Origin of the sequence: Hymenobacter sp. YC55, assembly GCF_029433095.1 — a bacterium.
Taxonomy (GTDB): Bacteria; Bacteroidota; Bacteroidia; order Cytophagales; family Hymenobacteraceae; genus Hymenobacter.
This window is the reverse complement of record NZ_JARNTX010000001.1, coordinates 2,016,288-2,073,958: the sequence shown is the minus strand read 5'-3', so window position 1 is coordinate 2,073,958 and position 57,671 is coordinate 2,016,288. Positions and strand designations below refer to the sequence as shown.

Below are 57,671 nucleotides of genomic sequence, written 5' to 3'. Positions count from 1 at the left end.
TTGTTTAGCGAAGACGTAGGAGCCAACGACTACCGGGTTGCTCAACTTTACGAGCGAGGAAACCGGTACGTACAGGCCATTCGCGCCACACTTTTAGCCCGCGGCGTGTCTCAAACGGTAATCAATGAAGCCCTGGCAACTCCTGCCAATCCTTTTGCAGGAATGGCGGTAACTAAGATCCACGAGATACGGCCGCAAACCAAGCTGAATGAAGGCGGCCCCGGCGGCTTGACGTTCCAACCCGCCGCTATGCAGGCCATGCTACAAAAGGGCTTCGCGCAAGCAAAAGCGTATTTCAGCGCCATAGCGTGACGTGGGCCATACTCCGCTACTTTCTCGTAGCCTTGCAGGTAGCGCACCGCTTCGGTCCACAGGCTTCTATCCTAATGTGTTGAAGGTAGGCAGGCTCTCTGAGTACTTACGAACTAGTATTTGGTGTTGCTGAATCAGCATTTCGTTTCGCCCTCAGACGCCGCAGCCACTCGCCCGCCCAGAATATGGCTAGGGCAATGCCGGCGCCCAGAAGCGTATCGAGCAGGCGGCCTTGCACAGTCACCAGCGTACTGCCGGCATGACCTATGGTGGAGTTGGTTAAAGCCAGCGGGGTGATGAAGAGCAGCGCCAGCGCATAGTTGCGGGCCACTACCACTTCCGTAGCCGCCTGCAACAGCATGAGCAGCGCCACCACTCCGAAACCTATGGGGCGAAAAAACGCCACTAGTTCAAACAAGCCAATACCGAGCAGCGTACCCACCACCCGGTGCACTGCCCGGATAGAAGTCAGTTTTCGTGAGGGACTGGATTGCAGCACGGCCACGGTCGATAGCACCACCCAGTAAGACCGGTACGCTCCCAACGGCCGCCCAAGCAGGCTTGCCACCGCTACCGCAACGACTACCCGCAGCACCATGGCGGCCGTATCGGCGTCGAAGCTGAAACGGGGGAACAGCGTGCGCAACCCGGATGGTGAGCCGTGTCGGCGCCTAACCGACGGCCACGCCAGGGGCATAACGACAACCAGGTACGCCAGCGCCGAGCCCAGCGCTACCAGCCCGATGAGGGACCCGCCTGGCAAGCCCGCGCCGCCGAGTTGCCGGGGTGTAGCCAGGTGCCCACTAACGGCCGCCACGAGCACAAACATCAGCGGGCCGGGTGGCCCGAGCCGGACCCCTAGCGCCCCGGTACTCGCCAAAGCACTAACTACAATCAATGCCACACTCGTCAGCCAATGATTGCCCGCGCACAACACTCCCACGGAAGCAGCCAGCACCAAACCCGCTGCCACTAGCGGCAGCAGGTGCATCCGGTCGCGCCGGTTTAAGCTGGCTCCATAAAGGGCCGTGAAAGCGCCCAACGCAGCTTGCATTCCCCAAGGCTGGTGACCTAGTGCCGTGAACAGGGCCAGGGGTAAGCCCAACGCTAGCCCGGCTTCTACACCCACTTTCCAGCGCCAAGGAGCTGGGTGCAGTTGGAGTAAGCTCCCAAGTGCCCGTCGGGTGCGCGGGACATAGCGTTGTACCAGAGTTTTCATGCAGTAACCACTTATTGTAACTCTATGCGGCCCATTCACCGCTGTTACTCTACGTTCTTCCCCTAGTTAGGTACGCAGTTTCTGAATGCAGGCAAGGTGCTTCACGGTGTACAGCGTAGCTACTAGCTTGATAAGAACTATCCACTTCACACGATGAGCTTGTACCCGCCTTTTGAAGCGCGAGTTGTTACGCGCGAGGCTGGGCCGGCTGGCAACCCAAGGCCAAGGTCCACAGTACAGCGAAAATCTTCTGCTCGTGTTCAGGCTTCGTTTTATTGCACATGCTCTTGCCAATAGGTAACTACCACCCTACCCCAACTTCACTACCACAAAGCGTTGTTCGCCGGCCACCGCGCAGCCACCCGTTTTCCGCGTGGCGGGCTTTGCGAGAACTGCTGTGGGTTGCTTTGCTGCCCCTGCTAGGCTGCGACGGTTTTCCCAAAGACCCGGAACACACGCTAGATCAAGTGCGCAACGGCACGCTGGTGGTAGGCTACTCCGAAAATCCGCCCTGGGTGGTGAAAACGACAGGCACGCCAACCGGCCCCGAAGCTGAACTGGTTGAAGCCTTTGCTCGGACCTTATCGGCGCGGGTGCAGTGGCGCAACGACACCGAACAAAACCTATTTGAAGCGCTAGAGCGCCGCCAAGTGCACGTAGTGGTGGCTGGCCTTACCGACCAGAATCCCTGGAAGGAAAAAGTGGCCTTCACGCGGCCTTACATGGAAGTAGGTAAGGAAAAGCACGTACTGGCATCCATTCAAGGGGAAAACGCCTTTATCGTGGCCTTAGAACGTTTCCTTCATCAGCAGGAAGCAGCCCTGCCCCCATCGGTGCAACCGTGAAACAGCTAGTCAAATTTGAATACCCGCCCGAGCTAGTCCCGGCGTTTCGGCAAGCCAAGCGCTTGGAATGGCTCACTATTGCCTACCTGATCAGCACGGCCGCCCTTATGTACCTGACCATGGGCCAGTCGCAGGCTATGAAAACGGCTTGGTTTGAGGACCTGCTGAGTTTAACCCCGGCCGTTTCCTTCCATATCGCAACGCGCGTTATTCTACGGTCGCCCAACGAAGATTTTCCTTATGGGTATCACCGGGCCGTAAGTATTGCCTACTTGTGCAGCTCGGTGGCGTTGTTTGCAGTAGGAGGCTTTCTGCTGATTGACTCGGCCACTACCCTGCTCAAGGCCGAACACCCTACTATTGGCACCGTGGTCATTGCCGGGCACCAGATTTGGCTAGGCTACCTCATGATTGCGGCTCTGTTGTGGGGCACTTTTCCGGCACTGTACTTAGGCAAGAAAAAGTTACCCCTGGCTAAACAGCTACACGAAAAGAACCTGTACGCCGACGCCGAGATGAACAAAGCCGACTGGATGACAGCGGCGGCCGCAATTCTAGGCATCTTGGGCATTGGTATGGGCTGGTGGTGGGCCGATGCTGCCGCCGCCATTTTCATAGCTTTCGATATCGTGCGCGACGGCTACACCAACCTGCGGCAGGCTGTATTCGACTTAATGAATCAGGCCCCTAAAACCGTGGACGATCAGCAGCCCGATCCGCTGCTAGACCAAGTACGGCGGACACTAGCGGCACAACCGTGGGTGAAAAACTTTTCCTTCCGGCTGCGGGAGGAAGGGCACATCTACTTGGGCGAAGGCTTTGTGGTACCCACCGAAGACAACGAGCAACTCGCCCAACAACTAGAAGATACAGCCCGGCAAATTGAACGGCTGGATTGGCGAATTCACGAATTCATCCTCACGCCCGTTCGAGAGCTGTCGGAGCAGGAAAGCGCCTGACAGCCTAAAAGAGGTTGCAGTTGGTCGTTTACCAGAACCTAAAGCAGAGAGGCTTTAATACAGCACATCCTCGATGGGCTCTAGCTTGCCGGGAAGCACCGTCTCACCGAGCATCTCCCGCAAATCAATTTCGATGGTGCGGCAGAGCGCCGTCATCGGCACGTCGTTGACGCCATTGTCGAACGGGTTTTCGCTGGTATGGCCGACCATTTCGATAGTGGTGAATACCCACGACACCAGCACCGAAAACGGCACCGTGAGCCACATATGGTTGGCGCCGAGCTTTTCAAATTCGCCTACTAGCCCCAGCGGCAACAGGGTAGCAAACAGCCAGACAAACAGGAAGCTGTAGAAAGCGTACTGGCGCGGGAAAGGCGTGTTTTTGATTCGTTCGCAGGCGCCTTGCAGGTTGTAGAGTTCCTGCAAAGTATTCATCATGCTCACATGCTGAAAGTCGTTGAGCAGGCCTCGCTCCTCGCGCAGCATGCGCAAAGCAGCCGCCTGCTGCCGCAGCAAGTGCACTGGCGGGTTTTGCCGGCGTTGGGTCTGAGCTGATTCGGTGGGTTCCAGAAACGGCGCAACATCACTGCTCCATAAATCAGGCTGGCGGCGAAGCTGCAGACGCAGGGCATTCACCCAAGCTACGTGCCGGTACAGCAGTTGCTGGTGCCGCTGGCTTAGCTCGCTGGCCGAGGCAGCGGGAGCCTCCACATCGGGCGCGTCCACCACCGACGTAACGTATTCCAGTGCCTGCATCGACCAGGTGCGGCTGAAGTTTATGATGCCGCCCCAGATCTGTCGGCCTTCCCAGAATCGGTCATAGGAGCCATTGTTTTTGAAGCCGATATAGAACGATACGGCAATGCCAAGCGTGGCCAGCGGCTGCCAGGGCACCGCCAGCCACCGCATATGCAAGGGCCCGTACAGCAAGCACACCAACGACGAAACCAACGTAAAAAACAACACGCGCCGCCAGGCAAAGCGCCAAATCAGGCACCAGCGAATACTTTTACGAACGTACATAAGCAGGGAGGTTTAAGCCATCAGCCATTGGGCCAGAGCGGCGCGGCTATGTGCTGGCACGTAGCCGTGGTAGTTCAAGTAGAAAACGCTTACTAGGACTGTGAACGAAACAGGTAAATAGTAGCCTGGCCGGACTTCTTACCGGCCTCGGTGGCGATGTACAAGTCTCCGTTAGCCGCAAAGGCTAAGCCTTCGGGTTGCGGAAACAAGGCCGCCGGCAAAGACTGTACGGCCACCAATTTGCCTGCCTCGTCTAGCTCCACAAGGCCGTTCTGGTGTGCCGACAGCACGAACACGTGGTGGGTGAGCGGGTGCACGGCCACCGCCGACGGGGCAAATCCTTTGCGCTCGTCTTTCTTCTTACCCTTCTTGCCGGATTTTTTCGCGGGCTCTGACTGGCCGGGCTCGGCGGCTACAATAGCAGGTACATCAAGCACGTAAGCAGGAACGGCCTCTGCTTGAAAGGTACCGGCTTGCAGTCGGTAGATGGCGCGTTTGGTGTCCGGCAGGTCGGCGCCCGGTTCACCTTTGCAAGCCACGAGCAGGGTTTTGGAGGCGGCATCGTAGGCAAGGCCTTCGGGCTCGTTGGCGAAGGTTAGGCCTGTTTTGTATTCCTGAGTGCCAGTGGTGGTATAACGAAAGAGCGTACCGTCGCTGCGCAAGATAAACCAGTCGTTGCCCACCCGCGCCAGGTCTTCGTAGTCGCCGTTCTGGCCAAAGGAAACCACCTGCTCAACTTGCTTTTCAGCTAGGTTGTACTGGTAGAGGTTGCCGGTTTCGTCTTCTACACCCGTAATGTGAGTGGCCCCGCTCAGGGCAATGCCCGACAGCTCGGCCAGCTCGGAGGGCATGGAATACGTAGCAGTGGGGCTGGAAAAGTCGTACCCCATACGAGCCAGCGCGGACGCCGGCGCGGACCGAAGTTGGCCTACCGTGCGGGCGGGAACTACCGGCACCGTGGCCAAGGAAGCAACGTGTGTAGTTGGCGTGCTGCACCAGTTAGTGAATAGCAGCAAGGAAAACAGCAGGTTTTTCATGGTATGAAAAGCAAAAAGAAGGTGGTAAAGCCCGCCGTGCGGGTGGTTAGAAGCAAGTGGAGAGGCTGTCGGTGGCCAGGTGGTTAGTCTGACAGGCGGCTAGTTGCTGGCGCGTTTCGCGTAGCTCTTCCGTCAGAGCAGCCCAGGACCGGTCATTGTCGTTGTCGTCCTCATCGTCCTCGTTTTCTTGCACCATTTGGCCGGAGGCCGGAACACTCGCAGACTGATAGCGGGGCGTAAGACAATACAAGTTGATGCCCACTGAGAGCACCAAGGCCAGGACGAGTAGCCACAGCGGCAACGGGCTAGCAGAACGGGAGGTGGAGTGCATGCGGTATTGCATTGGTAGACCACAAAGGACCACCCGCGGCATTAACACCGTCTGACTACCACATTAAAAAAGGATGAACGCGCCGGCCGTTTTATCTCAGTCACTCCTTACAGCGCTGGCAGCCGGACCACCACGCGCGTGCCCTTTCCTTCTTCTGAATCAATAGAAAGCTGGCCGCCGTGCACCTGCACTATCTTTTGAGTAATGGCCAACCCTAGGCCGTAGCCGGGCTTGTCGCGGCCGTTCTCGCCGCGGTACAGGGGTTCGAGCACGCGCGCTACCTCGTGGGCGGGCAGGCCCGGACCGGCATCGGTTACTGTGAGCTGCACCACCTGCGGGGTTTCATAGCCGAGCATCACTCCCACGGCCTGATCGGAGTATTTGCAGGCGTTGTCGAGCAGGTTGAGCACGGCCGTGTGCAAAAGCTGAGCATTACCGCGCACCCCAAAGGCCACTTCAACTGCCTCGGGCCAAGCCCCAAACTCCACCTGCACCGTGCGCCCCGGATAACGGGCCGAACAGGCATCTACCGCTTGCAGCACAATGTCGTCGAGGGGAGCTTGGGCGCGACGGAAAGAAGTATCATCGGCTTTGGCTAGGGCCAGCAGGCCGTTGGTGAGGTCGATGATTTTCTGAATTTCTTCCACCGCCGAATCTATGCTTTGCTTGGCGGCGGGTAGCTCGGTATCGTAGGCGGAAGCTGTTTCCAGCGTGCCAAGTACGTTGGCCAGCGGTGTGCGCAATTCGTGCGAGGCGTGCGAGAGGAAGCTTTTCTGTGCCTCAAATGCCTGCTCTAGGCCGCCTAGCATTTCGTTGAATGTCATGGCGAGCTGCGCAATTTCGTCGCGGCGGTTGCCTTCGTTCACTCGTTGGCGCAGGTTGGTGGCCGTTATGCCTTTCACCTCGGCTACCATGCGCGAAAGCGGCTTGAGCGAACGGTCGGCAAAATACCAAGCGGCGCCAATAATCAAGACCAGCGCCCCCAAATTGCCGCCGAGCAAAATGGAGCGTAGCGTGTCGAACTCTCGCCGGCCGAACTGGTCGCGGCCGGCCACAAAAATCAGGTACGACTGCCCGTGGGCGCGGTACAGCATGCCTAGGGTTTCTATTTTACCCTTCTGGAAGCGGGCTGGTTTCTTACGCGTAATCTGGCTGAAATACGTGGTATCCTGCGTGGGCACGCCTTCGTCTTCCTTTTCCTCGGCAATATGGAACACGAGCCGGCGCTGCGGATCATAGATGCTGATGCGTTCGTTGTGCATGGTCAGCAGGTCTTTCTTGCGGAAGCTGCGCAGCACCTGCGGCCGCAGGTTGAGGCGGCGAATCAGCAAGCTGGCGGTTTGCTCGGCCTTGGCTTCGAGCCGGTGGTAGAAGCGTAACTCGCGGGCTCGGGCGCTGTAATAGTAGATGAAAGCCGTCAGACAGAGCTGAATGGCTATCACCAGGGCCATAAACCGCAGAATCAGCTTGTTCCGGATCAGCATCATTTATTCCTCCCGCAGCACGTAGCCCATGCCCACCACCGTATGAATTAGCTTGGGCGTGAAGCCTTTATCGAGCTTGCGCCGCAAGTGGCTGATGTACACGTCGATGACGTTGGTGTTGGTGTCGAAATCCAGTTCCCATACTTTCTCGGTGATATCGACGCGGGAAATAATCTTGCCTCGGTTTAGCAGCAAGTATTCTAGCAGAGCGTATTCCTTGGCCGTCAGGCCGATGCGCTGGCCGCCGCGGGTAACGGTTTTGCTTTCCAGATTCAGTTCCAAATCTGCCACCCGCAGAACGCGCTTCACCGCCGACTGGTCGGCGCTGCGCTTGGTGAGGGCCCGGGTGCGCAGCAACAGCTCCTGAAACTTGAAAGGCTTCACCAAGTAGTCGTCGGCACCGGCCTCGAAGCCGAGCACCTTATCTTCCAAGCTGTCGAAGGCGGTCAGAAACAGCACGGGCACGTGCGCATTATCGGCCCGGATCAAGTCGCAGAGCGCAAACCCGTTGATGTAGGGTAGATTGACATCTAGGATGATAAGGTCGTAGGCGTGCTGCCGAAACAGCGACAATCCCATCTGCCCGTCGTAGGCTACATCCAGGTCGTAGCCCTCGTTTTGGAAGCCTTTCTGAATGAAGGAGGCCAGCTTCGGTTCGTCTTCAACCAAAAGTAATTTCATGCTAATTATTCAAGGCACTGTAGCCCTTGAACTGTGAATCAGCCGTTGGGTTGCTTGCCAACCCCACAAATATCAACCGCCGGAAGCTGTTACGCTTCTGGGCCAAGAGCAGCGCGAGTACACATTGCCGCTCTACCCTACTCCTCTAAACGTTTTGCGGGGCGGAACGCAGGGAATGGATGGAAACGAACGGCGGCACTTGAAACAAGTGGGTTAAGATTTCACCCGTCGGCTCCGGTACGGCGGCTTCTTCCGAAACCAACAAGTAGGGCGCAATAGTGTCGTGCCAGAGTAGCGGCTCGGAGTAGAAGTTGATGGCTACCTGGTGCCGGGCCTGGTCGAGCAGGTCGGAATTGATAATCTCGAACTGAAATTTAGTGAAAGGCAGAAAGTGCCGGCCCTGGTTGTTAAGCACATCGGGCACCAGGCCACCTAGCTGCTGCAAGTACCCGCGCACGGCAGCACTCACCAGAAAGTGCAGCTTTTCAGCTCCCGCCGCATGCTGCAACAGTTCGCCAAACGTGCGGTACTGCCGCTGCTGGTTGAAGTACTGCGCCTGCAACCGAAACTCGGCGTATGTATCGTTGAAAACCAACTTATCCCACGGGCGGGTGGCGCTGGCATCGATGATTTTGCGGTAGCTGACAATGATAATTCGCTCGGCCATAACTCCAAGAACAGAAGACGCTACAGACTTATCTGTAGCGTCTTTACCTACGGAAATAAACAGTAACTCAGGGCGCTTAAGCCGCTACCCCGAACGAAATAGCTAGTTCAAAGCCGGCGGTGGGGCTGCCCGTTACGGTGGCCAGTTCTTGCGTCACCCCGTCGCTGAACACGTTGTCCTTAGCATTAGTGGTGTAGCCGCTCATGCCCTTGGCGTAACCATTAACCGCAGCCACGGCCGTACCCGTGCCCTCGGGGAAGGCAATCTGCGTTACCTTCAACGATGTGCCACTGGCGCTGTAGATGTGCACGTGGATGTGGGTGGCCCGGCCGGAATACCAACCCGGAAAAATGGTGGTAAACGTGACCTGCCCGTTGGCGTCGGTGGTCTGGCGGCCGCGCAAGAAATGCACGCTCTGGTAGTTGGTGGACTGCATGCCCGAGCCGCCGTATTCGGAGTAGTTGCCCTCGGCGTCGCAGTGCCAGATGTCAACTACTGCCCCGGCCAGGGCCGCGCAATTGTTGTTGGTGTTGGTGATGGTAATCTTGGCCGTCATTTTGTGGCCGGCCTTACCGTCGGTGATGTCGCTGCGCACATACGAAGCGGGCACCTTGGTGGGGAATGGCCCTTCGGTTTCGGTGGGCGCAACCGAGCAACTACCAGACGTACCGGTGCCGGTAGTGCCCGTGGCGCCGGTCGTAGGCGTTACTTCCTCGGATTCCTTGCCGCATGCAGAGAGAAGGGCCGGCGTTGAAATAGCGCCGACGAACAGGCTTTTCAGAAAGTGTTTACGTTCCATCGAATGAGAGTGTAGAAGACCAAGACCTTGATTGCTTGGCACAAACTTGCACTTGTTCATTCTGGCCTACCCTCCACAATCGACAGATTCAACTGCTGACTCGACAGATTCCCAGCGCCCCTTCTACAGAAACACCGACTGTTGTCAACTGCACGCAGTTTGCTAGGTGTTTCTAACTATGCTGCCCTGTCTCTAAAAGCATAGCAGAGACAGGGCAGCAACGAATTATTCCAAGATGAATTGCTGGTCGTACGAACCGCAAGAGCCAAGAAGTTTCAGATAATCAAAGGCCCTACTGCTACTGAGAAAGGCCATCTGAAAGAACTAGCTAATTGGAGGCAGGACGGCTTCTAGTTGCGCCCGCCGGGGCTCGTGCTGTTTGGGCAGCATCAGGCGCGTACCTAACTCGGCCAGCGGCTCATCCACCGTAAAACCGGGGTTGTCGGTGGCAATTTCGAACAGGACTCCGCCTGGCTCACGGAAATACACCGAGTGAAAATAGTCGCGGTCAATCTGCGGGGTGGGTTGCATGCCTTTCGCTAGTAGCTTCTGACGGATAGCCAGCTCAGCTTCGTCGTCTTTCACCCGGAAGGCAATGTGGTGCACCGAGCCCCCGGCCGTGAGGCTGCGGCCTTCACCTGGCACTTCCACCAAGTCGATATAGGCGGCGGTTTGTACCGCATCGGTGGTGTAGCGGTAGCGGTTCACGTGTTGCTCTAGCAGTTTGTAGCCAAATACGTCCGTCAGAATGTCGGCCGTGGCGGCTACGCTGGCCAGCGTCAGGGTCACGGTGTGGAAGCCTCGGGTGGCAACATCGGCCCCTACTTCGGGCGTCGTCCAGGGCGTACGGGTATCGGCGGTTTTCGAGACTATCAGCTCCAGCTTCAGACCATCGGGGTCGAGGAAAGTGAGGTACTGCTCCCCAAACTTAGTGCTTGGCTTGTTATAGGTCACGCCGTGCGCATCAAAGCGCTTCATCCAGAAATCGAAGCTGCCTTCGGGCACCGAGTACCCGATTTCGGTGGCCTGCCCAGTGCCGCGCCGGCCCGCGGTGATGTTGGTCCACGGAAAGAACGTGAGGATGGTGCCGGCCGAACCGGTTTCGTCGCCGAAATAGAAGTGGTAGGTACCGGGGTCATCGAAGTTGACAGTCTTTTTCACCATGCGCAGCCCGAGCACCTTGGTGTAAAAATCGTAGTTGCGCTGGGCGTTGCCAGCAATGGCCGTTACGTGGTGCAGGCCTAGAATGCGTGGTTCCATGGAAGAAGTGAAAAGTCGGTTAAAAACAAGAATACAAATGGGGCGCAACCACGCTTGGCGGCCGTGCCGTGCGGCAGAAGTGGCTAGGAAGCCTGGACTGCAAGGGCAGTACCAAGGCTGCGCTTTAGCTGGAAGGCTTATTGAAAATCAGTGTGTTGGCGGCGACAATTTCTTGTTGCGAAATGGTGTGGCCCATGTTGGGGTATATTTTTTCGGTTACGGCGGCGCTTAGGTTGGTCAGTAGCACCGTGGAGGCCCGAACCCGCTCCACAGGCACGTGCGGGTCTGGGTCGCTCGTGCCGATGTAAATGGGCGTGCCGTTGAAATTGCCAGTGTAGTTGTCCTGGTAAATCTGGTCGCCAATCAGGCCGCCCGTGAAAGCAGCTACGCCGCCGTAGCGAGCCGCGTGGCGGGCCACGTATTCCAGCGTGAGGCAGGCACCTTGTGAGAAGCCCAGGAAGTAGATATTTTCTTTCGTAATACCCTGTGCTTCTGCCGTGGCTACGGCCCGGCCCACGGCAGTTAGTGCGTCGGAGAGCCAGGGCTCGTTTTGCGCGGGCGAGGCCAGAAAGGAATACGGGTACCAGGTATTCTGCGTGGCTTGCGGTGCCAGCAAGGCAAAATCGGGCACGTGCAGGTGGGAGGCCAACGAGAGAATATCGGCGGCGCTGCCTCCCCGACCGTGGAGCAGAATAAGAGCTTTGCTAGCGGTAGCCAGTGCCACGCCAGCGGTGCGAAGGGGTTCTTGATGCATATAAACTGAGCGAGAAAGGCCCAAACAGGAAACGCGGTAAATGAAACCACAAAGTACGCACCGAGGCCGGATCGGGCACAGGGTCAAATCCTGCAATCCGAGGTACATATCATGGGTACGCTAGGGTGGCAGCCGTGGCAACGAATCCAGCATATATACCTCGGATTGCAGGATTTGGCTATGGAGCGGCGCAGCCAGGTTCAGGACCTTTGGCCTGCCAAGAGCAAGCCGTATTTGCCAGTGGCAGCAACCAACTGACAGTCATCTACAAGCATTTACCTCTTTTCGCGCTGGAACCTTTGCCTCAGCTGCCAACCACAAGCAACCACACGCTCGTGCTTATTACCTCCGAGGTCTAGATGGCCTTTGCTACCCAAAGGACCGGCATAACGGAGTTGCGCGTCAAACCTGCCATCAGGACCGGAGCTTCACCAATTTTCAACGTGCCAACCGCGGTAACCATGGCAGCTGAGGCGCGAAGTGTAATAGCTAAGCCTTCTTCACCACATAACTAATTGCATGGATTCTCACTTGTTTTCACCCCTTGAAATCCGTAGTCTACAGCTGAAAAACCGGTTAGTAATGTCACCCATGCAACAGTACGTCAGCCCAGACGGGCTGGTGGGGGCCTGGCACCTGGTGCACCTGGGTAGTCGGGCTGTGGGCGGCGTGGGTTTGGTGATTACCGAGGCCACCGCGGTAAACCCGGAGGGCCGCAATACCCTCTTTGATACTGGCTTATGGAATGAAGCGCAAGTTGCTGCCTGGCGCCCCATTGTGCAATTTGTGCAGGCTCAGGGCGCCAAAATAGCGGTGCAGCTCTGGCACGCGGGCGGTAAGGGCAGCCACGCGCACCCCGCCGCTGGCTTCCACTACCTGCCCCCGGCCGAAGGTGGCTGGGTCACCAAAAGCGCGTCCGCCGTTTCCCTGGACCAGCATCAGACCTCCGAGGCCCTGACTGTAGCGGAAATTCAGGCGCTAATCCATAATTTTAAAGCGGCTGCCGCCCGCGCCGTACAGGCGGGCTTCGATGCCATCGAGCTGCACGCGGGCCACGGGTACTTGTTTCACCAGTTTTATTCAGCGCTGACCAATCACCGTCAAGACGAGTACGGCAGCAGCTTCGACAACCGAATTCGCCTGCTCGTGGAAACGGTGCAAGCCATCCGGACCGTTGTTCCTGACGGAATGCCCCTGCTCGTACGCCTCTCCGCCGTTGATTTCTCCGACGAGCCACAGGCTTGGCAGCTAGCTGATTCGGTACGCCTGACCGCCGTGCTGCAGCAGCATGGCGTAGACGTGGTTACGGCCTCGGCCGGCGGATTCGGGGCGCCCGACCGTACGAAGGTCGTGCCGCTCTACCAAGTGCCTTATGCCGAAAATATCAAGGCCAATACGGGCATAATTACTGGCGCCGTGGGGCTCATTACCACTCCCGAGCAAGCCAACACCATCATTACTAGTGGCCAAGCCGACCTGGTGGTGCTGGCCCGAGAGCTGCTGCGCGACCCATACTTTCCGCTCCGGGCCGCTACCGCGCTGCATATCAAAACGCCCGTGCCGGTGCCCTATACCCGCGCTTTTTAAGCTAAGAGCCACAACTTATGGCTATAGCGCTGATGCATAACTACCTAGCGGAGCTGGACAAGACAACCAGCTAGCCTCTTGCCTGCCCCCGGCTTATTTCAACAATCCTAGTCTAGAAACACCTACAACACGCTCACCGAGGCAGTGGCCTGCTTGGTCCCAACTGGCTATAAGATGGCGCGCTTAGGAAGGCTCCCTGTATTCACTTTGAAATTCACTTACGCTTATTCCTTCTTAACATATCCTTGAAGTCAGCATGAAAAGAACCTTCGTACTCGTGCACGGGGCTTGGTCGGGGGAGTATGCTTGGGACCTGTTGCGCGCGCAGCTAGAGCAGCTGGGACACCGGGTCGTGACGTTCAACTTGCCGGGGCACGGAGGCGAACCGACGCCACTGGCCGAGCTAACGCTTGAACGCTACGTAGCGGCCACCATAGCGCATGTTTCGGCCGAAGCGGGACCGGTAGTGTTGGTGGGTCACAGCATGGCCGGCATGATTATTTCGCAGGTGGCCGAGTACGTTCCCAGCCAACTAGCGCGGCTGGTGTACCTGTGCGCCTACCTACCCCAAAACGGCCAAAGCGCCTTCGACTTCGCCGACCCCGACAGCCTCCTGCCGCCCAACCTTGTAGTGTCCGCCGACCAACGCTCGGCCACCATTGAGCCTGCCGCCATTGTGCCCATTTTTGCGGCCGATTGCCCGCCGGCCATTCAGCAGTTAGTTGTGGCCCGGCACCAACCCGAGGCGCTGGCCCCGTTCCAGGCTAAGGTGACACTAACCGAGGCCAACTTCGGGCAGGTACTGAAATGCTACATCGAAACGCTGCACGACGCAGGCATCAGTACCAACCTGCAACGGCAGATGCTGCTAATCAACGGCACCGTAGCCGACGTTGCGGCTCTGGACTGCGGCCACAGCCCGCATTTGGCCAAGCCTGCCGAGCTGGCTGCCATACTGGACAGCATCTGATGCCTAGCTGCGCAAGCCCAGCTGGTACAGGCTAGTTGCCGGCTGGTTTGGCAATTTCTTCCAGCGGCTTCAACTCCCCAAATACCGTCGGAATCAGTTCCGACACCGTGGGATGAATGAACACGTTGCGTCGCATGAAAGCGGCCGTTTGCTGCGCGTACATAGCCGTGATGATGCAGTGTATGGCCTCGTCGCCGCCCGTGCCTACGATGCTGGCGCCCAGGATCTGGTCGGTTTCGGCGTGCACGAGCACCTTTATGAAGCCCTTGGTTTCGCCTTTTTCTACGGCCCGGCCCACTTTGGTCATGGGCCGCTTGCCCATTAAGACGGGGGTACCGGCAGCGCGCACTTCCGCTTCCGTCAGGCCGACTCTGGCGTAAGGCGGGTCGAGGTACACGGCGTACACGGGCAGCCGGTCGCTGACCCGGCGCTGGCCTTGGTCGAGCAGGTTGGCGGCCACTATCTCGAAGTCGTTGTAGGAAGTGTGTGTAAAGGCGCCCCGGCCATTGCAGTCGCCTAGCGCCCAGATGCCCGGCACAGCAGTGCGCAGTTCCTCATCGACGGGCAGGTAGCCACGGGCATCGGCATTTAGACCCGCTTTTTCCAGCGCCAAATCATCGGTATTGGGCTGGCGGCCCATGGCAAGCAGCAAGTGAGAGCCGCGGCTCGGGGCTGGGTCGTCTTGGCAACTAACGTGCACCACGGGCTGCCCATCCTCCTGCCCCAGGCTGATGCATTCGGCCCCGAGGCGGAGCGTAATGCCTTCCGCGGCCAGAATATCGGCCACGGCGGCCGCTACGTCCTCGTCGTCGTGGGGAAGCAAGCGCGAACTGCGCTCAACAATGGTTACTTCTGACCCAAGCCGCCGGAACATCTGGGCAAATTCCAGCCCCACTGCGCCCGCGCCCACTATCACCAAGTGCGTTGGCAGCTCTTCCAGCGCTAGTATGGTGCTGCTGGTAAGGTAGGGCACCTCGCCGATGCCGGGCAAGGGTGGGCTGGCTGGCCGGCCACCTACGTTCAGAAAAATGTGCTTGGCCTCCAACACATCGGCGCCTACTTGCATGCTGATAGCCGACAGAAATTGGGCAGTACCCCGGAAAATGGTGCAGCCGGGCATTTGCTGAAGCCACTTTTCCAGACTAGCCCGCGAGGCCGCCACAATGTTGTCTTTGCGGGCTTTCACCTGCGCTAAATTCACCGTGAATTCTGGCGCTGGCTTAAGGCCGTAGTTCGCAGCTTGACGCATGGTGTGCGCTGCTTTAGCACTGGCAATCATGGCTTTGGTGGGCGTACAGCCCGTGTTCACGCAAGTGCCGCCGAAATTTTTGCGTTCCACAAAGCCTACTTTCCACCCGGCGGCCGTAAGACGGCCCGCCAATGAAGGCCCCGCCTGGCCCGCCCCAACAATCAGTGCATCAAAGGTGTGATTCATCATAAGACTGCCTTGCTTGAGTGACACCGAACCTACGACCGTTGCGAACTACTGGCTATTCGGCTGGACGGAAAGTACGCATTTGAAAGCCGCTCTTGCTACACGACACTACGATAAATGCCGCCATCCACCCGCAAAGCAGCGCCATTGATGGCGCCAGCTAGGCCACTGCAAACAAAGACGGCTAAATCAGCAATTTCCTGGGGCCGAATCAGGCAGCCAATGATGGACGATGGACGGTTTTCGGCCATTAAGCGCCGCTCGCCCACGGCAAACTCATCGTCGGGAATTCTGACCGGGAAAAAGAAAGTTTGGACTCGCTAGATCTGGTCTGCCCTGCTGTGTTAGGCTATCATCAGGGTGGGTAGCGGACAGCTGTACTGCGCTTGCGTTTGCTTTTTGAAATGGGAAAATGTGACGCCGGTGCAGCGCTTGAACAGCTTACTGAAGTGTGCCACATCCTCGAACCCTAGTTGGTAGGCCACCTCCTTCAAGGATGCATCGCGCAGGGACACCAAGCGTTTGGCTTCCAGCATGATGCGTCGCCGAATATGCTCGCTGGCAGGCTGCCCGGTTTCCTTGCGGATGCTAACACTGAGGTGGTTGGCCGTTACGTGCAATTGATCGGCATACTCGGCTACTGATTTCCACCGAGTGTAGTGCTGCTCTAGTAGCTGCTGAAAACGCCCAAACAAGCCAGCGTGCACCAAATGAGTGGCAGCCCCGCGCTGCTGCTGACTTAGGCGGGTGCAGTGCAGCAGTAGCGTCTTGAGGTAGGAGCGCAACAGGTCTTCGCGCAACACGGCCGCGCTGGCGGCCTGTCGTTGCAGGCTACCAACCAAAAAGGATATGTCGGCTACGTGCTCGTCGGGCACGTGCACCGGGCCGGCCGTGGCCTGATGAAACAACTGGAACAGCAGCAGTTCCCGGTCGTTGCCGGTTAGCCTCACAAACTCGTCGGTGAAGCGCAGCACCAGCCCCGTGGCCCTTGCTGGCACTACTTCTAAGGCGGGCTGACCGGGCCGCCCGAAGTACACTTCCCGCGGCACTTGCTGGTCGGCCAAGACGGGGCCGGTTTGCGGACTGTCCTCCCCTACCAGCACTACCGTATACTGCGGCCAGCGGGTGGCTGGCGCGGGTTCTTGTCGGCACAGGGCCAGCGGACTGATATCGAAGTAAAGCGGCGCGTTAGGGTCGGGCAAAGTGGAAGCCGTTTTCATACGCTCGCAGAGGACATAGCCTGCAGATGCCGACGGTAGTCGGTGGGGGTTGTGTCGTAGTGCTTTTTAAACAGCTTGTTTAAGTGACACACATCCGTAAAGGCCAGCTCATCGGCAATTTGCGACACGGTAAGCGTGCTGAGTTGCAGTCGGGTTTCCACTAGTTTAAGCTTGTAGCGCAGAATGTATTGGCGCAACGACTCACCGGTTTCCTGCTTGAATAAGGCGCTCAGGTGCTTGGGCGAATACGCAAACTCCGCCGCCAGCCGCTCTACTCTAAGGCGGTCGGGCTGCGAAATATGCCGCCGGATATAAGCCAGCAGCCGCTGCACAAAGCTTGCTGCATACGAAGAAGTTACCCGCTCCCCTACCGAACGCCCCGTGAGCTGCCGGCCGATAAAGCTGAGCATGGCCCCCATTAGCGACTCGGCCAGGGTGTTGTTGAACGGCTGCCCCCGGTTGCTGTATTCAGAGAACAGCAGCTCCAGCAGCGCCTCGAACTGCCGCTGCTCGTTGGTACCCAGCTCGATGCTGCCCATGCTTCCCAAGGAGGCATGCAACGTGTAGTCGCGGAGCAGGTGCCAGGCACTGGTATGAATGCCGGTGGCCGTCAGCTCCGTGAGGTAAGCCTCCGTAAATTTTACGAGGCCAAAATCGGTCGTTTCATTGATAACGAAGGAATAGCAATCTGCCGGGCCTAGCAAGAACACGCTGCCCGCTCGGTAGCCCAGGCGCTGCCCATTGATGATGTAAGCGCCGCTGCCCGTCCGGATACAGATAAGTTCGAAGTGGTTGCGCAATTGCCGCGAGCCGGCCCAGGCACTGGCCACAAACTCCTCGACTTCCAAGGGTTCACGTTGTAGGTAGCATTTCATAGCAAGGTGGTGAAGGGTTAGACGACTTCCGGTTCGGAACCCAACTTGTAGCTAACCGAATGCCACCACCTGTTTGGAATATTTATTAATTATTATACTGCTCAATATCAACTATTTGAACACTACATTGCCTGCTACAGCGCTGCTTCATCCACTCCGAATAAATGGAGCCTCCGAAATATCGGAGGTAACTTCGGAGCCTAGATTGCTGTGCCTTACCTTAGCCGCATAGTCTCCTTCGTAGTCACGCACCTGCTACTTTGTTGTTTTATGCTTGTATCCGGTACTGAGCTCGCGCCCACGGCCAGCATTCTTATTGTAGAAGATGAGTTTCTGATAGCCAATAACTTACAGCGCATCCTAACCAAAGCTGGCTATCAGGTCACGGGCCTTGCCAAAAGCGTGGCCGAGGCCCATGCCCTGCTAGCGCAAGTTACTCCCGACGTTGTGCTGCTGGATGTATTTCTAAAGGGCGACAAAACGGGCATCGACCTCGCGCAGTGGCTGAATAAGCACCAGATTCCGTTCGTTTTCCTGTCGGCCAACTTATCCGACAGCGTGCTGGAAGCGGCGAAAGTGACTCAGCCCTTTGGCTTCCTCAATAAGCCCTTCCGCGCCAAAGACGTCCTCTCGACGCTGGAAATTGCCCGGTACCGTCACGCGCACAGCGAGGAAGCCAAACTGCGCCAGCAGCAGCAAATACAAGTAGCCGTCAACAATGCCATTATCACGCTGCACGACCGTGACCAGCTAAGCTTAGCTATTGCCGCGCAGCTTGATAAGCTAGTGCCTTTTTCCTTTCTCAACCTGCGCATCGCCTTGCCGGAGGAGCAGTCGTATTACTGGGTAATGCTGCGCAAAACGGCTCTAGGAACGTTTGAGCGCATTCATTTGCCGGTGCTGCTGGGGCCCAACGCTTCCGATGACCTGCTGGAGAAACTCACGCAGGAAACCCCCGACCAGCTAGGCGAGCAGCCCGGCATTTTCACCGGCGCAGCCTTTGAGAAATTGTGCGCCAAATACCTCACGGCTCGGGCCATTCACGACACGTTTGGCGTGCAGTCGTTGCTGGTGCTGCCGGTGGTGCTAAAACGGCGCTCATTTACCAACCTGCAATTGGCCCGCACCGACCCTAATGGGTTCTCGCCGGCCGATTACGAAGCCATCAGCCTGGTTATTGCGCAGATTGCCTTGGCGCTGGACAACCTGCTGGCTTGCGAGGAAATAGACGCCCGGCGGCGACTAAAAACAGCCGAACTGGCGTTAGCCAGCGCGTTTCAGAATGGCAAAAGCATGGTGGAAATTGCCCCCAAAGTGGCCGCTGCCATCAACGACGTACTCCCCGGCATTGATTTGCTGAGTGTCTACCGCGTGGGGCGGCTGCTCGGGGCCACACCGTTCGACGTGACCGTTAAGAAAAAGGACGGCTCGTACGTCTCCATGCCCGAAAGCGAAATCAAGCCCCCTACCACCATTTCACCACTCGACTGGCAACAGCAAGTAGCAGCAATGGAGTCGTGGCTGGTGCAGCCAACGCTAAACGTGGGTCGGCAGTCAACTGAGGTGCGGGACCGGAACCTGGTGACCCAGCTATACGGCGAGCAACTGGGGCTGCAGTCGTCGATGTACGTGCCCATCCGCATTAAAGACCAGACGGTAGCGGCCTTGGTGGTAGCTAGCAAAGCCGCCTATGCTTTCACGCCCAAAGACCTCCAGACCTTGCAAAGTCTGAGCGACGAGCTGGCGCTGGCCCTGGAAAATTTGCTGGCCTTTGAGCGCATCAAATTGCTGAGCGAGCAGCTGGAGCAAGAGAAAACCTACCTCAGCGAGGAAATCAAAACCAGTCACAACTTCGAGGAAATAGTAGGGACGAGTCCGGCCCTGCTGGCCGTGTTTGACAGCATTGCCCAAGTAGCGCCCACCGATTATACGGTGCTGATAACGGGCGAAACCGGCACCGGCAAGGAACTGATTGCGCGGGCCGTGCACAACCTGTCCAAGCGCAAGGGACGCACCATGGTGAAGGTGAATTGTGCGGCCCTGCCGCCGCAGCTTATCGAATCCGAGTTGTTTGGCCACGAGAAAGGCAGCTACACCGGCGCCACCGACAAGCGCATCGGTAAGTTCGAGTTGGCCCACGGCAGCACCATTTTCCTGGATGAAATTGGGGAGTTGCCCCTGGAACTACAAGCCAAGCTGCTGCGCGTCATTCAGGAAAAGGAAATCGAGCGAATTGGTGGCAAAGGTCCTAGTCCTATTGTGGTGGATGTGCGCTTTATTGCGGCCACCAACCGCAACTTGCAGGAGGAGGTAGCCGCCGGCCGCTTCCGCGCCGACCTTTACTACCGGCTCAACGTGTTTCCGGTACTAGTGCCGCCCCTACGCGAACGGCCGGAAGACATTTTGCCGCTAACCGCTTATTTCCTGCAAAAAATCAGCAAAAAGCTAGGCAAGCCCCTCACCGGTTTGTCGAACACCATGCGGCAGCAGTTGCAGCAGTACGCCTGGCCCGGCAACGTCCGGGAGCTGGAACACGTGCTGGAGCGGGCCTCCATCATGACCCGCTCCACTACTCTGGAGCTCAACGAGCCGCTAGTCGCCAGTCCGCTACTGCCTTCGGCTTACGCAAATGGGGCCGTGAAGCCAATGCAGGAAGCAATGCGCGAAACCATCTTGGCGGCCCTCTCTCAAGCCAACAACCGAATTCGAGGGCAAGGCGGCGCCGCGGAATTGCTCAACCTCAAACCCACCACATTGGAGTCGCGCATGAAAAAGCTGCAAATCGTTCCCTCTAAGGAAGGTTGACAATGGCGCTAAACCGGCAAAAACGTAGCCTGAACAGGGCTGGTCACCGCCGCAAACGCCAGGCTGATGCGTACGCCCGGCGTTTGGGTGATGCGCAGGGTACCGTCAATCTGCCCGCTCAGCCCGCGCATGATGGTGAGGCCCATGGTATGACTGTCCTCTAGGTTGAATCCGGGAGGGAAACCTGCTCCGTCGTCGGCAATGGTTAAGTGGTACTGCCCCTGGCCGGCCTCCACCAACTCGACGGTAATTGTGCCGGGCTGCTGCGGCTGAAACGCGTACTTCAGGGCGTTGGTCAGGGCTTCGTTGATGATGAGTCCTAGCGGAGTAGCTAGCGTTACTTCTAACTCGACGGGGACCACTGCAAGCTCCATCCGCACAGTATCCTGGCAATCAAAGGATTCCAACAGATACTCGGTGATTTCGCCGATGTACGCTTGCATATTCACCACCGCCAGGTTTTCGGATTGGTAGAGTTTCTGGTGAATCAGAGCCATGGCGTGGACCCGGTTTTGGCCTTCCCGCAGCGCGGCCAGCGCCGATGGCTCCTGGATGTAATCGGACTGCGTTTCCAGTAGGCTGCTGATAATTTCCAGATTGTTTTTGACGCGGTGATGAATCTCCCGGAGCATCCAGTCTTTTTCTTGCAGCAGGTCGTGCAAGGACTGGTTTTGCTGATTGATTTCGGCCTGCTTGTCTTCTAACAGGTGGTTGCTACGCTGTTTGAGGCGGTAGCGGTTGTACACCAAGCCTAATACCAGTGCCAGCAGCAGCGCCCCCACAAAAAACGCATTACGCTGAAACTCCCGCTGCCGGAGGCTAGCTTGCTGCACTTGCGTTTGCTTGGTAAGCAAAGCGATATTCTGCTCTTTTTTGCGAGTGTCGTACTGGACTTCGAGACTGGCGAGTTGCTTGTTCTTGGTTTCGTTGAATATCGAGTCATTCAGGGCTTTATAGCGCTGGTAGTGCGCAATGGCCGCTGGGAATTTGGTTTCCGCCGAGTCTACCTTAAACAGCAGAAGCTCCAATTTGGCCGCAATGGCTGCACTACCAACGCGTGGTTGCAAGGTCTTTGCCTGACGCAGAAAACCCCGGGCTTTTTCATACCGCTGAGTTGATACGCACAATTGACTAAGCCTGAAGTAGGCAGTAAGCTGTTGACTATAGTCGTCGGCATACACCTTTTTATCTCGCAATAAAGAAATTAGCCGAGCTTCATACTTTTCCGCTACCTCAAACTGCTCGGTTGCGGTATAGCAGGTGGCCAGGGTCAGATACACGTAGTAGAGATGATAGTTGTCAGTGGCGGGATAAGCCCGGATTTCTTGCTGAAAAAACGCAAGAGCTTGCCTGGGCTGCTGCTGGGCAATGAGCACATACGCTATGCCCCCCGCTATATCGAGAATAGGCAGAACGGTTTTTTGGTAGTGCGCATGTTTGAGCGCTTGTTTGAAATAGCGGAATGCTTCCTCTGGTTGATTTAGGTTGGTGTACACCGTGCCCACCGTCGTATAGAAATACGCTAGCGACGCCGTGTCCTTGGTAGTTTCTGCACTTTCAATAGCGGCAATGCCATACCGCAATGCCTCTTTGAAGTTGCCGGAGTTCCTACTTGCTGCCCTCAGCAAGTCATAGGTGTAGTGCAACCGACGATAGCCGACGGACCGGTACAGCGCAACGACTCGAAGCAACTCGTCACGGGCTTGGAGCGAGTTGCCTTGCACTAGGTACATATCGGCAATGGCTTTCAAGATGAAAGCTTCCTTTTCTTTGTCGCCGAGTGCTTGGTATAAGGTTGCCGCTCGTTGAAAACAGGTAATGCGCTGCGAAATGCCCGTTGCGGAGCGGGGATAGGCAACGCCTAAGTAGTACCAGCCTTCGGCTTCCTGGCGCTTGTTGCCCCGCTGATGGCTTCTAGCTAGTGCCTGCCGAATCAGGCCTTTTCCATCGGCTGGCGTAGGCAGATACTGCATAATGCGCCCCAAAGTGTACTGGCTGCCAATCTGCTCGTCGGTAGCCCGTAGGGCCTTACTTAATACTTCTGCCTGCCTGCCGTAAGCATAAGCGCTATCCAACGGCGTATCCAACTCTTCGTGGCTATTAATCAGGCTATTGCTTAGTGCAAGCAACAACCTAGCACGGCGGACATTGGGTGGGCTTCTCCATAGAACCCGGCGCAGGCTGTCAATGGAGGTCGTGTTAAGCAACGGATACAACGGTTCCGCCGGGCTGGCAAAGCCAGCCATCAACAAGAGTAGCAACAAGCACAGTCGCTTCATAAAGGGGTAAGGGCAAACAAACAGTAGTGCTAGATAAGAGCAAATAGTGTAGTGCCTAGATGCACCAGCTCTTGATCCGCATAAAATACCGCTTAATCCATGGTTTATACTGCTAGAAAAGGAAGGGGCGCCGCTACGCTTGCTCTAGCTTCAAGATGCAGTGCGGGCTACTGCTCTTTCGTAGCCTTCCAGGGAGCAGCCTACTATATCTCTATGATTTACTTAGGCTCAACAACCAGCATGTCGATACAGGCCAAGTGATGCCTGATTAGCAGTACAAGTTTATCTAGAAGGTATTTACTACTGAAATCTGCAATTAATTAACCTTGGTAGAACGGACAGCGCAGAATCGTATCTTGCTCAGCGTAAGCGAGTAACAGCGCAATTCCAACTCCTATCCCACCCTACCCTCATGGCTACTTCCATTTCTCCCGGTCTGGGCCGAGCATTGATTGGCACGGCGCTGGTCGCCGGCACTCTGGACATTACCACGGCCCTAAGCAAGTACTACTTAACTACAGGCCGCTCACCGCTGAACGTGTTGCGCTATGTGGCCAGCGGCGTGTGGGGCACGCAGGCCCTAACCGGTGGCACGGGCATGGCACTGTGGGGCTTGCTGCTGCACTACAGCATTGCCTTCCTCTTCACCGCCTTCTTCTTCCTGTGGCTCTACCCGCGCTGGCGCCCTTCGCTGCATCCTGTTCTGGTTGGAGTACTCTATGGTACCTTCGTGTGGCTGGTGATGAACTTACTGGTAGTACCTACCTCTCGCGTACCGGCTGCACCCTTTCGCCTGGAGCATGCGGCAGTGGAATTGCTTGTTATCATCGTGTGCATTGGGCTGCCAATCGCCTTAGGTGCTAACCGCTTCTATCGGCGGCAGACAAGCACCCTTCAACGTCATTGAAGCACAACTACTAACCTTATGCGGCGTGATAAACAACACACGCTCTGCTGCCTACAGGTTGACGAGTTGCTCATACAACTTGCCGTTTCATCTACTTCCAGCGCTTATTTCGTTCTTTATCTGATGGCACGCCACATCAGTAGCGTTAAGCCAGCAGATAATTTATGGCACATTTCATTGTTATTGGCGCGGGTTTAGGTGGACTAGCTACGGCGCATGGCTTACTCGGGCTTGGCCACTCTGTGCAGGTGTATGAAGCGGCCCCAATATTGCGCGAAGTAGGTGCTGGCCTCGTGCTCGGCGCCAATGCCATGCGCGCCTTGCAGCAACTAGGCCTCCACGAGTCAGTGCATCCGCTCGGCTCGGCTGTTACTTCTCTTAAGCTCTTCGACCAAAACGGCCGCTTATTGCAGAACGCGGATACTTCTGTATTTACTCGTGCCCTAGGGTTTGATAACGTAGGTATTCACCGAGCCACGCTCCAGCAAGCGCTGCTTCAGGGGTTGCCTGCCGACACACTAGTTCTAGGCAAACCTTTTGAAGGCTTTCAGCAAACGCCTACGGGCGTAGAAGCTTTTTTCACAGACGGCACCACCGCGCAAGCTGATTTTCTGATTGGGGCCGATGGTATTCGTTCTCGTGTGCGCCGCCAGTTGCTACCGGCCACAGAGCCGCGTTATGCGGGCTATACGTGCTGGCGAGCCGTGGTGGAGGCGGCTCAACTAGAGTTGCCGGAGGGCCAATCAGGAGAGATATGGGGCAACTATGGCCGGCGTTTTGGCTACGTGCCCGTGGGGAACGGCCAAGTGTACTGGTTTGCCTGCCTCAACAGCCCTGCACCGCAGAACCCCAAGTTTCGCGCGTATCGGGTGGCCGATTTGCAGCGGGAGTTTCACTCGTTTCCGGCACCCGTACCCGCTCTGCTTGGTCTCACTCGCAACGAGGAGTTGCTCTGGAACGATATTCTGGACCTCAAGCCTCTTCGCCAGCTAGCTTTCGGGCGCGTACTGCTGCTCGGAGATGCCGGTCACGCTACCACTCCCAACCTCGGTCAGGGCGCTGGTATGGCCATGGAAGACGCGGCAGAGTTAGTAGCCTGTCTACGTCATACACCCCTAATAACCGACGCTTTTCGCCGCTTCGAAAAGCGCCGCCTGCCTCGCACGACGCGCATCGTGCGAACTTCTTGGCAGTTAGGCCGCGTAGGTCAGTTGGAAAATCTGTTGCTAACCGGCTTACGCAACACCATTATGCGCCTATTGCCTGCTGCCGTTAGCCAAAGCCAGATGGCCTGGCTATACGAAGAAGACAACAAGGAATAAGCTTAGGATTTGTATCCCAGAACCTTACCCTGAAGGTTGTTGGCGCACCAGATACACTGACTACTGCTTCAACACAAGTGGTCATCTATGACCAGGTTTCGCTCGAAACGACACAAGGCAGAAACATAGCGTCTGCAGACAGACTAATCTAGGCAAGCGCCAAGTTCCTATAAGACAAAAACTAGTTGCTTGTCCTATGAAAGGAGCAACTGGAAGCACCTCAAAGTCAAGTAGGTAAGGCCGTCGCAAAAAGTTATATTGCTTTTCCCTATTCCTTCTGAAGCACAATTTGATGGAGGGAAGCTGCCTGCTGGCAGCAATTAAAATGGCTGGTTTTGGAGGGGAATGCCAGTAGGCAGGTAGTGTAGTAGTCCAGTAATTGCTTTGTCTATGCTGTTCCAACAAATTTTCCTCCTCAAGAAGCGTGTTCCCGCGCAAACCACTGCCTACGGTTCCTCTACGGCCATCATCTCCACACAATCCTGGAAACGCTTTTTCTCGGCACTAGGAAGTACGTCTTTGGTGATGGCAGGCATCTTGTCGGCCGGAATGGGTTTGAAGTCATTTTTGCTACCCAACCACTTCATCGACGGGGGTGCCACAGGTATCTCCATGTTGCTGTCGGCTACTCTCAAACTCCCCCTCTCCTACGGACTGCTGCTCATCAACATCCCTTTTCTGCTACTTGGCTACCGGCAGATGGGCGGAGCATTCGCCCTGAAAGGGGCTGCGGCTATTGGTGGCTTAGCCCTGTGCGTCGCGGTAGTACCCTACCCCGACATCACCCCCGACCTGTTGCTAACGGCTGTATTTGGGGGAGTATTCCTCGGGGCAGGTATTGGTTTGGCAATGCGCGGCGGGGCCGTCCTCGATGGCACAGAGATACTAGCCTTGCTCATCAACCGGCACACTCCTCTGCTGAAAGTGAGTGACATCATTCTGTTGATGAACGTTTTCATTTTTGGGGCTGCTGCTTTTGTGTTAGGAATCACGCAAGCCCTCTATTCCATCCTGACATATGCTGCCGCCTCCAAAACATTAGACTTCTTCCTCAACGGTATCGAGCAGTATACGGGCGTAACCATCATCTCCACTCGCAGCGATGAGATTCGGCAAGTTATCACGAACAGTATGGGCCGGGGAGTGACCGTGTACAAAGGCCAGAGCGGCTTTGGCAAGCGTGGGGAGCACCGCGAGGAAATTAATATCATCTTTACGGTAGTCACACGGCTGGAGCTACCGAAGCTGCGTGAGGAGGTGAAGCGCATCGACTCTCAGGCCTTCTTGGTTCAGCAGAGCGTAGATGATGCCGTCGGGGGTATGCTTAAAAAACGCCCCTTACATGATTAAACTAGAGTATAAAGCAAGGCTGTTGAATGGTGCCTGCTGTGTCTTGCCTACCTAAAGCATTTGCTTGATTTAAGTCTGCTTGCTAAAGCATGCCATTTGGGGTGGTTTTAAACTCTCAGTACACGCTTTAGCAGCCACCAACAAAAAGAGCCTGACCGAAGTGGCCAGGCTCTTTTTGTTGAGCTTAATCAGAAATCAGACTACTTAACTTTCTCCACGATGCCGCGGAAAGCCTCGGGGTGGTTCAGGGCCAAATCAGCCAGAACTTTGCGGTTGAGGTCGATGCCAGCCTTCTTCAGACCGCCCATCAGCTGCGAGTACGATAGACCATGCTCACGGGCACCAGCGTTAATACGCTGAATCCAGAGGGCACGGAACTCGCGCTTTTTGGTCTTACGGTCGCGGTATGCGTAGAGCAGACCTTTTTCAACGGCGTTTTTGGCAACGGTCCAAACGTTCTTGCGACGGCCGAAGTAGCCTTTCGCCAAACGCATTACTTTTTTCCGACGGTGGCGCGAAGCCACGTGGTTGACACTTCTTGGCATAACCTGTTTGTTTTTTGGCGGTCGGCGACAGAGCGTTTGCCTTGTCTTTGTTTTTAGCCGGACGCCTGGTTTAAATGTTTAAATGGGTAATGGCTATCTGCTGCTTGCTGACAATGCTCTTAAAAAGAGCAATCAACAACCAACTATCAGCAATTACATCGTAAGCATATCTTTCACGCGGTTCATGTCCGCCGAGCTTACCAAGGTAACGTGCGTAAGATTACGCTTTTGCTTGGTCGACTTTTTTGTCAGAATGTGGCTCTTGAAAGCGTGCTTACGCTTGATTTTGCCCGTGCCGGTCAGCGTAAAACGCTTTTTGGCGCCGGACTTGGTCTTCATTTTCGGCATTGTGGAGGTGGTAAAAAGTGAAAAAACTGCGGCGGTCGGCTGCCTAGGGCCGGGGCGCCAGCGTACAAAATGGCCGAAGCCATCGAAAAAACTCTTTATTCGGCAGCTGCTTATGAGGCGGGCTGTCCGGCTTTGTCCTTGCCAGCTTCCTTAGGAGCGGCAGGCGCTGCCGCTGGCTTGGGCTTAGCGGGTGCTACTGCTTTGGGAGCCAGGTAGAGGAACATGCGCTTGCCTTCCAGCTTGGGAAGTTGCTCTACTTTCGCCAGATCTTCCAAGGCCTGTGCAAACTTGAGCAGCAAAATCTCGCCACGCTCCTTGAAGACGATACTCCGTCCTACGAAGTGAACATACGCCTTGATCTTGGCACCTTCCTTCAGGAATTCCTGCGCGTGCTTCAGCTTAAAGGCGAAGTCGTGGTCATCGGTGTTAGGACCGAAACGGATTTCCTTCAGGATAACTTTGGTTTGCTTGGCTTTCAGTTCGCGGGTCTTCTTCTTCTGCTCGTACTTAAACTTAGAGTAGTCGATGACGCGGCAAACAGGCGGAACCGCAGTGGGCGAAATCTCAACAAGGTCGAGGTTCTGCTCCTGCGCTAGGCGCCGGGCTTGATCAATTGAATAGATGCCTTGTTCGATGTTGTCACCGACGAGGCGCACTTCCCGAGCCGTAATCTTCTGATTGATTTTAAACGGCTCCTCGACCTGAGCGCGAGGAATATAGCGGCGATTGGGGGTAGCTATGGCTGGTTCTCTTGAAGGGTGAGCTAAATACTTTTCTAGGACTGAAATGACATGAGACTAGCTCAATGGGTTCAATCAGCGGGCAAATATCCGCCATTTTTTCCAAACGCTCAAAAAAGGCTATATAAAATTGCCATTAAGCATTAGAAAAAATGGAACGGTTCGAAGTCGCTAGCAGGACCTTACGAGCATTGGGCACCTTTGTTCAGGTAGTCCAACTCTCAGTAAGGTCCTGCTAAGAACTCAGCTACTTCTGGATTAGGCTGTTTTGCCGTCCATCATGTCGGCTACTTGGGTCTGGAAGCTCTTGATAAAATCAGCAATGGGCATCGAGCCAATGTCGCCTTCGCCATGCTTGCGCACCGAAACAATGCCGTTTTCCTGCTCCTTCTCCCCTACAATCAGCATGTAAGGCACTTTCGACACTTCCGCATCACGAATTTTGCGGCCAATTTTCTCGTCGCGGTGGTCCACAGTGCCGCGTAGTTCAGCTTGCACCAACGTGTCGTGGATCTGCTGGGCATAGTCGTGGTATTTCTCGGAAATAGGCAGCACCGCAAACTGCTCGGGTGACAGCCACAGTGGGAAGTTACCACCACAGTGCTCGATGAGTACGGCCACAAAACGCTCGAGCGAGCCAAATGGCGCACGGTGAATCATGACGGGACGCTGACGGGAGTTGTCGGAAGCTACGTACTCTAAATCGAAACGCTCGGGCAAGTTGTAGTCAACCTGAATGGTGCCTAGCTGCCACTTACGGCCGAGGGCGTCGCGCACCATAAAGTCGAGCTTAGGACCGTAGAAGGCGGCTTCGCCAAGTTCAGTTACCGTGTTAAGTCCTTTCTCGGCAGCAGCCTCCTGAATGGCCGTTTCGGCCCGCGCCCAGTTCTCATCCGACCCAATGTATTTGGTCTTGTTCTCCGGGTCACGGAGCGAGATCTGAGCGGTGAAGTCAGGAAAATCTAGCGCCTTAAGTACATAAAGGACAATGTCAATAACCTTGGTAAACTCTTCCTTTACTTGATCTGGCCGACAGAAGATGTGGGCATCATCCTGCGTGAAGCCGCGCACCCGCGTTAGACCATGTAACTCGCCACTTTGCTCGTAGCGATACACCGTACCAAACTCTGCTAGTCGCACCGGAAGGTCGCGGTATGAGCGGGGCTTTGACTTGTAGATTTCGCAGTGGTGCGGGCAGTTCATGGGCTTGAGGAAGAACTCCTCGCCCGGATTTGGCGTCTTGATGGGCTGGAACGAATCGGCCCCGTACTTCTCGTAGTGGCCACTGGTCACATACAGTTCCTTGGCTCCAATGTGCGGCGTCACGACGGGCTGATAGCCAGCTTTCACCTGGGCCCGGCGCAAAAACTGCTCGAGCCGTTCGCGCAACAAGGTGCCTTTGGGCAGCCAAAGCGGTAGCCCCGCTCCTACTTTCTCACTGAAGGTAAATAGCTCCAGCTCTTTGCCCAGCTTGCGGTGGTCGCGGCGCTTGGCTTCCTCCAACCTTTCTAGGTATTCAGTTAGCTCTTTCGCTTTTGGGAAAGTGATGCCGTAAATACGCGTGAGCTGCTTGTTCTTTTCGTCGCCGCGCCAGTAGGCACCGGCCACGTTGAGCAGCTTAACGGCTTTGATAGGGCTCGTATCGGGGATGTGCGGTCCGCGGCACAGGTCGGTGAAGTCCCCTTGCGTATAGAAAGTGATGGAACCGTCTTCGAGGCGTTCCAGCAGATCCAGCTTATAAGGGTCAGCCTTTTCAGTGAAGTAGGCAATAGCATCGGCCTTGCTTACTTCCTTACGCTCGTACTGGCTTTTCTTTTTGGCCAGTTCCAGCATCTTCTTTTCGATTTCGGGGAAGTCCTCGCTGGAAATAGTGCGGCCTTCGCCGAGGTCGACGTCGTAGTAGAAACCGTTTTCAATGCTCGGGCCGATACCGAGCTTCACGCCGGGATATAGCGCTTCGAGGGCTTCGGCCAGCAAGTGCGCCGAAGAATGCCAGAAAGTAGCTTTGCCGTCTTGGTCGTTCCAGGTGAGAATTTCCAGGTTGGCATTTTGGCCAATGGGGCGGTGTAGGTCGCGCACCTCACCATTGACGCGGACGCCTAAGGCATTGCGGGCCAAGCCCTCACTGATACTGGATGCTACATCAAAGCCCGTGGCGCCATCTACAAACTGGCGCACCGAGCCGTCGGGGAGCGTGATGTCAATCATGAATTAAAAATTTAGCTATACAAACAGCGTGAGGCTGCAAGTTAGGTTGAATTGCGTAATGGCTAGCTGTTGAGTGGCGCTGTTGGAACTTCGGTCATCAAACAACTCACTCATAAAGCCAATTACAGCTTTGGCCGCAAAACTGAAATAGGCTCTATGCGCTCTTCAGGTGCGGCTGGCCGCCGGGGTGTTTCGTCCACAATGATGCCGCGGGCCCGGTTGCCTACTTTCCACACTTTATATGTCCAGTGGCGGTTACCGGGGTTCTCGGCCACTAGAAACCGATATTGCTCAGTAGCCTCCTCATAGCGACCTAAGCTCTCTAGACTCTCTCCCAGCATCTGCCGAGCGCCTTGCAAGCGTGGGGCGCGGCGTAGAGCCCGTTGGAGGTGCGGAACAGCATCGGCATATTTCCGCTTTTCGTACGCCGCCAGCGCTAGGCGGTAATCGGCGCGGTAGAACGTAGTGTCGAGTTGCACGACTCGGGTATAGATGCGCGTGGCGCTATCGGGCATGTTCTGCAGCTCGAACTGGCGGCCGTAGTCATACCAGAGGGGGCCGTAGTTGGGTGCCAGCCGCAAGCCCCGGGCGGCGTAAACGGCCGCAATGGCGGGCTGCCGAAAGGCGTTTGAAAGAAAAGCCAGTTGATGTAAAGTTTCTGGTTGGCGTGGGTCACGGGCCAAACTCGCGCGTAAATAGTCAAGCGCCTGCACGGTATCCTGGAGCCCTATGTAGGCAACACCCTTGTAGAACAAAGCGGCTGTGTGGTCAGGTTCCTGCTGCAGCGCGCGGTCGAGGTAGTCGATGGCAGTTTGGTAGTGACGGGATGCAAGATGCGTTTCGCCGACCAGCAAGTTCAGTTCCGGCGACGCATAGCCGTGTTGCGAGGCCACGTCGGCGGCGTCGAGGGCGGCCTCATACTTGCCTTGCGCCCGGAGGGCACGGGCCTTGGTGAAATGAAACTCACCGGGCGTATCGTCAAGGTCGAGCGCCGTGGTGATGTCACGCATGGCGGGTTCTATCTGGCCAGCATCAAGTCGAAATGCGGCCCGGCGCGCGTAGAGTGAGGCGTTGCGCGGCTGGCGGCTAATGGCTCCGTCAAGTTCCTCGGCCTGAATCTTGGGGCCGCTTTGCACCGTGGTCAAATCAACCATTGTTTCCGGCTGCTCTTCACTAGACGCACTAGTGCAAGAGGCGGTAGCCAGAAGCCCTAAAACAGGCAACAGAAGTAAGAAATGACGCAAAGGAGCTACAAACACGGATTTCAACCTACAAGTAGTCTGCAAAGGTAAAAGATAGGCACCGAGTGTGGCATTTTAAACCCGATTTGCTCCTATCTGCCACCCTTTAAGTGCATTTTTACAGGACGCCTGCTAAGCTAAAAGCTCACTCTATTTCTCGCAGGTGGCTATGGACTTGCTTCAGCATTTTCCGGTTGAGTTGGACTAGTAGCTTGCGGCAGCGCCGGCTGATTTCCAGCTCCTCGGCCGTGACGGGCGTAATTTCAATAGCATCTTGCAAGACCGCAACGGCGCTAGTGCGCTGCTTTTCGGCAATGTGAATCCGCGCCAAATCGTAGGCAAACTGAATTCGTTGGGGTTCAAGCTTATGAGCCTTCGTAAGAGCTTCTATTGCCGCATTGCTACTTGCTTCATTGGGAGTTCCTCCTAAGAAAAGCCGGCTGAATATTCGTTCGAGTATGTTGTAATGGTCGACGCGAAAATGCCAACGACCTAACAGCTGCAACGCATCTGCATAGTCGGGGCGAACGGCTACGGCTTTGAAAATGTAGGGCCGCATTTCGCGGTAGGCCAGAAGCCGGGCCCGAGCAGTAAGCAGCGTTGCCTGGTTGGCTAGTGCTAGTGCTTCGGCATAGTTGCTTTCGGCTCCTTCCGGGCGTACCACTAGGGCGCGGCTGGAATAGAGCCGCGCCGCCGAGAAATACGCAATTTTTCGGGTCTCATCGGTGTACCGCGAGCCTATGCGCACGCTCAGAACAGCGGCCCGCCACAGGGCTTCGTAGGTGGCGGGCGCTTTGGCCAAGACCAACTCGTACCTAGCTAGCGCCTCCGATTCTTTGTACTGCGCCTGCAACGATTTCGCTTCGGCCAGAAGCTTGGTTACTTCAGCAGAAAGAGGCGATTCTTCCTGACGGACTGGCTTGGCCTTCGCTCTACGAAACTGCGCATCTGCTGGCGCAACCCATAGGCACGTCAGCAACATCAGCACACACAAACGACCTAGCAACTTCATGACAACAGACAAGCCCACAAAACTGCGGCTTTTACGCCAGATACAAAGACCATGCGCTGAATCCGGCGCAGGCTGTTTCTGGTGCATAGAAGGACTTTATTCTAACCGCAGATACCCCAGCAGTAGTTCAGGCTGCTTCTCGTGGTAGAGCAATAAGCACAATACGCCCACAGTCCAGCTACAAACGCAAAACGCCCCACCAAGATTTGGTGGAGCGTTTTCGATTACGTTAAAATAGCTTCAGCTGCGACTTTGGCGTTTTGAGTATGGCTTGTGCTTGTGCTATTTCGTCGGCCGAAATATCTACAGGACCAGTCAGGTCAGGCAATGGCGCGCTTGCCTCGTCGCGGCTTCCTTCTGCAGTGCTAGGACGCGGAATGGTAGCGGGGCCGCGCTTCTTGGCTACTTCGCGGCGCTGCGGCTCGGGACCTTCGTCGGTAAGCAGTGTGGCAGCGTGTATTTTGAAGTAGTTAAGCTTGTTGCCCATGGCCTTCCAGCCCTTCACATCAATGAACTGGTGCAGGTGGATTTTTTCATTCTCCTTGTCAGCCTTCTTGTCACGCTGCAGCTTTACTTCCAGTTGCGGCTCGGGGTGACAAGTGGCGCACAACAGTTTCGAGCCTTTGGTTTCCGAAATGAAGACAAACCTTTTATTCGGCGTACTAGTCTCGATTCGGAACCGCTTTATATAGTGCGTTTTCGACTCCCCTTCAACATACAGTGTGCTAACAACCGTTTCGGGCTCGAACTTGCGTAGCAACACAATAGTAGGCACATCGAAGTGGAGAGTAGGATCGGGTGACTTCAACTCATAGCTTCCATCCTTGTGCACTACCAGTATCATATCGTCGGTGTCGAAGGTGCCGAGGTAGCGGCCGTGGCCGGCGGTATTGAGGCGTCCAACCACTGCGTCAAAGAACACTTCGCGCCCGCCAAGAGTGGAGTCACCGAGGCTGGTGCGGGTGATTTTCTTGATGGGCTGCTTGGTTACGATGTTGCCCATCGACCCTTTGCCTTTGATGGCCAGTTCAGCAAAATCGAAGTCGAACTGTTTCACCCGCGCCGGCGCCTTATCGGCCAGCTGTATGCTTACAACTTCGGACTCCGAATTAGGGTTGGCGGTTAGATAAAGCGTTTTGGTGCCCTTCGTCCCTTTGGTGAGGTCGTAGGTTTTGTCACGGGTGATGCCGGTTACCAAGAATCGTTTGGCGAAGCTGATGCCGGAAGCACCATCCTGGTACACCATGTTGTACACCAACCGGTCGTCGTTCTTGTTGTAGACGCCGACGTGCAGGATGTCTTTGCCCACAAAGGTTTTCTCGGCAATGCGGGTGACCATAAACGTCCCGTCGCGCTTGATGGCAATGATGTCGTCGAGGTCCGAGCAGTCACACACAAGCTCGTCTTTCTTGAGACCGTACCCTACAAAACCGTCTTGGCGGTTTACGTAGAGTTTCTGGTTGGCCACAGCTACCTTTTGGGCCGTTACCACGTCGAAAGTGCGCAGCTGTGTTTTTCGCTCCCGGTTCTGGCCGTACTTTTTCAGCAGACCCTCGAAGTAATGGATGGCATAGCGTGTGATGTTGGCCAAATGGTCGGCTACTTCAGCCAGCTCGGTTTCCAGCTTCTGAATATATTCCTCGGCCTTGAAGCCGTCGTACTTGCTAATGCGCTTGATGCGGATTTCGGTAAGGCGGGTGAGGTCGTCTTCCTCGATGGCACGGCGCAGCACAATGCGTGTGTCGTTGGCCTTCGCCTTATCCCCTTCCACCCGCACAAACTTTTTCAGGCCGGTGTCAATGGTGGTCAGAATGTCTTCCCAAGTCTCGCACTCCTCGATTTTGCGGTAAATGCGATTCTCGATGAAAATCTTTTCCAGCGAAGCCGAATGCCACTTTTCCTGTAGCTCCTCCTGCCTGATTTCCAGCTCTCGCTCCAACAGGCGCACCGTTTTCTCGGTGCTGAGGCGCAACATGTCCTCCACAGCCACAAAGCGCGGCTTTTCCTCGATAATAACGCAGGTGTTGGGCGAGATGCTGATTTCGCAATCAGTGAAGGCGTACAGCGCGTCCATGGTCAAATCCGGCGACACGCCCGTGGGCAAGTGCACCTGGATTTCCACCGCCGCAGCCGTGTTGTCTACTACCTTCCGGATCTTGATCTTGTTGGCTTCCGAGGCCTTCACGATGCTTTCCATCAGCGCCGTAGTAGTGGTGCCGTACGGAATGTCGCGGATGACGAGCAGGGTCTTATCAACCTTCTCGATAGTGGCGCGCAGACGGATTTTGGCCCCACGCAAGCCACCGTTGTAGTTGGTTACGTCGCAGAGGCCGCCGGTTGGGAAGTCGGGGAAGAGCTGAATGTCACGGCCCCGCAGCACGTCGATGCTGGCTTTGCACAACTCGCGGAAGTTGTGGGGCATGATCTTGGTGCTCAAGCCCACAGCAATACCCTCTACGCCCTGCGCGAGCAGCAGCGGAAACTTCACGGGTAGCGTGGTCGGCTCGCGCTTCCGACCGTCGTAGCTCATCTGCCACTCCGTAATGTCGGGATTGAAAACTACATCAAGCGCAAACTTGCTCAGGCGGGCTTCAATGTAACGCGGCGCGGCGGCACCGTCGCCGGTGCGGATGTCGCCCCAGTTTCCCTGCGTTTCAATCAGCAGATCCTTCTGACCCAGATTCACCATGGCGTCGCCGATGGAGGCATCGCCGTGGGGATGGTACTGCATGGTCTGGCCAATGACGTTGGCTACTTTGTTGAAGCGGCCATCGTCCATTTCCTTCATGGCGTGCAGAATGCGGCGCTGCACGGGTTTCAAACCGTCTTCGATGGCGGGCACGGCCCGCTCCAAAATCACGTAGCTGGCATAGTCCAGAAACCAGTTCTGGTACATGCCATTCACGGTGGCAACATCGTGAATAGTTTCGCCGGGCGCGAATTTCGGTTCCTCTTCGGTTACCGGAGCTTCTTGCGTTGCCGGCTCGGTCTCAACGGCCGCCATTTCAAGCTGGAGTTCGTCGTCGGACTCGGTGCTGCCAGTCGCAGCGTCGCTAGTGAAATCAATGGTGTCGCCGGGGCTGAAGAGCTCGGCGGGTACATCGTGTTCGGGAGAATCGGGGTTGACCACAGACAGTAGGGATTGGTCAGCAGAAGAAAACATACGAATAATCGTCAAAAGTACCGCTAGTTAGGCAGAGTGCCACTATCTATAAGTAACAGCGCCTTCCTCAAAGTTCCTAATTTTTTTAGTTATTACAAATCACAAACAGCCGTATTTGCTTCAATTTTCATTTAAATGAAGGAGGTCTAGCTAATTTTATTACCAATTATATTAGCAATCATTTCGGCTAATATATTCTCCTCAACTCTTGAGCTTCACTCAGTGCGTACTAAACCTGTTGGTGGTTTAGCCAGAGGCAGTCTTGTTTACTGAGTCGCCCCGGCCAAACAACCTTACCAAAGGGTAAAATCGTTCGGCCGGGGCGGCTAGGGGTGCGCAACCATGGCAGTTGCTCGCCGATTTAGTTTAAGCCAAATCTTCTTCTGCTACTTCTGCTACCGGCAGCACATCAGAAGTCACTAGATCCTTCTCCAAACGCAGGTTTTCGATGATGAATTCCTGGCGAGCAGGCGTGTTCTTGCCCATGTAATAGTTCAGCACCTGCTGAATGCTACGGTCCGACTGCAAAATCACGGGCTCTAGTTTGATGTTGTCGCCAATGAACTTGCCAAATTCCTCGGGCGAAATCTCACCCAAGCCCTTGAAGCGGGTTACCTCGGGGTTGCGGCCGAGTTGGCGCATAGCGTTTTGCTTTTCCTGCTCGTTGTAGCAGTAAATAGTGGTTTTCTTGTTGCGGACGCGGAAAAGAGGCGTTTCCAGAATGAACACGTGGCCATTGCGCACCAAGTCAGGGAAGAACTGCAGGAAGAAAGTAAGCAGCAGCAACCGGATGTGCATACCGTCGACGTCGGCGTCGGTGGCTACTACTACGCGGTTGTAGCGCAGCCCTTCAATGCCTTCCTCGATGTTGAGAGCGTGCTGAAGCAGATTCAGTTCTTCGTTCTCGTAGACAATCTTCTTTTTCAGTCCAAAGCAGTTCAGTGGCTTACCGCGCAAGCTAAATACGGCTTCCGTTTCCACGTTGCGGCTCTTGGTGATGGAGCCCGAGGCTGAGTCACCTTCGGTGATGAAGAGTGTGGTTAGGGCTTCCTGCTCCTGCTTGCCTTCGCCAAGGTGGAAGCGGCAGTCGCGGAGTTTGCGGTTGTGCAGGTTGGCTTTTTTTGCGCGCTGATTAGCCAGTTTTTTTACGCCGGCCATGTCCTTCCGCTCCCGCTCGTTCTGCTCAATGCGCTTGCGGAGCGCCTCTGCGGTAAGAGGATTTTTGTGCAGGTAATTATCGAGGTGCTCCTTTACGAAGTCCAGGATAAAGCCTCGTACTGTCGGGCCATCGGGACCCATGTTCATCGAACCAAGTTTGGTTTTGGTTTGGCTCTCAAACACTGGCTCCTGCACTCGCACCGAAATGGCGGCCACAATAGAACCCCGGATGTCGGCAGCATCATACTCTTTCTTGTAGAACTCGCGCAGGGTTTTCACTACCGCTTCGCGAAAAGCGGCCAAGTGCGTACCGCCCTGGGTAGTATACTGGCCGTTCACAAACGAGTAGTATTCTTCGCCGTAGTCGTTGCCGTGCGTTAGTGCCAGCTCAATGTCCTCCCCTTTCAGATGGATGATGCCGTAGCGGCGGCTTTCCTCATCGATTTTGCGGGCCAGCAGGTCGTACAGTCCTTTCTCGGAGTAGTACTTCTGGCCGTTGAAGTTGATGGTCAGTCCAGCGTTCAGGTAAACGTAGTTCCAGATCTGATTTTCGAGGTACTCCGGAATGAAACGGTAGTTGCGGAAAATCGTATCGTCGGGCTGGAAGGTGATGAGCGTACCGTTGCGCTGGCTGGTTTTCACCGGCTTAGGGTCTTGCACGAGGTTGCCCTGCGAAAACTCCGCCGACTTCATTAACCCTTCGCGCACTGACTGCACCAAAAAGTAATTGCTGAGCGCATTAACCGCCTTGGTGCCGACCCCGTTTAATCCAACAGACTTCTGAAAGACCTTGCTGTCGTATTTGCCGCCCGTATTAATCTTGCTCACCACATCGACCACCTTGCCAAGCGGAATGCCGCGGCCGTAGTCGCGCACTTGCACCCGCTGGTCGGATATTTTGATGTCGATGGTGCGGCCGTGGCCCATGACGTGCTCGTCAATTGAGTTGTCGATAACTTCTTTTACCAACACATAAATGCCATCGTCGTAAGCAGACCCATCGCCGAGCTTGCCAATGTACATGCCGGGCCGGAGCCGGATGTGTTCGCGCCAGTCCAGCGACCGGATGCTGTCTTCGGTATAACCGTGGTCGGGCACGGCAACGGGCGCGGTGAGTACTTCTTGTTCAGCCATCGAGATAACCAGTAATCGAATTCGAGGTAAAATAACGCAGAAAATACCCGTTTCCGCGCTTTTATTTCGCTAGCCAAGTTAGCAAAATAGTAGTTCACAACCGCGCTTCCTGCCCCTTTGTTCCCTGATTATTTCCAAAATCTTCCCTTAAAAGCATTTCTCTCACCCCAGACGTTTACCAATAATTTTAGCATATGCTGCCACCTGCCACTCAACACCATCTACCTCCACCTAGCCAAAAGGTGAGTGCTCCTGTAAAGCAGTCCCCTATTATTCAGTTCGCCTTTTTCATGCTGGGGAGTGTTTTGCTGATTTACGCCCTGCGCGTCCTCGATGATATTCTGCTGCCGCTCGTGTTTTCGGCTCTGTTTGCACTCTTGCTGCTGCCACTTTGCCGCTGGCTGGAAGACCACCGCGTTGGGCGGGTATGGGCAATCATTCTGTGCTTGCTGTTCCTAGTATTAATTTTCGTGGGTGTCGTGCTCGGCTTTGGCTCTCAGCTCACGCAGTTCAAGGACGAAATACCCAAACTGCAAGTGAAGTTGATGGAGTTTTTCAATAACGCGCAGCAATGGGCGCACGTGAAATTTGGCTACCAGCCCATGAGTTTGGAAGAAGTAAAGGATTCCTCGATTAAGGCGCTCAAGAAATCAGGTGGCTCTTATTTGGGCACTACCCTGAATACCACCTCAGCGGTGCTAGGCAATCTGGCGCAGGTGTTTATCTACATCTTCTGCTTGCTGCTTTATCGGGACCATTTGCGGCAATTCATGTTCCGCTTTGTGACACCCGATAAACGCACATCGGTGCTGCATACCTTCGATAGTATCCAGACGGTAGTACAGGCTTACATTTCCGGCCTGTTGAAGGTTATTGCCATTGTAGCTATCCTTAATGCTATTGGGCTGTTAGCTCTGGGCGTGAAATTTGCCGTCTTCTTCGCCATTTTTGCCTCGGTGCTGGCCATCATTCCCTACATCGGCATCATGATTGGAGCCACACTGCCGGCTATTATCACGCTGGTGGAAACTGGTTCACCTCTGAAAGCTGCGGGCGTGGTAGGCGTATTTGTGGCGGTGCAGTTTTTGGAAGGAAACTTCATTACCCCCATGATCACGGGCTCACAAGTAAGCATCAACCCATTGGCCGCCATTCTGGCCCTGATTCTGGGCAACGCGCTGTGGGGCACGCCCGGCATGATTCTCAGCATTCCGCTGATGGCCGTTATCAAAGTAGTACTCGATTCCAATAAGACCACAGAGCCTTGGGGCTTTCTGCTCGGGGACACAGCCGAAGGAGAAGATTCCACGAAACCCGGCAACCAGACGCCTAATTTCTTTGGCCGTATGTGGGCCAAACTTCGAGGAGCGCCTTCTTAGAAAACTACTGAATAGCGAAGTAATTTCTTCTTTGACCTTCGCTACGCAAAGCTCGTACATTCAACAAGCCCCTGATGTTAGCTTAAACGTCAGGGGCTTGTTTGTTTTAAACAGCCTTTTAATAGCGCATTCGCAATACCGCTATTCCACTTAGTTAAGCAGCTATTCAGTTACTCCCAAGTCGAGCAGGTAAGTGTCTAGCACTTCCGTGGTAGCGCCAAAGCCTTCCTTTTGATTAAGGAGGCCAGCATTTACTGTTCCCGTTCCTTGCTTAGTAGAGGTACCAAACGAAAGGCGCTTGTAGCTGGCTGGCTTCTCCTGGATAAGATGCGTTAGCACGGCGTCAACAGCCCCCACTTGTTTGCCTCGGGGGCTACCCGCAATGTATTGAGTGTGCGCGAAGCCTTGCCGAATATCCTGAAACACTAGCACGCCCGCCACCATTTCCTCACCCACATAGGCCACCCATAATTCCAGGTGGCCGGGATTCCGGTCACGTAGGCCGCTTATTTCGGCAAGCGTGTGCACGGGCCGACAGTTGTAGGTAGCCAGCAGATTAGCGGTAAGCAAGTCCCAAAACCCCGCGTACTCCTGAATGCTGGCCTGCCGTACCACCACACCATGCCGACGGGCTTTGCGTAGGTTGCCTCGCCGCCACGTTCCGATGCGCACCGGCTGGGTTAAATCCACTACCGCAACAAGCTCTCGGCTGCTAAGTACGGCTCCCTGCTGATGCAGCCAAAAAGCAAAGCTTTCGGAAGGCAGCCGGCAAAATACGCGGGGCACGGGCCTAACAAGCAACTGCTGAAAACCGGCCGCCTGCCAAGTTGAACGCAACAGGTCGAGCATCACCACCAACTCGGCATACTTCACCCCGGCAACCGTCACGAGGCCCCCGTACGTGAGCCCCGGGTGGGAAACCAGCGTGGTAGGCGCTGGGGTGTCGTGGGCAACGGCAGCAACAAAGATGGCGCGCAGTTTAGCGCCTTGCCAGATCAACCAAGACTGGTCAACGAACCGGTCTTGGTGGTAATCCATAAACGTGCGAGCAAACAGGAAAGGCCCGTTAGCAGAATGGGCAACCAAGGCGTCCCAGGCAGCAGCATGGGCCGGCGCATACGCCTCAACCCGAAGAGTGTGCGGAAGCAGCATGAGGCTTCTCATAGTGCGGGCAACAAATCAGCAACGTTCCATGCAGCATAGGCTGAACGAACTTCTCCAGTTTGCAACATCTCCAGCACACGTGGATCGGAGAGTGGAACTTGAGAAAGCTTCATAGGCAATAATACTAGCAAACCTGTCAGCACCTCCCGCAGAGCGCTGAGTGGGATAAAGATCGGTTTCAAAAGTAGAGCTAATCGTGCGGACCAGCAACCGCCCCACTTCTGGCAGGTCTGCTCCCACCAGCTTGGGAAGCTAAGCCGTAAAACTAAATTTTATACTTGCCTGCCGGCAACCTGCTGCGTGTCCGATGGGTATACAGACCTGTTGAGCAGCTCTAGCTGCTTGCTTTACTTCTTTTCCACAGACTAACCTTTTCGATCATGGCTGCTATTACTGGCGATATCGCCCGCGCTTACAACGACCTCGTAGAAATCAACAAAACTGCTGCTAAAGGCTATCAGGAAGCTGCTGAAGGTGCTTCCAGCGGCGAACTGAAAGCTAACCTGAGCAAGTTCAGCCAGCAGCGGGCCCAATTTGCTTCCGAACTAACCCAGCATGCGCAGCAGTTTGGTATCAATCCTGAAGAAGGCAACACCATAGAAGGCCTAGCAGCCGACGCCGCTGCCGCCGTACACCGGGGCTGGATCAACATCAAATCGGCCATTACGGGCCAGGACGACGCTGCCATTTTGGGCGAGTGCGAAACTGGCGATGCCACGGCCCTACAGGCTTACGAAACTGCATTGAAATCGGCGGAATTGCCCGCTGAAGCGCGCTCGGTTATTCAGCAGCAGCACGGCGAAATTTTGTCGGCTAAAAACTGGATTACGCAGCAAAAATCGGTTAGCCGTTAGGCTAACATCTCGCTATAATTGAAAAAAGGCTCGCTTGATGCGGGCCTTTTTTGCTTTCTGAAGGTTAAACAAATACGCTTGCAAAGAAGCCCTATTATTGATTTAGCAGGAGTAGTTTGCTCTTAACTAATTCAGGCTGGTGCGCCAAGGACGTGTTTCCTTGGTCATGCAACCATCTGTAGGGTTATCTTTGTTATGTTCCTGTTGATTTAGCTTATTCCATTACCCGATACCGCGCCGCATTTGTACGCCATCATCGACCTTGAAACCACTGGGGGCCAGCCAACGCAGGACCGCATCACCGAAATAGCCATTTTCATTCACGATGGCCAAAAGGTGGTAGATCAGTACGAAACACTGCTGAACCCAGGCCGGTCAATCCCCTTTTTTATCACCCAACTCACGGGTATCACCGACGATATGGTGCGCGAGGCGCCCAAGTTTCATGAGGTGGCGCGTAAGGTGGTGGAAATGACGGAGGGCTGCGTATTTGTGGCGCACAACGTACGTTTCGACTATAGCTTCCTGAAAAAGGAATTTGCCGACTTAGGCTATAACTACTCGCGCAAAACGCTGTGTACCGTTCGGCTGAGCCGCTCCCTGATGCCCGGCCAACCAAGCTACAGTTTGGGCAAGCTCTGCCAGAATATTGGCATTCCGCTCAATGGCCGGCACCGCGCCGCTGGTGACGCCGCCGCTACCGCTATCCTCTTCGACCGGCTCTTGAAAATCAGCCAGGAGGACGAAGCCTTGCGCGACCCAACTGTTTCCCCAGCCGATACCCTGGCGGCCGTAGATGCCACCGCCCCGAGCGGCCGGCGCCCAGCTGTAGCTGACGGGGACACGGCTGTCGCCACCAAGCAGCCTTCGGCACGCAAGATCAAAGCTGTGCAGGATGCTATCCGTACGGCCTTGCTGCCGCCCAACATCACCCCGGCTAAGGTGGCGACACTGCCGCACGAGGCGGGCGTTTACTACTTCCACAACGAGCAGGGCGAGGTGATTTATGTTGGCAAGAGCATCAACATCTACAAGCGCATTCAGCAACACTTCGCCATCGACTATAAGTCGCGCAAGAGCATAGAATTCAAGAACTCGATTGCCGACATTACCTGGGAGCTAACAGGTTCGGAATTGGTGGCCCTGCTCTACGAGTCGCACGAAATCAAGCGGCTGAAACCACTTTACAACCGGGCGCAGCGCCGTTCGGTGTTTCCGGCTGGCATCTTCCTGCGCACCGACGAGCAAGGCTACAAGCACCTCTATTATGGCCGGGCCGACGACCACGCCGAATCGCACCCGCTTATTGCGCTTGGCAACCAGTACAAAGCCAAAGGCTTTCTGTTCCACAAGGTGGCCAAGTTCAATCTTTGCCAGAAGCTCTGCGACTTGTACAAAACCACTGGCTCGTGCTTTGATTATCAGGTGCACCGCTGCAAAGGCGCCTGCATAGGGCTAGAGCCGCCAGCCGAGTACAATGCGCGGGTAGAGCAAGCCATAGAGTCGTTCACGTATGAGCATGGCTCCTTTGTGGTGGTAGGCAAAGGCCGGACCGAGCAGGAAAAAACCGTGGTACTAGTAGAAAACGGCCGGTATCTGGGTTTCGCGTATGTTGACGAGAGTTTTACCGCCCGTAACCTCGCTGATTTCAAGGCCATCATCACGCGCTACAACGACAACAAGGATGTGCAGCAGATTATTAGGCAATACTTGCGTACCAAGCACAAAGATAAAGTGAAACTCTTTAAAAACACGAACTCCTAACAAGAGTAGTTGACCTTATACAAGCCCCGTTTCCTTACGATTCGGGGCTTTTTGGTACTAGTTGGCATCACATGTATATGTGATGTGCCGGGTTGGATAGTGCGTTAGCTTTACACTGCTAGTATAAGCCTTCCTCTTCCCTACCGCTATGAACCAGCTACTCCACGCCCCCGCTACTTCGTTTGTTGACTACGCCCAACGCCGCTACCGCTGGGTGGGCCCACGGGGCCGTCAATGGTACCGGATGGTACTACTCACTATACTTGGCCGCCGCAGCCCACGTCCTGCATTACACGCGCTCCAACTAAAGCGCTTGCTCTAAGCAACAAGCTACCTTCCTCGTCTTAACTAATAGAGTTGTCGCCTGCGCCAAGCACTGTTCTTAGCTTGGCTGCAAGGCGTACTGCTGGCATACGCGCAACCAATCAACGGCCTGTGCTTCGTCGTTGAAGCGCCGCATTTGATAGGTTTGAGGCGCTTCTTCCAACTGCTGAATTGCAGGTATGGTGTCCGTTGCTTGCTGGTAGCTTGGCGACAGCAATTGGCTCAGGCATACCCGCTGGCCCAGTTGCGCACTTGCTTGCGGAAAAAACTCGAACAGCGCCCAATTAGTAGTTTCAGTGTCAGCCGGCAGCCGACGACGACCATCGAGAAGCCAGTAAGGACAGCTAAAGTGCACCCCTGCCTTCAAGATAAAGTGATATCCCTCCCGGGTCTCGGGCGATGAAGTAGGCCGCAACCAACGGGCTACTATCATGCGTAGATCGGCGCGATACGTAATAGTGATATAATCAGGAGTAGAGAATTGCTGCATGCGCTCGATATAGAAGTGCAAATATAAGACAATCAGTTAATTTGCGGGGCCATTTAAGCCACGATTTAGTACAATCGGTGCCGGAGCAACCAGCCGGCGGCATCGAATTCGGTGGCGGCGGGCAAATGCCGCTCCACTTTCACGGCCCGCGGCACCAGTAAGTTGTTGCCGTCGCCGCTATCGAAAATTGTGATGCGCGTACGGGTGGGCGCCGTGTTGACGGAGGCTCGCACAGCATCTTGACCGGCACCATCATAAATACCTACCGTGATGCCGGTGGCAGGTAACGCTTTGAACTCGAAAATATCAGAACCACCTAGCCCATACAGTTTCAGGGTGCTGGTTTCCCCCACCTGAAACGTACGGCGGCCTACCAAGCTGTCGGGGCAGGCGTACCCGATTTGATACACGCTTACCTGCACTTGCTGTGGGCGGGGCACCTCCACTACAAACCGCTCGGGGGCGCTGGTGCCTGGCATTTCTACATTGCGGGCCAACAGTTCATAAAACTTGTCGGCCACCAAGGGCAACTGGTTGCGGCGGCTGCGCAGTTTCTCATCAAATTCCTCACCAGCCAAGGCGTACACTTCCTTAGGCCACACCGACAAGGCTTCTTTAATTACGGGGTCGGAGAGCTGTAGCCGCATGGAATCGGCAATTTGCTGGAAGTCTTGCCGGTTTAAATACACCAACAATGACTTGTCCATGGGTTCGGCGGCGCGGTTCAGGCCCGCGACGTTGTTTAAGCCAATATCCTTCTCGAAGGTCTGGTAATTGGACTTCACCCACCCAATAATGTGCGTTAGAAGCCCATCGTTAAACTTGAAGAAGGCATGGTCCCGGTCGCGCGGGATGGGTCGGTACTCAATCCCGCCGTTGGCAGTCGGGAAGCTGGCCCAGCGCCACTGGTCTTCGCGCCGGCTCCAGTCGCCGAGCCACATATCGAAAAGCCGAGCCCGCAAATATTGCCGCGCCGCCACCCGATACTGCGGGTTGGCGAGCAGGTTGGTGAACACATGGCGCGAACTTACCACCCGGTTGGAATTGCCGAAACTAGCTACCGTGCTTTGGTCGCCTTCGGGGCGTTCCTCGAATAAGTAGAGTGCATTGGCAAAGTCCTTCTGAAACTGCCCCAACGCTGGGTCATTGCCTACATACACCAAGCGCGGATTGGTGTGATAAACGCCGACCGCCTCCGCTAAACGCGGCACGATGTACGCCCCATAGGGGTTGATGACGCTGGTTTGGTCTTTCATTAAGCGTCCAATCGGACCGTTTTGCAAGCTCTCGGGCAATGCTTTGGTGGCGTCTTTATCCACGGAGCGCAACACGTACTGCCGACCGTTGGGCGCGACGAGACGCAGATTCTTGGTTTGAAAAGAGCCGCCTTCCTGCACGGGCACTAACCCACCGGGCACGGCCGTGCGTAGGTTGAAAACCGGCACTTCCACCGGCAGGGCCCAAAGCTCGCGGTAATGCTTACCCCAAAAGAATTGGTGCAGCTTGGAGCGAAGGTACTGCGTACCGGCTGCCACCCGTACTGTGGAATCGGGGCGGATGTGGGCGGCAATGGGCGGTCCGGGTGGCGCCGCGGGTGCCGAGCAAGCTTGACACACCGCTGCGGCGCACAAACAAACGGTGAATTGAACCCGGCGCGGAATAAAAGGACGTGACACGGAACAAGATAGAGGCGCCTTTGAGGCCAGTCGCCAGCCTTATACCGCAAACTCACTGCGTGAGGTTGAATCTTGCGGCATTAAGAAATATTAAAACAACAAGCATGGACAGTGGTAACCAAGAAAAAACGCTTTAAGCTTAACCATAGCTAACAACTCATCTTTATCTCCGTTCAAGGAGTCAAGCCGCGCTTTCCGCCCCGCATGACACCTCGCTACTCGTTTGCCCTTCTATTGCTGCTCACTGCTGGCTGCGCCCGCCAGAAGTTTTTCCAACCCGATGCCCGGCTCGATCCTACTCCACTTGCTGGCACCGCCGACAGTGCCCGCGTAACAGCCGGCCGCCACTACCAACGGGGCCCTATTGGGCGAATGCTGCTGGGCCCGCATCATCGCCCGGCCTGGACGGAACCCGTCACGCTGCCCGTCCTGAAGTTAGCTTCTATTGTACCGGGCGGCTTGAAACCGGGCAAAATAGGCGGCGGCTTTCAAACCACCAGCATGACCGTGCTTACCCCCGCCGGGCAAGGGTACGCGCTGCGGACCATCGACAAAAACCCGTATCGTACGTTGCCCAAAGTGCTTCGCCACAGCTTTGTGCTCAACTTAGTGCGCGATGCTACGTCGGCAGGACATCCTTATGGCGCTTTTGTGGTGCCCCCACTGGCCGAAGCGGCTGGTATCCCGCATACAAATCCACGGCCTTTCTATGTTCGGGCCGATGAGAATGGCTTGGGCTCAGCTTCGGAGCTATACCAGGGGCGAGTGGTCATGCTGGAAGAGAAGCTAGAAGGCGAGGCGAATATTGCTGGGCGCCTGCCCGGTGCTACCGCACTCGAAGAAACCGCCGATATGCTGGCCGAGCGATACCGGACCGGCCAACACACCATCGACGAAGCTACCTTCCTGCGCGCCCGCCTGCTGGATATTTGGCTCGGTGATTGGGACCGGCACGAAGGCCAATGGAGCTGGGCGGCGTACACTCAGCCCCGGGGTGGCACCCGTTGGACTCCCGTACCGCAAGACCGTGACCAAGTGTTTTTTCGGTTCGACGACGGCCTAATTCCCTGGCTGGCAAGTAAGGTGGTGCGCAAGTTTCGCACGTTTGGGGCCCACTACGAAAGCATAGAAGGATATACCCGCAACGCGGGCTACCTCGACGAGCAAGTACTGACCCGGCTTCCGCACCCTGCATACGCAGCCACAGCCCTTGACCTGCAAAAGCGCCTCACCGACGCTGTTATCGAGCAAGCCGTTCGGCAAGGCTTGCCGCGTGAGGTCTACCAAGACGAAGGCGCCCGCATGATAGCCGACCTACGCTCCCGCCGCGACGCACTACCCAAAGTCGCCGAGGAGTTTTACCGACTGCGGGCCCGCCACGTACTGGTAGCAGGCACCGACGAAGACGAACGGTTCGTGGTGGACCGCCTCAACGACACAACAACAGTGGTTTCGGTGTACCGGCAATTCAAGGACAGCAGCAAGTCGCGCCCGGATTCGCTGCTTTATCGGCGACGCTTCAACCCTACGGAAACGCACAGCATTAACCTGCATGGCTTGCAAGGCAAGGATGTGTTCGAGGTACGAGGCAAAGTGCGGCGCAGCCCGTTCGTGAATATTTATGGTGGCCCGCACGAAGATGAGGTGCTCGACCATTCGCGCGTAGCTGGTTTGCGCCGCAAAACCCGTTTCTACGACACAGCCCGCAACAACACCTTCGAACCCGCCCCCGAACTGAAAGACAAAACCACGCACGGTGTCACCTCCCATGCCTTTGACCGAGACGGTTCGGGAAGGTAACGTTCTATGGAGGCCTAATGCCTTTATTTGATTTCAATACCAAAAGACAAGCCCCTAGTGTCTCCATTGACATTAGGGGCTTGTCTTTTATCTACGGGAATGATTAAGTTAATACATAGGCAGAGCAAATCGTTGACCTATTGTTTCACGATGTCCCCTTCCAACTCAGCCAGCATGTCGAGCACCATGTGCTCAGTGGGCGTAAGCAAGTCGTTTTCGGAGGGGTCGGCGTCGTGGCGGCGGAGGTAGTCGATGAGCTTGTCGGTATTGAAGAGCTCCACCACTTGGGGGTGAATGTAGTATTTCGAGCAGACGGTGGGCGTGTTGCCAAGCTCGTGGGCAACGTCTTGCAATGCCCGTTTTAAGCTCTTGGGCTTCGGGAAATCGGGTTCTTCATTGATGACGGTTTCCAGGCACTCCACCATCTTCACGGTGCCGCCCCACGTACGGAAGTCTTTGGCTGATAGCGCCAGGCCGGTTACCTGCTGCAGATACTCGTTCACGTCGCCGGACTCCAGCTCGGCCCGTTTACCATCGGGGGTGTAGTACTGAAATAAGTGCTGCCCCGGTATTTCCTTGCACTTCTGTACAAGCTTAGCCAGCTTCCGGTCATGGATGGTGAGGTCGTGGGCTACGCCTTTCTTACCTACAAACGCAAACCGCACATCGGAACCACTAACCTGCACATGTTTGTCGCGGAGGGTAGTGAGGCCGTAGGTTTTGTTTTCCTTGGCGTACTCCTTGTTGCCAATGCGGATATACGACCGGTCCATGAGGGTGAGGACCAGCGCCATTACTTTGCTTTTGTCGAGTTCGGGGCGGGCCAAATCCTTTTGCATCTGACGCCGCAAGTCGGCCAGCTTTTCGCCGAAAGCGCGCAACCGGCTGAACTTGGTCAGGCTCCGGGCTTGGTCCCAGGCAGGATGGTAGCGGTACTGCTTGCGGCCCTTGGCATCGCGCCCGGTTACTTGCAAATGGCTATTGGCAGTGTCAGAAATCCAAACGTCGGTCCAGGCTGGCGGAATCACGAAGCTTTTGATACGCTCCAGGATTTTCTCGTCGGTTATTAGCTCGCCATTGGCTTTGTGATAGGTGAACGTACCGTCAGGGCCGGGCTGGCGCGTAAGGGCGGGTTTGGTGTCGGTGCGGTAGCGCAAACCGGCTAGCTCGGCCTGCCGGGCGGGGTCTTTGTAGAGTTCGTGCGAATCTTCTAGGGGCGCGAGGCGCTTCTTCTTGGTTTTGGGCCGCGGCTGGGCAACAGTAGACATAGGAACTTTAAATAAAGCGAAACGCGGAGTGCCAGAGTGGTGGGTGAAAGTTGTGTACGGCAGATACCCGAGAAAGGTCTTTCTGTGGTTCAGCTAGCCCCTACTGTTTAGGTACATTACCCGTTGCGCACCTGCACAATTGACATCACAGGCGGAATTTGGCCCAATATTCCACCACTTTTTTCTCTCTGATTATCCGGGTTCTACCTCCTTGTACCTCATCAAAACAACTTGACAGCGTGCTGTCCCGTACCGATTCCAGCTTTTTGGCACCGTTTTTTCTTTCAACTGAGGAGTTTTACGCTCTTTTCTATTCAACCAATTCGCTTTTCAATGCGCCTTTTTTCACTTAAGTCCTTAGCCCTACTTTCTTTAGTTGCTACTCTGGGTGGCACTACTGCCTGCTCCGACGATCCTATTCTCTTTTCTATTGAAGACGACAAAGCCCTTGGCGAGCAAGTAGCAGCCCAAACCGATTCCACGTACCGGGCCAAAGGGCAGTTGCTGGAGCGCTCAAGTAACCCCCGCGCGTATCAGCTGCTCGATGGAGTAGTAAATAAGGTGCTGAATTCGGGGCAGCTGCAATACCGCAATGAGTTTCCTTGGGATGTAAAAATCATCAAGGACGATGCTACCCAAAATGCCTTTGCTACGCCTGGCGGCCACATTTATGTGTTTTCGGGCCTGATTAAGTTTTTGGAAGATGAAAGCCAATTGGCAGGCGTGCTCGGCCACGAAATAGCCCACGCCGACCGGCGGCACACCTCGCGGCAGCTTCAGAACGAATATGGTATTAATACCCTGCTAAGTTTGGTGCTGGGCGAAAACCCTGGCCAGCTCGTGCAAATTGCGAGTGGGCTGGGCCAGTTGAAATTCAGCCGCGACTTCGAGCGGGAAGCCGACCAGTATTCGGTTATCTACCTCAACCCAACCACCTATTCCTGCGACGGCGCAGCAGGCTTCTTTATTAAGTCGGAGGCGCAGGGCGGTGCCAACACGCCAGAGTTTTTGAGTACCCACCCCAACCCTGGCTCACGCGTTCAGGACATTCAGGCCAAAGCGGCTGAACTCAAGTGCCAGAGTCGTACTGTTTCAAACAGCAACTTCGAGGAACTGCGGCGAATCATTTAATTGTCCTTTAGCGCACTCAGAACAACGGCTTTGCACGTACAGAGCCGCTAAGACTTTAGAAAGACCAGTTGCCGTTGCGACTGGTCTTTTTGTTTGGGTGTAGCTCTTCCGCTAAAGAGGCATTAGGCGCAAGTATCAAATTCCGCTTTACCCGCGTACTTGCGAATATGTCTATACTCAACAAGATTGGCGACCTAGCTGACCGCGCCGACGACCTCATAACCCGCACCCGCGCCCGGCTCGGACTGCTGCATCCCCTCCAGATAGTACCGTACCGCAGCTACGGCACCAGCACGCGCCTCTACGTAAAAGGGCGCCTGCTTACCGATAAAGGTATTGGCGAGCCAGGCGAAGGCGACTCACGCTGGCACAATCTGCTCAATATGTACCGCCGTTTCGAGAGCAACGAAATCAGCGGCGCGCAACTGCTCGTGCAACCCGCCGACGGCACCACGCACCCCGTCGTGACCGATGAAGAAGGTTATTTCACGATAAACTTAGCCCCCGAAAGCTTACCCGAACCGGTGGACTTTATGTGGTACCCGGTGGAAGTACTGCTGCAACAGGCGCCCCACCCCTTTACCGCTGCACCCGGCTTGCGGGCGGCAGCGCCGGTACTCATTCCGCCCGCCGACGCGGAATACGGCATCATCTCCGACCTCGACGATACCGTTATTCAAACGTCGTCCACGGACCTGCTGCGCATGGCCCGCACCGTACTTGTGCGCAATGCCCATTCAAGGTTGCCTTTCAAAGGTGTAGCCGAATTCTATCGGGCTCTGCAGCTAGGCCGCAATGGCAAGCGCAACAACCCCTTCTTCTACGTTAGTAGCTCGCCCTGGAATCTCTACGATTTACTAGAGGACTTCTTGGCCTTAAACGAAATACCACCCGGTCCGCTTCTGCTGCGCGATTTTGCTATTGGTGGCAAGAAAGCTGGCGACGCCACGGCCCACCACGGCCACAAGCTCAAGGAAATTGATAATCTGCTTCTCACCTATCCCAAGCTACAGTTCGTACTTATCGGCGACTCGGGGCAGGAAGACGCCAATATCTACCGCGAGGTAGTACGCCGCCACCCCGGCCGCATCTTGGCCATTTATATCCGCGACATTCTGAAGCGGCCCGACCGCGCCGCCATGGTAGAGCGTGTCAGCGAAGAACTGCGCAACGACAAGGTGGAAATGCTACTGGTGCAAGACACTGTTCAAGCCGCAGAACACGCGGCCAAAACCGGCCTGATCTTCCAGGAAGCCATTTCGGCCGTGCAGCAAGAAAAGCACAAAGACGAAACCGCCACCACTGAAACTGATTTGGACGGGGAAGGTACTGGCAAGCCGGTAATGAAATAGCTTTCAACTGCTTTAAAAAACACGAGCCAGTTCTCTTCTTAAGGGAGAGAACTGGCTCGTGTCTTTTAGCTTCTTCTCTAACTCGAATGGTCCGCGACGATAACCCACTGGCCGTTGAGGTGGCGCAGTACTAGTAAGTATTGGCCTTGTAAATCGCCAAGGCCGGGGCGGGCAAGATGCCAGCGGCCTACTACGTGGGCGGCATCGGCGCCATCGGGGGTGACGCGGAGGTCGGTGAAGCGCAGCTGGCCCATGGCGGCAGCGTTGGGGTAGTTGCGCCGATAATTGTCGAGCGTTGGCTGCCACCCGTAGGTGAGGCCACTCTTGCCAATGAACACCAGCGAATCGGAGCGCCAGTAGCCTTGCATGAAAGTAGTTACGTCGCCGCGGTTCCAGGCGGCCGTTTGGGTGGCGAGCAGCTGGGTGATAGCGCGGCGCGTTTCAGCGGGCGTTTCGGTGGTTTTGGCAGCGGGCGAAGACGTGCAAGCGGCCAGCGCAGCCACACAAAGAGAAAGTAGAATAGGCTTCATGAGGCCCAAGATAACAGAATACCTTGCCTGCGCTGCGGCGATACTCGCTGCTTTGCTATTCTTCAATCAGCTCCTGTACGTACGCCTTACCGCCCAGCTGCCGCATGTTGCGTAGCACCCGCTGTTGTTTGGCACGCGCTTGTGGCCCAGGGTTGCTGGCCCGAAAACGCAAGGGATTGGGAAGCACGCCAGCGAGCAACGCGGCTTCACCGGCCGTGATTTTGTCGGCTGACTTGTGGAAGTAACGCTGCGAAGCGGCCTCCACGCCAAAGGTGCAGTCGCCCATTTCAGCTACGCTCAAATACATTTCCATGATGCGCTGCTTGCTCCAAAACAGCTCGATAAGCACCGTGAAATAGGCTTCGGCAGCCTTGCGGATATAGCTGCGCCCCTGCCACAAAAACACGTTTTTGGCTACCTGCTGCGAGATAGTGCTGCCACCGCGCAGCCGCTTGCCGCTGCTAAGGTTGTATTTAGCCGCATTCAAAAGGGCATTGCCATCGAAGCCATGGTGCAGCAGAAAGCGTTGGTCTTCGGCCGCAATCAGCGCCAATGGCACCTGCGGCGACACTTCATCAAGGCCTTTGAAGTAGTACCGAATACGGCGGTCGTCTTCCTGAATACCGTAGTATCCTTTGCCAATGGGCGCGTAGGCGCGGCGGTCGAGCATAAGCCAGGTAGCCGGCGGCGACACCCAGCGGTACATCAGCACCCACGCCACCGAAGTCAGAAACAAGGCCACCACCACTTGCAACAGCACTTGCCGAACCTGTCGCCACACTTTTTTGTAATCCGTTGCCAAGCTTAACTGCCCTTATATCCGCCCGCGGCCAAAACGGCCACAGCAGCGGCAAAAGTAGCGGAATTTGTTGCTCTGCACGACAAATTTCAACGCACCATCTGCAGCCCAACAAGCAACAAATACCGCACATTAGCAGCTGTTAAGAGATTACGAAGTGGCTTTATTGCGCCTACCCAAACACACCGCTGCCGTGCCTACTGCTTCGTCATGCGAGACGAAGCAGTAGGCACGACTGGCAATTAAAACAGCGCCAGCTACTACAGCTCTACCATAGCTTTTATTACGCCGGTGGCCGGGTCGAGCCAACTAGCAAATTCAGCTTGTACTTGGTTGAAAGGCACTCGGTGGGTGATATACGTAGTTGGCTGTACCAGCCCCGCTTTCATCGAGGCAATGACGTGCTCGAAGTCTTCGCGGGTGGCGTTGCGGCTGCTCATGAGCGTAGCCTCGCGCTTGTGAAACTCGGGGTGGCTGAAGTTGATGTCGCCTTTCTGCAAACCAACCAGCACGTAGCGGCCGCCGTGGGCAAGGTAACCGAAACCATTGTTGATGGCCTTCAGACTGCCGGTAGCATCAATTACCACCGTGGGCATGTCGCCGTTCGTCACAACGCGCAGTTGCTCGGTTACGTCCGCCGATAGGGCATTGATGGTGTGGGTTACCTGCAATTTGTCTTTGCAGAAAGCAAGGCGCTGCTCGTTGATATCAAGGGCAATGACGTGCGCCCCGGCAATACGGGCAAATTCCATGATGCCCAAGCCAATAGGCCCTGCTCCTACCACTAGCACGTATTCGCCGGGCTTCACCCCGGCCCGCCGCACGCCGTGGGCCCCAATAGCCAGCGGCTCTACCAACGCCAGCTCGTCGTAGCTGAGGCCCTGGCCGTGCACCAGCGAGTACGCCGGCACCGACAGATACTCGCCCATGCCGCCGTCGGAGTGCACCCCGCACACGTTGATGTGGGTGCAGCAGTTAGGCAAGCCCGAACGGCAGGCAATGCAAATGCCGCAGTTGAAATACGGAATAAACGTAACGGCCTCTCCGATTTCAAAACCAGGTACTGCGCTTACCAACTCACCGGCTAGCTCGTGCCCTAGCACCCGCGGATACGCGAAAAACGGCTGCGTGCCCTCGTAGGCGTGCAAGTCGGTGCCGCAGATGCCGATGCGCCGGATGCGCAGCAGGGCCTGCCCTTCTTGCGGTGCGGGCAAGGTCCGGTCTTCGTAGCTAAACTGGCCGGGCTCAATACAAACCAAGGTATTCATGGCAATTCTTGTTTCGATTCAAAGAAGTGGCTACTCATTTGGCTTCAGTTAAAGCAGGCCTGCACGTGGCCGCTGAAGCGTTATTTATTGGCCGCAGCGTCCACTACAGCTTGTAAAAAGCCGCAGCATTTTCGCCCCAGAAAAGGGCTTGTTCGTGCGCGGAAAGGGTTGCCACGTACTGTTGCACCAAGCCCACTACCGCGTCGTAGCCACCGGCTACTTCGCACACCGGCCAATCGGACCCGAATAGCACCCGGGTTGGCCCGAACACCTCGAACACCACATCTAGGTAGGGTTGAAAATCTTGGGGCTGCCACGTTTGCCAATCGGCTTCCGTTACCATGCCTGACACTTTGCACCACACGTTTTCGTGGGCAGCGAGGGCACGCAGGTCTTTTTCCCAATCGCCCAGGTGCTTTGCCTTGATGTTGGGTTTGGCAATGTGGTCGAGCACGAAGGGCTGGTTGGGGAAGTTGGCCACTAATTCGCGGGCGTAACCGAGCTGGTCGGGGAAGATCAGCAGGTCGTAGGTGAAATTGTGCTGCTGAAGCGCGGCTATGCCGCGCTGAAAATTGGGCAGCAGCATCAGCGCCCGGTTCGCCTCGCCCTGCAACACATGGCGAAAACCCTTCATCTTGTCGAACTGGCTGTAGTAAGCAAGCCGCTCCCCCACGTTGTCGGCTTGCAAATCCACCCAGCCTACCATGCCTTTAATGAAGGTATACTGCGCGGCATTGGCTAGCTGAAACTCATTTTCCGTCTCCGATTGGTCGGACTGCACCAACACGCAGCCCGCAAAATTATTGCGGTCGAGCAGCGGCTTTAAATCAGTGGGGCCAAAACTGCGCTGAATAGCGCTCATCTCGCTGGTAATCCAGGCATCACGGACGGGGTCGTACTGCCAGAAATGCTGGTGCGCATCGATTCTCATGCTTGCTTGTATCTAGACTATACGGGTTTCAACCAGGCTAACTCAGTGCGCAGTAGACAGTTTGACTCTCTTTACCCAAAGGTTTTTGAGGGCGAAGTAAAACACCACCAGGAAGCACAGTGCGGGTACAACGTAGGCCACTTGAATAGAACTGGCGTCGGAAACGCGGCCCATGATGACGGGGAAGATGGCGCCGCCCACAATGGCCATAATCACCAAGGAAGACCCAACTTTGGTTTTGGCGCCTAAGCCGCGGATGCTGAGCGAGAAGATGGTTGGGAACATAATCGACATAAAGAACTCCACTCCCATCAGCGCATAAATCGAAAACATCCCCTTCAGCAACACCGCCAGCAGCACCAAAAAGAAATTGACGATGCTATAGATAGCCAACAGCCGCGACGCAGGAATACGAATATAGCTCATCAGGAAGGTGCCGATAAAGCGGCCAATCATGAAGCCCAGTAAGGCCCCCGCCAAGTACCGCGACGCCGACTTCTCGCCAATGCCTGCTACCTGCTGCGCAAACCTGATAAAGAAACTGCTCACGCATACTTGTGCGCCCACGTAGAAAAACTGCGCCAGCACGCCCAGCAGCAGGTTCTTTTCCTGGAAAATGGACCGGGACTCGCTTTCCCTGCTTTCTTCCTCCACTATTTCGGGTAGGCGGGTGAAGTACAGCAGCACGGCTACCAGCAGCACAATACCGCCAATGAGCAGGAACGGCACTTGCACCGAAGCGGCCTCGTTGTTGAGGTACGCATCGAGTTGGGGCCCCGACATGCCCGCTTCCTCGGCCTGCGTCAGCGTCTTGCCCGACAAAATGAACATACCGCCCAGAAACGGTGCCAACGTAGCCGCTAGCCCATTAAACGACTGTGCGAAATTGAGGCGCTGCGTGGCCCCTTCCGGGTCGCCGAGCACCGTGATGTACGGGTTAGCCGCCGTCTCAAGAAAAGTCAGACCGCAGGCAATAATGAAGAGGGCCGTCAGGAAAAAGGCGTACGAACGTGCCGCTGCCGCCGGATAAAATAGGAAGGCGCCCACCGAAAACAAGGACAGCCCCAGCAGGATGCCTCCCTTGTAGCCGAAGCGCTTCATGAACTGCCCCGCGGGCAAGGCCAGCAGAAAATACGCTATGTACGACGCCGAGTCGATGAAAGCAGACTGCGCATCCGTCAGTTGGCAAGCTTTCTTGAGGTGCGGAATCAGAATAGGATTCAAATTGAGCGCGAAGCCCCACAAAAAAAACAGCGACGTAATCAGGAAAACGGCAAACGTACTTTTTCGGGCGGTCATAGAGTGGGGTTTAGGAGGAAGCGCTGGTATCTTATTCTAAGGCCACACAAGCGGCCCAAACCGTACGCCGCAGCGCATGGCATATGCACCTGACAATTAAGCCTACTCGCCTAGCTTGTAGATTCTTTCCATAAGCTGCCACTTTTCGTTGGCGGTAGCCCCGGCAGAGGTCTGTTGGAATCGGGCGACGGTGGCCTCCCATTCGGTTTGCCGGGGTTTGGTAGCGAGGAGTTGCATGGCGTGGTCGTGGTCGAAGTCGGGCACTGTATCCATAATCATGAAAAGCTGGTCACCGAGCAGATAGATTTCCATGTCGAGGATGTCTACTTCGCGCATGCCCTGCGTGATTTCCGGCCAAACGCCGCCGCCGGCGTGCAGCTTTTTGTATTCACTGATTAGGTGAGCATCATCCTGCAGGCGGAGCGTTTTGTAATACCGCCTGCGGGGCGCGGAAGGCTGTTTTTCCAGGTAGTCCATGCGAGCAAGTTAACCCTTTGGCTAAGCTTGGAAAGCTATTGCCCCGATGCCAGCACAGCAGCTAGAGCCGGCGTGCTAGCAAAGCCGCCAAGAGCTCAGGAATTCTCCCAGGTCTCGCTTTGCACGGGTTCCAGAATCTGCATCACCTGCTGCAGCATGTCCGGGTCGAGGGGTTCTTCGGCCCAGCTAATGTTTTGCAGAATATTGGCGGGGCGTGCGGTGCTTACCAGCGTAGTGGCTATCTGCGGATTGCTAACCGCAAACTGAATGGCCAACTTCTCGATAGGATAACCATTTTGCTTGCAGAAGGCCGCTGCCAGCCCAGCATAATGCTTGAGTTGCTCGGATGCCGGGTGCCAGTCGGGCGCGCCACGCTCCGAAAGCATGCCCATGGCCAACGGCGAAGCGTTGATGACCCCTACCCCCTGCGCCTCGAAATAAGGCACGTAGTCGAGCAAGGTTTGGTCGTTGAGGCAATAGTGGCAGAAAGACAACACGGTTTCCACAGTGCCCGCCGGCACTTGCTCGATTACTTGTCGGAATTTCTCTAGCGGCAACCCCGTAATGCCAACGTGCTTTACCACGCCCATGGCTTTCAGAGAAGTAAGCGCTGGCAACGTTTCCTCGATAACCTGGTTTAAGTCGCTGAACTCGATGTCGTGCACATTAATCAAATCGATGTACTCAACGTGCAGCCGCGCCATGCTTTCCTCCACGCTCCGGATGGCCCGAGTGGCGCTGTAGTCCCAGCTCTTCACGCCGTCCTGACCGTAGCGGCCCACTTTCGTTGATAGGTAATACTTTTCGCGCGGTAGCTGCTGCAAGGCCTTACCGAGCACCTTTTCGGCTTTCAAGAAGCCGTAGTAAGGCGAGACGTCGATGAAGTTTATGCCCTTCTCAACGGCTGCACACACGGTATCAATGCCCTGCGTCTCGTCGATGTCGTGAAAGACGCCACCCAAGGACGACGCGCCCAAGCTCAAGCAGGAAACTTCCATTCCTGTGTTGCCTAACTTCCGGTACTGCATGGTGGTCGTGGGGATGAAAGGTGTAAGAAGCTAGATTTCATAGCCACCAAACCCGTGGTCTATCCGAGCAAAAGTAGACGCCTAAACCAGCCGCACAACCGATTGATTGTAAATACTTCCGCAAGGCTTTGCACAAAGCTTTGCACCACTCCTGCCTAGCTTCTCGACCAACAGCTGAGCAACCCGGCTTGGGTGTAGAGTTGGTTTTCGAAGCTCTTGCTGAGTCCATACTGCCAAGCCACTGACGCGCTTTTTAAGATGGGTATGCCCCTTGGTAATTGGGCAAACACTCGTTCAAGCAGGAACAGTAAATCTTGCTATGTTTGATTTTCTAAAGAACTTCTACATGAGCAAACGACACGTTTCATTGAAAACCCTAGCTCAGACTTTGAACGTGTCGATGTCTACGGTTTCCCGAGCCTTGCGGAATCACCCCGACATTGGGCCCGAAGTCACGCGGAAAGTGC

Annotated in this window: 52 protein-coding genes (2 of these 52 cut by a window edge); 17 read left to right on the top strand and 35 right to left on the bottom strand. The window is 55.6% G+C overall.

Going from position 1 to position 57,671, the window contains the following annotated elements:
• Nucleotides 1–312, top strand: partial view of a patatin-like phospholipase family protein gene (locus P1X16_RS08825; protein WP_277227582.1) — the 3' end only. Its footprint begins 696 nt before the window's first position; 312 of the gene's 1,008 nt are visible here — the last part of the coding sequence; its start codon lies beyond the left edge, outside the window; the stop codon is at nt 310–312.
• A 106-nt stretch (nt 313–418) separates the two neighbouring features.
• Here the strand turns inward: P1X16_RS08825 and P1X16_RS08820 are convergent, their stop codons facing one another.
• A complete protein-coding gene (locus P1X16_RS08820; RefSeq protein ID WP_277227580.1) occupies nt 419–1,531 on the bottom strand; it encodes an FUSC family protein in 1,113 nt (370 codons plus the stop codon).
• Between the two features lie 281 nt (nt 1,532–1,812).
• Between P1X16_RS08820 and P1X16_RS08815 the strand changes: the two genes are divergently transcribed.
• Both P1X16_RS08815 and P1X16_RS08810 read left to right on the top strand, forming a co-directional pair.
• Nucleotides 1,813–2,376 (top strand): transporter substrate-binding domain-containing protein, encoded by a 564-nt coding sequence (locus P1X16_RS08815; RefSeq protein ID WP_277227578.1) that lies wholly within the window; start codon nt 1,813–1,815, stop codon nt 2,374–2,376.
• Nucleotides 2,373–3,335: a cation diffusion facilitator family transporter gene (locus P1X16_RS08810; RefSeq protein WP_277227576.1), complete on the top strand. Its 963-nt coding sequence runs from the start codon at nt 2,373–2,375 to the stop codon at nt 3,333–3,335. The genes P1X16_RS08815 and P1X16_RS08810 overlap by 4 nt, the downstream gene beginning before the upstream one ends.
• 54 nt (nt 3,336–3,389) lie before the next feature.
• Here the strand turns inward: P1X16_RS08810 and P1X16_RS08805 are convergent, their stop codons facing one another.
• The 9 genes from P1X16_RS08805 to P1X16_RS08765 form a co-directional block, all read right to left on the bottom strand.
• Nucleotides 3,390–4,358, bottom strand: a complete 969-nt coding sequence (locus tag P1X16_RS08805) for a bestrophin family ion channel (protein WP_277227574.1) — start codon at nt 4,356–4,358, stop codon at nt 3,390–3,392.
• Between the two features lie 92 nt (nt 4,359–4,450).
• Entirely contained in the window at nt 4,451–5,395 is a 945-nt protein-coding gene (locus P1X16_RS08800; protein WP_277227572.1) for an SdiA-regulated domain-containing protein, read from the bottom strand.
• A 46-nt stretch (nt 5,396–5,441) separates the two neighbouring features.
• Nucleotides 5,442–5,726 (bottom strand): hypothetical protein, encoded by a 285-nt coding sequence (locus P1X16_RS08795; RefSeq protein ID WP_277227571.1) that lies wholly within the window; start codon nt 5,724–5,726, stop codon nt 5,442–5,444.
• 107 nt (nt 5,727–5,833) lie between these two features.
• Nucleotides 5,834–7,213 carry an ATP-binding protein gene (locus P1X16_RS08790; protein WP_277227569.1) on the bottom strand — a complete coding sequence of 460 codons (1,380 nt, stop codon included), beginning with the start codon at nt 7,211–7,213 and terminating at the stop codon, nt 5,834–5,836.
• Nucleotides 7,214–7,891, bottom strand: a complete 678-nt coding sequence (locus tag P1X16_RS08785) for a response regulator transcription factor (protein ID WP_277227567.1) — start codon at nt 7,889–7,891, stop codon at nt 7,214–7,216. It abuts the gene before it with no gap.
• A 145-nt stretch (nt 7,892–8,036) separates the two neighbouring features.
• The gene (locus P1X16_RS08780; protein ID WP_277227565.1) at nt 8,037–8,558 is read right to left on the bottom strand and encodes a hypothetical protein; all 522 of its coding nucleotides are present in this window, start codon (nt 8,556–8,558) and stop codon (nt 8,037–8,039) included.
• A gap of 76 nt (nt 8,559–8,634) precedes the next feature.
• Nucleotides 8,635–9,357, bottom strand: coding sequence for an intradiol ring-cleavage dioxygenase (locus P1X16_RS08775; protein WP_277227563.1), 723 nt, complete (start codon nt 9,355–9,357; stop codon nt 8,635–8,637).
• 324 nt (nt 9,358–9,681) lie between these two features.
• On the bottom strand, nt 9,682–10,617 hold the full coding sequence (locus tag P1X16_RS08770) for a ring-cleaving dioxygenase (RefSeq protein ID WP_277227562.1): 936 nt from the start codon (nt 10,615–10,617) through the stop codon (nt 9,682–9,684).
• A gap of 124 nt (nt 10,618–10,741) precedes the next feature.
• Complete coding sequence (locus P1X16_RS08765; RefSeq protein WP_277227561.1) at nt 10,742–11,371, bottom strand: dienelactone hydrolase family protein; 630 nt, start codon at nt 11,369–11,371, stop codon at nt 10,742–10,744.
• Nucleotides 11,372–11,890: 519 nt separating this feature from the next.
• Here P1X16_RS08765 and P1X16_RS08760 point away from each other — a divergent pair.
• Nucleotides 11,891–12,958, top strand: coding sequence for an NADH:flavin oxidoreductase/NADH oxidase (locus P1X16_RS08760; RefSeq protein WP_277227560.1), 1,068 nt, complete (start codon nt 11,891–11,893; stop codon nt 12,956–12,958).
• Between the two features lie 256 nt (nt 12,959–13,214).
• Complete coding sequence (locus P1X16_RS08755; RefSeq protein ID WP_277227559.1) at nt 13,215–13,928, top strand: alpha/beta hydrolase; 714 nt, start codon at nt 13,215–13,217, stop codon at nt 13,926–13,928.
• 31 nt (nt 13,929–13,959) lie between these two features.
• On the opposite strand, the gene P1X16_RS08750 is transcribed toward P1X16_RS08755, so the two are convergent.
• The 4 genes from P1X16_RS08750 to P1X16_RS08735 all read right to left on the bottom strand — a co-directional run bounded on the left by P1X16_RS08750 (nt 13,960) and on the right by P1X16_RS08735 (nt 17,458).
• Nucleotides 13,960–15,366, bottom strand: a complete 1,407-nt coding sequence (locus tag P1X16_RS08750) for an FAD-containing oxidoreductase (RefSeq protein ID WP_277227558.1) — start codon at nt 15,364–15,366, stop codon at nt 13,960–13,962.
• 95 nt (nt 15,367–15,461) lie between these two features.
• Nucleotides 15,462–15,632, bottom strand: a complete 171-nt coding sequence (locus P1X16_RS08745) for an SDR family oxidoreductase (RefSeq protein ID WP_346771242.1) — start codon at nt 15,630–15,632, stop codon at nt 15,462–15,464.
• 75 nt (nt 15,633–15,707) lie between these two features.
• Nucleotides 15,708–16,583 (bottom strand): helix-turn-helix domain-containing protein, encoded by an 876-nt coding sequence (locus P1X16_RS08740; protein ID WP_277227557.1) that lies wholly within the window; start codon nt 16,581–16,583, stop codon nt 15,708–15,710.
• Nucleotides 16,580–17,458, bottom strand: coding sequence for an AraC family transcriptional regulator (locus P1X16_RS08735; protein ID WP_277227556.1), 879 nt, complete (start codon nt 17,456–17,458; stop codon nt 16,580–16,582). Before P1X16_RS08735 ends, P1X16_RS08740 begins: the two co-directional genes overlap by 4 nt.
• Nucleotides 17,459–17,728: 270 nt before the next feature.
• On the opposite strand from P1X16_RS08735, the gene P1X16_RS08730 reads away from it, so the two are divergent.
• A complete protein-coding gene (locus P1X16_RS08730; protein ID WP_277227555.1) occupies nt 17,729–20,263 on the top strand; it encodes a sigma 54-interacting transcriptional regulator in 2,535 nt (844 codons plus the stop codon).
• A gap of 8 nt (nt 20,264–20,271) precedes the next feature.
• Here P1X16_RS08730 and P1X16_RS08725 read toward each other — a convergent pair whose 3' ends face one another.
• On the bottom strand, nt 20,272–22,542 hold the full coding sequence (locus tag P1X16_RS08725; RefSeq protein ID WP_277227554.1) for a histidine kinase dimerization/phosphoacceptor domain -containing protein: 2,271 nt from the start codon (nt 22,540–22,542) through the stop codon (nt 20,272–20,274).
• Nucleotides 22,543–22,954: 412 nt separating this feature from the next.
• Between P1X16_RS08725 and P1X16_RS08720 the strand changes: the two genes are divergently transcribed.
• From P1X16_RS08720 to P1X16_RS08710, 3 genes are all read left to right on the top strand, one after another.
• Nucleotides 22,955–23,449, top strand: coding sequence for a hypothetical protein (locus tag P1X16_RS08720; protein ID WP_277227553.1), 495 nt, complete (start codon nt 22,955–22,957; stop codon nt 23,447–23,449).
• Nucleotides 23,450–23,613: 164 nt separating this feature from the next.
• On the top strand, nt 23,614–24,771 hold the full coding sequence (locus tag P1X16_RS08715; protein ID WP_277227552.1) for an FAD-dependent monooxygenase: 1,158 nt from the start codon (nt 23,614–23,616) through the stop codon (nt 24,769–24,771).
• A 390-nt stretch (nt 24,772–25,161) separates the two neighbouring features.
• On the top strand, nt 25,162–26,121 hold the full coding sequence (locus P1X16_RS08710) for a YitT family protein (RefSeq protein WP_277227551.1): 960 nt from the start codon (nt 25,162–25,164) through the stop codon (nt 26,119–26,121).
• A gap of 200 nt (nt 26,122–26,321) precedes the next feature.
• Here the strand turns inward: P1X16_RS08710 and rplT are convergent, their stop codons facing one another.
• From rplT to P1X16_RS08670, 8 genes are all read right to left on the bottom strand, one after another.
• Complete coding sequence (gene rplT / locus P1X16_RS08705; protein ID WP_245125272.1) at nt 26,322–26,666, bottom strand: 50S ribosomal protein L20; 345 nt, start codon at nt 26,664–26,666, stop codon at nt 26,322–26,324.
• A gap of 153 nt (nt 26,667–26,819) precedes the next feature.
• Entirely contained in the window at nt 26,820–27,014 is a 195-nt protein-coding gene (gene rpmI, locus P1X16_RS08700; RefSeq protein WP_277227550.1) for a 50S ribosomal protein L35, read from the bottom strand.
• A gap of 110 nt (nt 27,015–27,124) precedes the next feature.
• The gene (gene infC / locus P1X16_RS08695) at nt 27,125–27,754 is read right to left on the bottom strand and encodes a translation initiation factor IF-3 (protein WP_277229514.1); all 630 of its coding nucleotides are present in this window, start codon (nt 27,752–27,754) and stop codon (nt 27,125–27,127) included.
• A 258-nt stretch (nt 27,755–28,012) separates the two neighbouring features.
• Entirely contained in the window at nt 28,013–29,962 is a 1,950-nt protein-coding gene (gene thrS, locus P1X16_RS08690) for a threonine--tRNA ligase (RefSeq protein WP_277227549.1), read from the bottom strand.
• A 122-nt stretch (nt 29,963–30,084) separates the two neighbouring features.
• The gene (locus P1X16_RS08685; RefSeq protein WP_277227548.1) at nt 30,085–31,116 is read right to left on the bottom strand and encodes a tetratricopeptide repeat protein; all 1,032 of its coding nucleotides are present in this window, start codon (nt 31,114–31,116) and stop codon (nt 30,085–30,087) included.
• Nucleotides 31,117–31,348: 232 nt separating this feature from the next.
• Nucleotides 31,349–32,302, bottom strand: coding sequence for a tetratricopeptide repeat protein (locus P1X16_RS08680; protein ID WP_277227547.1), 954 nt, complete (start codon nt 32,300–32,302; stop codon nt 31,349–31,351).
• 142 nt (nt 32,303–32,444) lie between these two features.
• The gene (locus tag P1X16_RS08675) at nt 32,445–35,378 is read right to left on the bottom strand and encodes a DNA gyrase/topoisomerase IV subunit A (RefSeq protein ID WP_277227546.1); all 2,934 of its coding nucleotides are present in this window, start codon (nt 35,376–35,378) and stop codon (nt 32,445–32,447) included.
• A 366-nt stretch (nt 35,379–35,744) separates the two neighbouring features.
• Nucleotides 35,745–37,670 (bottom strand): DNA topoisomerase IV subunit B, encoded by a 1,926-nt coding sequence (locus tag P1X16_RS08670; RefSeq protein WP_277227545.1) that lies wholly within the window; start codon nt 37,668–37,670, stop codon nt 35,745–35,747.
• A gap of 242 nt (nt 37,671–37,912) precedes the next feature.
• Here P1X16_RS08670 and P1X16_RS08665 point away from each other — a divergent pair, with 242 nt between their 5' ends.
• Complete coding sequence (locus tag P1X16_RS08665) at nt 37,913–39,049, top strand: AI-2E family transporter (RefSeq protein WP_277227544.1); 1,137 nt, start codon at nt 37,913–37,915, stop codon at nt 39,047–39,049.
• A gap of 162 nt (nt 39,050–39,211) precedes the next feature.
• Here the strand turns inward: P1X16_RS08665 and P1X16_RS08660 are convergent, their stop codons facing one another.
• Nucleotides 39,212–40,201: a GNAT family N-acetyltransferase gene (locus tag P1X16_RS08660; protein WP_277227543.1), complete on the bottom strand. Its 990-nt coding sequence runs from the start codon at nt 40,199–40,201 to the stop codon at nt 39,212–39,214.
• 8 nt (nt 40,202–40,209) lie between these two features.
• The gene (locus tag P1X16_RS08655) at nt 40,210–40,395 is read right to left on the bottom strand and encodes a hypothetical protein (RefSeq protein ID WP_277227542.1); all 186 of its coding nucleotides are present in this window, start codon (nt 40,393–40,395) and stop codon (nt 40,210–40,212) included.
• A gap of 198 nt (nt 40,396–40,593) precedes the next feature.
• Between P1X16_RS08655 and P1X16_RS08650 the strand changes: the two genes are divergently transcribed.
• From P1X16_RS08650 to P1X16_RS08640, 3 genes are all read left to right on the top strand, one after another.
• Nucleotides 40,594–41,067 carry a PA2169 family four-helix-bundle protein gene (locus tag P1X16_RS08650; RefSeq protein ID WP_277227541.1) on the top strand — a complete coding sequence of 158 codons (474 nt, stop codon included), beginning with the start codon at nt 40,594–40,596 and terminating at the stop codon, nt 41,065–41,067.
• Between the two features lie 243 nt (nt 41,068–41,310).
• Nucleotides 41,311–42,831, top strand: a complete 1,521-nt coding sequence (locus tag P1X16_RS08645; RefSeq protein WP_277227540.1) for an exonuclease domain-containing protein — start codon at nt 41,311–41,313, stop codon at nt 42,829–42,831.
• Between the two features lie 148 nt (nt 42,832–42,979).
• Nucleotides 42,980–43,153, top strand: a complete 174-nt coding sequence (locus tag P1X16_RS08640; protein WP_277227539.1) for a hypothetical protein — start codon at nt 42,980–42,982, stop codon at nt 43,151–43,153.
• A 60-nt stretch (nt 43,154–43,213) separates the two neighbouring features.
• Here the strand turns inward: P1X16_RS08640 and P1X16_RS08635 are convergent, their stop codons facing one another.
• Nucleotides 43,214–43,666 carry a hypothetical protein gene (locus tag P1X16_RS08635; protein WP_277227538.1) on the bottom strand — a complete coding sequence of 151 codons (453 nt, stop codon included), beginning with the start codon at nt 43,664–43,666 and terminating at the stop codon, nt 43,214–43,216.
• A gap of 44 nt (nt 43,667–43,710) precedes the next feature.
• Entirely contained in the window at nt 43,711–45,321 is a 1,611-nt protein-coding gene (locus tag P1X16_RS08630) for a hypothetical protein (RefSeq protein ID WP_277227537.1), read from the bottom strand.
• A gap of 204 nt (nt 45,322–45,525) precedes the next feature.
• On the opposite strand from P1X16_RS08630, the gene P1X16_RS08625 reads away from it, so the two are divergent.
• Complete coding sequence (locus P1X16_RS08625) at nt 45,526–47,121, top strand: hypothetical protein (RefSeq protein WP_277227536.1); 1,596 nt, start codon at nt 45,526–45,528, stop codon at nt 47,119–47,121.
• A gap of 137 nt (nt 47,122–47,258) precedes the next feature.
• Here the strand turns inward: P1X16_RS08625 and P1X16_RS08620 are convergent, their stop codons facing one another.
• Entirely contained in the window at nt 47,259–48,389 is a 1,131-nt protein-coding gene (locus tag P1X16_RS08620) for a DNA topoisomerase IB (protein WP_277227535.1), read from the bottom strand.
• 333 nt (nt 48,390–48,722) lie between these two features.
• On the opposite strand from P1X16_RS08620, the gene P1X16_RS08615 reads away from it, so the two are divergent.
• On the top strand, nt 48,723–49,520 hold the full coding sequence (locus P1X16_RS08615; protein WP_277227534.1) for a M48 family metalloprotease: 798 nt from the start codon (nt 48,723–48,725) through the stop codon (nt 49,518–49,520).
• Nucleotides 49,521–49,687: 167 nt separating this feature from the next.
• Nucleotides 49,688–50,872, top strand: coding sequence for a phosphatase domain-containing protein (locus tag P1X16_RS08610; RefSeq protein WP_277227533.1), 1,185 nt, complete (start codon nt 49,688–49,690; stop codon nt 50,870–50,872).
• Between the two features lie 77 nt (nt 50,873–50,949).
• Here P1X16_RS08610 and P1X16_RS08605 read toward each other — a convergent pair whose 3' ends face one another.
• From P1X16_RS08605 to P1X16_RS08575, 7 genes are all read right to left on the bottom strand, one after another.
• Entirely contained in the window at nt 50,950–51,402 is a 453-nt protein-coding gene (locus P1X16_RS08605) for a nuclear transport factor 2 family protein (RefSeq protein WP_277227532.1), read from the bottom strand.
• 55 nt (nt 51,403–51,457) lie between these two features.
• Nucleotides 51,458–52,204: a monofunctional biosynthetic peptidoglycan transglycosylase gene (gene mtgA, locus P1X16_RS08600; RefSeq protein WP_277227531.1), complete on the bottom strand. Its 747-nt coding sequence runs from the start codon at nt 52,202–52,204 to the stop codon at nt 51,458–51,460.
• A gap of 257 nt (nt 52,205–52,461) precedes the next feature.
• Nucleotides 52,462–53,469: a zinc-binding alcohol dehydrogenase family protein gene (locus P1X16_RS08595; protein WP_277227530.1), complete on the bottom strand. Its 1,008-nt coding sequence runs from the start codon at nt 53,467–53,469 to the stop codon at nt 52,462–52,464.
• A gap of 103 nt (nt 53,470–53,572) precedes the next feature.
• Nucleotides 53,573–54,400, bottom strand: coding sequence for an amidohydrolase family protein (locus P1X16_RS08590; RefSeq protein WP_277227529.1), 828 nt, complete (start codon nt 54,398–54,400; stop codon nt 53,573–53,575).
• A gap of 42 nt (nt 54,401–54,442) precedes the next feature.
• A complete protein-coding gene (gene fucP / locus P1X16_RS08585; RefSeq protein WP_277227528.1) occupies nt 54,443–55,699 on the bottom strand; it encodes an L-fucose:H+ symporter permease in 1,257 nt (418 codons plus the stop codon).
• Between the two features lie 102 nt (nt 55,700–55,801).
• Nucleotides 55,802–56,176: an L-rhamnose mutarotase gene (locus P1X16_RS08580; protein ID WP_277227527.1), complete on the bottom strand. Its 375-nt coding sequence runs from the start codon at nt 56,174–56,176 to the stop codon at nt 55,802–55,804.
• Nucleotides 56,177–56,271: 95 nt separating this feature from the next.
• The gene (locus P1X16_RS08575; protein WP_277227526.1) at nt 56,272–57,174 is read right to left on the bottom strand and encodes an aldo/keto reductase; all 903 of its coding nucleotides are present in this window, start codon (nt 57,172–57,174) and stop codon (nt 56,272–56,274) included.
• Nucleotides 57,175–57,523: 349 nt separating this feature from the next.
• Between P1X16_RS08575 and P1X16_RS08570 the strand changes: the two genes are divergently transcribed.
• Nucleotides 57,524–57,671, top strand: partial view of a LacI family DNA-binding transcriptional regulator gene (locus tag P1X16_RS08570; protein ID WP_277227525.1) — the 5' portion only. The gene runs 908 nt beyond the window's last position; 148 of the gene's 1,056 nt are visible here — the first part of the coding sequence; the start codon lies at nt 57,524–57,526; the stop codon falls past the right edge of the window.

Excerpts from the sequence above, each read along its gene's own strand:
- P1X16_RS08820 (WP_277227580.1), bottom strand. The coding sequence starts at position 1,531 with ATGAAAACTCTGGTACAACGCTATGTCCCGCGCACCCGACGGGCACTT.
- P1X16_RS08815 (WP_277227578.1), top strand. The coding sequence starts at position 1,813 with ATGCTCTTGCCAATAGGTAACTACCACCCTACCCCAACTTCACTACCA.
- P1X16_RS08805 (WP_277227574.1), bottom strand. The coding sequence starts at position 4,358 with ATGTACGTTCGTAAAAGTATTCGCTGGTGCCTGATTTGGCGCTTTGCC.
- P1X16_RS08800 (WP_277227572.1), bottom strand. The coding sequence starts at position 5,395 with ATGAAAAACCTGCTGTTTTCCTTGCTGCTATTCACTAACTGGTGCAGC.
- P1X16_RS08795 (WP_277227571.1), bottom strand. The coding sequence starts at position 5,726 with ATGCACTCCACCTCCCGTTCTGCTAGCCCGTTGCCGCTGTGGCTACTC.
- P1X16_RS08790 (WP_277227569.1), bottom strand. The coding sequence starts at position 7,213 with ATGATGCTGATCCGGAACAAGCTGATTCTGCGGTTTATGGCCCTGGTG.
- P1X16_RS08785 (WP_277227567.1), bottom strand. The coding sequence starts at position 7,891 with ATGAAATTACTTTTGGTTGAAGACGAACCGAAGCTGGCCTCCTTCATT.
- P1X16_RS08780 (WP_277227565.1), bottom strand. The coding sequence starts at position 8,558 with ATGGCCGAGCGAATTATCATTGTCAGCTACCGCAAAATCATCGATGCC.
- P1X16_RS08775 (WP_277227563.1), bottom strand. The coding sequence starts at position 9,357 with ATGGAACGTAAACACTTTCTGAAAAGCCTGTTCGTCGGCGCTATTTCA.
- P1X16_RS08770 (WP_277227562.1), bottom strand. The coding sequence starts at position 10,617 with ATGGAACCACGCATTCTAGGCCTGCACCACGTAACGGCCATTGCTGGC.
- P1X16_RS08765 (WP_277227561.1), bottom strand. The coding sequence starts at position 11,371 with ATGCATCAAGAACCCCTTCGCACCGCTGGCGTGGCACTGGCTACCGCT.
- P1X16_RS08760 (WP_277227560.1), top strand. The coding sequence starts at position 11,891 with ATGGATTCTCACTTGTTTTCACCCCTTGAAATCCGTAGTCTACAGCTG.
- P1X16_RS08755 (WP_277227559.1), top strand. The coding sequence starts at position 13,215 with ATGAAAAGAACCTTCGTACTCGTGCACGGGGCTTGGTCGGGGGAGTAT.
- P1X16_RS08750 (WP_277227558.1), bottom strand. The coding sequence starts at position 15,366 with ATGATGAATCACACCTTTGATGCACTGATTGTTGGGGCGGGCCAGGCG.
- P1X16_RS08740 (WP_277227557.1), bottom strand. The coding sequence starts at position 16,583 with ATGAAAACGGCTTCCACTTTGCCCGACCCTAACGCGCCGCTTTACTTC.
- P1X16_RS08735 (WP_277227556.1), bottom strand. The coding sequence starts at position 17,458 with ATGAAATGCTACCTACAACGTGAACCCTTGGAAGTCGAGGAGTTTGTG.
- P1X16_RS08730 (WP_277227555.1), top strand. The coding sequence starts at position 17,729 with ATGCTTGTATCCGGTACTGAGCTCGCGCCCACGGCCAGCATTCTTATT.
- P1X16_RS08725 (WP_277227554.1), bottom strand. The coding sequence starts at position 22,542 with ATGAAGCGACTGTGCTTGTTGCTACTCTTGTTGATGGCTGGCTTTGCC.
- P1X16_RS08720 (WP_277227553.1), top strand. The coding sequence starts at position 22,955 with ATGGCTACTTCCATTTCTCCCGGTCTGGGCCGAGCATTGATTGGCACG.
- P1X16_RS08715 (WP_277227552.1), top strand. The coding sequence starts at position 23,614 with ATGGCACATTTCATTGTTATTGGCGCGGGTTTAGGTGGACTAGCTACG.
- P1X16_RS08710 (WP_277227551.1), top strand. The coding sequence starts at position 25,162 with ATGCTGTTCCAACAAATTTTCCTCCTCAAGAAGCGTGTTCCCGCGCAA.
- rplT (WP_245125272.1), bottom strand. The coding sequence starts at position 26,666 with ATGCCAAGAAGTGTCAACCACGTGGCTTCGCGCCACCGTCGGAAAAAA.
- rpmI (WP_277227550.1), bottom strand. The coding sequence starts at position 27,014 with ATGCCGAAAATGAAGACCAAGTCCGGCGCCAAAAAGCGTTTTACGCTG.
- thrS (WP_277227549.1), bottom strand. The coding sequence starts at position 29,962 with ATGATTGACATCACGCTCCCCGACGGCTCGGTGCGCCAGTTTGTAGAT.
- P1X16_RS08685 (WP_277227548.1), bottom strand. The coding sequence starts at position 31,116 with ATGGTTGATTTGACCACGGTGCAAAGCGGCCCCAAGATTCAGGCCGAG.
- P1X16_RS08680 (WP_277227547.1), bottom strand. The coding sequence starts at position 32,302 with ATGCACCAGAAACAGCCTGCGCCGGATTCAGCGCATGGTCTTTGTATC.
- P1X16_RS08675 (WP_277227546.1), bottom strand. The coding sequence starts at position 35,378 with ATGTTTTCTTCTGCTGACCAATCCCTACTGTCTGTGGTCAACCCCGAT.
- P1X16_RS08670 (WP_277227545.1), bottom strand. The coding sequence starts at position 37,670 with ATGGCTGAACAAGAAGTACTCACCGCGCCCGTTGCCGTGCCCGACCAC.
- P1X16_RS08660 (WP_277227543.1), bottom strand. The coding sequence starts at position 40,201 with ATGCTGCTTCCGCACACTCTTCGGGTTGAGGCGTATGCGCCGGCCCAT.
- P1X16_RS08650 (WP_277227541.1), top strand. The coding sequence starts at position 40,594 with ATGGCTGCTATTACTGGCGATATCGCCCGCGCTTACAACGACCTCGTA.
- P1X16_RS08640 (WP_277227539.1), top strand. The coding sequence starts at position 42,980 with ATGAACCAGCTACTCCACGCCCCCGCTACTTCGTTTGTTGACTACGCC.
- P1X16_RS08625 (WP_277227536.1), top strand. The coding sequence starts at position 45,526 with ATGACACCTCGCTACTCGTTTGCCCTTCTATTGCTGCTCACTGCTGGC.
- P1X16_RS08620 (WP_277227535.1), bottom strand. The coding sequence starts at position 48,389 with ATGTCTACTGTTGCCCAGCCGCGGCCCAAAACCAAGAAGAAGCGCCTC.
- P1X16_RS08615 (WP_277227534.1), top strand. The coding sequence starts at position 48,723 with ATGCGCCTTTTTTCACTTAAGTCCTTAGCCCTACTTTCTTTAGTTGCT.
- P1X16_RS08610 (WP_277227533.1), top strand. The coding sequence starts at position 49,688 with ATGTCTATACTCAACAAGATTGGCGACCTAGCTGACCGCGCCGACGAC.
- P1X16_RS08605 (WP_277227532.1), bottom strand. The coding sequence starts at position 51,402 with ATGAAGCCTATTCTACTTTCTCTTTGTGTGGCTGCGCTGGCCGCTTGC.
- P1X16_RS08595 (WP_277227530.1), bottom strand. The coding sequence starts at position 53,469 with ATGAATACCTTGGTTTGTATTGAGCCCGGCCAGTTTAGCTACGAAGAC.
- P1X16_RS08590 (WP_277227529.1), bottom strand. The coding sequence starts at position 54,400 with ATGAGAATCGATGCGCACCAGCATTTCTGGCAGTACGACCCCGTCCGT.
- fucP (WP_277227528.1), bottom strand. The coding sequence starts at position 55,699 with ATGACCGCCCGAAAAAGTACGTTTGCCGTTTTCCTGATTACGTCGCTG.
- P1X16_RS08580 (WP_277227527.1), bottom strand. The coding sequence starts at position 56,176 with ATGGACTACCTGGAAAAACAGCCTTCCGCGCCCCGCAGGCGGTATTAC.
- P1X16_RS08575 (WP_277227526.1), bottom strand. The coding sequence starts at position 57,174 with ATGGAAGTTTCCTGCTTGAGCTTGGGCGCGTCGTCCTTGGGTGGCGTC.